Origin of the sequence: Idiomarina aquatica (assembly GCF_004362895.1) — a bacterium.
Classification (GTDB): domain Bacteria; phylum Pseudomonadota; class Gammaproteobacteria; order Enterobacterales; family Alteromonadaceae; genus Idiomarina.
Genome location: NZ_SNXI01000016.1, coordinates 1 through 56,345, shown reverse-complemented (window position 1 = coordinate 56,345; position 56,345 = coordinate 1). Strand labels below are relative to the sequence as shown.

General features: G+C 49.8%; 57 protein-coding genes, 1 tRNA gene and 1 other RNA gene (1 of these 59 running past the window's edge). 18 read left to right on the top strand and 41 right to left on the bottom strand.

What is annotated here, in order from left to right; all coding sequences use genetic code 11:
* The 5 genes in view from hisB to hisIE are tightly spaced (at most 9 nt apart) and all read left to right on the top strand, a layout consistent with a single transcriptional unit that may run on beyond the window.
* A protein-coding gene (gene hisB, locus DEU29_RS10945) for a bifunctional histidinol-phosphatase/imidazoleglycerol-phosphate dehydratase HisB (RefSeq protein ID WP_133540393.1) crosses the window boundary here: on the top strand, positions 1-940 show its 3' portion. 137 nt of this gene lie to the left of the window's left edge; the window shows 940 of its 1,077 coding nt (coding positions 138-1,077); its start codon lies beyond the left edge, outside the window; it ends in the stop codon at positions 938-940.
* On the top strand, positions 937-1,530 hold the full coding sequence (gene hisH, locus DEU29_RS10940; protein WP_133540392.1) for an imidazole glycerol phosphate synthase subunit HisH: 594 nt from the start codon (positions 937-939) through the stop codon (positions 1,528-1,530). Before hisB ends, hisH begins: the two co-directional genes overlap by 4 nt.
* Entirely contained in the window at positions 1,524-2,261 is a 738-nt protein-coding gene (gene hisA / locus DEU29_RS10935) for a 1-(5-phosphoribosyl)-5-[(5-phosphoribosylamino)methylideneamino]imidazole-4-carboxamide isomerase (RefSeq protein ID WP_133540391.1), read from the top strand. The genes hisH and hisA overlap by 7 nt, the downstream gene beginning before the upstream one ends.
* The gene (gene hisF, locus DEU29_RS10930) at positions 2,243-3,028 is read left to right on the top strand and encodes an imidazole glycerol phosphate synthase subunit HisF (RefSeq protein ID WP_133540390.1); all 786 of its coding nucleotides are present in this window, start codon (positions 2,243-2,245) and stop codon (positions 3,026-3,028) included. The genes hisA and hisF overlap by 19 nt, the downstream gene beginning before the upstream one ends.
* A gap of 9 nt (positions 3,029-3,037) precedes the next feature.
* Positions 3,038-3,646 carry a bifunctional phosphoribosyl-AMP cyclohydrolase/phosphoribosyl-ATP diphosphatase HisIE gene (gene hisIE / locus DEU29_RS10925; RefSeq protein WP_133540389.1) on the top strand — a complete coding sequence of 203 codons (609 nt, stop codon included), beginning with the start codon at positions 3,038-3,040 and terminating at the stop codon, positions 3,644-3,646.
* On the opposite strand, the gene DEU29_RS10920 is transcribed toward hisIE, so the two are convergent.
* The 19 genes from DEU29_RS10920 to DEU29_RS10835 all read right to left on the bottom strand — a co-directional run bounded on the left by DEU29_RS10920 (position 3,643) and on the right by DEU29_RS10835 (position 20,120).
* Positions 3,643-5,019 carry an MATE family efflux transporter gene (locus DEU29_RS10920; RefSeq protein WP_133540388.1) on the bottom strand — a complete coding sequence of 459 codons (1,377 nt, stop codon included), beginning with the start codon at positions 5,017-5,019 and terminating at the stop codon, positions 3,643-3,645. The genes hisIE and DEU29_RS10920 overlap by 4 nt on opposite strands.
* Before the next feature lie 13 nt (positions 5,020-5,032).
* Complete coding sequence (locus DEU29_RS10915) at positions 5,033-5,818, bottom strand: alpha/beta fold hydrolase (RefSeq protein ID WP_133540387.1); 786 nt, start codon at positions 5,816-5,818, stop codon at positions 5,033-5,035.
* Positions 5,819-5,827: 9 nt separating this feature from the next.
* Positions 5,828-6,232 carry an MAPEG family protein gene (locus DEU29_RS10910; RefSeq protein WP_133540386.1) on the bottom strand — a complete coding sequence of 135 codons (405 nt, stop codon included), beginning with the start codon at positions 6,230-6,232 and terminating at the stop codon, positions 5,828-5,830.
* 86 nt (positions 6,233-6,318) lie between these two features.
* The gene (gene adk / locus DEU29_RS10905; protein WP_133540385.1) at positions 6,319-6,966 is read right to left on the bottom strand and encodes an adenylate kinase; all 648 of its coding nucleotides are present in this window, start codon (positions 6,964-6,966) and stop codon (positions 6,319-6,321) included.
* Between the two features lie 116 nt (positions 6,967-7,082).
* Positions 7,083-8,996 carry a molecular chaperone HtpG gene (gene htpG, locus DEU29_RS10900; protein ID WP_133540384.1) on the bottom strand — a complete coding sequence of 638 codons (1,914 nt, stop codon included), beginning with the start codon at positions 8,994-8,996 and terminating at the stop codon, positions 7,083-7,085.
* 87 nt (positions 8,997-9,083) lie between these two features.
* Positions 9,084-9,695, bottom strand: a complete 612-nt coding sequence (gene recR / locus DEU29_RS10895; RefSeq protein ID WP_133540383.1) for a recombination mediator RecR — start codon at positions 9,693-9,695, stop codon at positions 9,084-9,086.
* Between the two features lie 23 nt (positions 9,696-9,718).
* Positions 9,719-10,045, bottom strand: a complete 327-nt coding sequence (locus tag DEU29_RS10890; RefSeq protein WP_133540382.1) for a YbaB/EbfC family nucleoid-associated protein — start codon at positions 10,043-10,045, stop codon at positions 9,719-9,721.
* Between the two features lie 12 nt (positions 10,046-10,057).
* Complete coding sequence (dnaX, locus tag DEU29_RS10885; protein ID WP_133540381.1) at positions 10,058-11,947, bottom strand: DNA polymerase III subunit gamma/tau; 1,890 nt, start codon at positions 11,945-11,947, stop codon at positions 10,058-10,060.
* Positions 11,948-11,969: 22 nt separating this feature from the next.
* Entirely contained in the window at positions 11,970-12,500 is a 531-nt protein-coding gene (locus DEU29_RS10880; protein ID WP_133540380.1) for an adenine phosphoribosyltransferase, read from the bottom strand.
* Positions 12,501-12,503: 3 nt separating this feature from the next.
* Positions 12,504-12,881 (bottom strand): response regulator, encoded by a 378-nt coding sequence (locus DEU29_RS10875; protein WP_133540379.1) that lies wholly within the window; start codon positions 12,879-12,881, stop codon positions 12,504-12,506.
* Between the two features lie 51 nt (positions 12,882-12,932).
* Entirely contained in the window at positions 12,933-13,055 is a 123-nt protein-coding gene (locus DEU29_RS14195) for a hypothetical protein (protein ID WP_279513248.1), read from the bottom strand.
* 141 nt (positions 13,056-13,196) lie between these two features.
* Entirely contained in the window at positions 13,197-14,465 is a 1,269-nt protein-coding gene (gene ltrA, locus DEU29_RS10870) for a group II intron reverse transcriptase/maturase (protein WP_208107635.1), read from the bottom strand.
* Between the two features lies 1 nt (position 14,466).
* Positions 14,467-14,688, bottom strand: a complete 222-nt coding sequence (locus DEU29_RS10865) for a hypothetical protein (RefSeq protein WP_133540378.1) — start codon at positions 14,686-14,688, stop codon at positions 14,467-14,469.
* Between the two features lie 415 nt (positions 14,689-15,103).
* On the bottom strand, positions 15,104-16,390 hold the full coding sequence (locus DEU29_RS10860) for a tetratricopeptide repeat protein (RefSeq protein WP_243734572.1): 1,287 nt from the start codon (positions 16,388-16,390) through the stop codon (positions 15,104-15,106).
* A gap of 15 nt (positions 16,391-16,405) precedes the next feature.
* Positions 16,406-17,020 carry an energy transducer TonB gene (locus DEU29_RS10855; RefSeq protein ID WP_133540376.1) on the bottom strand — a complete coding sequence of 205 codons (615 nt, stop codon included), beginning with the start codon at positions 17,018-17,020 and terminating at the stop codon, positions 16,406-16,408.
* 1 nt (position 17,021) lies between these two features.
* Entirely contained in the window at positions 17,022-17,423 is a 402-nt protein-coding gene (locus DEU29_RS10850; protein ID WP_133540375.1) for an ExbD/TolR family protein, read from the bottom strand.
* Positions 17,424-17,435: 12 nt separating this feature from the next.
* Positions 17,436-17,960 (bottom strand): MotA/TolQ/ExbB proton channel family protein, encoded by a 525-nt coding sequence (locus tag DEU29_RS10845; protein ID WP_133540374.1) that lies wholly within the window; start codon positions 17,958-17,960, stop codon positions 17,436-17,438.
* Positions 17,961-17,964: 4 nt separating this feature from the next.
* A complete protein-coding gene (locus DEU29_RS10840) occupies positions 17,965-19,335 on the bottom strand; it encodes a MotA/TolQ/ExbB proton channel family protein (protein ID WP_133540373.1) in 1,371 nt (456 codons plus the stop codon).
* On the bottom strand, positions 19,332-20,120 hold the full coding sequence (locus tag DEU29_RS10835) for a DUF3450 domain-containing protein (RefSeq protein WP_133540372.1): 789 nt from the start codon (positions 20,118-20,120) through the stop codon (positions 19,332-19,334). The genes DEU29_RS10840 and DEU29_RS10835 overlap by 4 nt, the downstream gene beginning before the upstream one ends.
* 499 nt (positions 20,121-20,619) lie before the next feature.
* Between DEU29_RS10835 and priC the strand changes: the two genes are divergently transcribed.
* Positions 20,620-21,126, top strand: coding sequence for a primosomal replication protein PriC (priC, locus tag DEU29_RS10830; protein WP_166635910.1), 507 nt, complete (start codon positions 20,620-20,622; stop codon positions 21,124-21,126).
* Between the two features lies 1 nt (position 21,127).
* Entirely contained in the window at positions 21,128-22,030 is a 903-nt protein-coding gene (locus DEU29_RS10825; RefSeq protein ID WP_133540370.1) for a histone deacetylase family protein, read from the top strand.
* 29 nt (positions 22,031-22,059) lie between these two features.
* Here DEU29_RS10825 and ffs read toward each other — a convergent pair.
* From ffs to DEU29_RS10810, 3 genes are all read right to left on the bottom strand, one after another.
* An RNA gene (gene ffs, locus DEU29_RS10820) (signal recognition particle sRNA small type) lies at positions 22,060-22,156 on the bottom strand.
* A gap of 92 nt (positions 22,157-22,248) precedes the next feature.
* Positions 22,249-22,995, bottom strand: a complete 747-nt coding sequence (locus DEU29_RS10815; protein ID WP_133540369.1) for an enoyl-CoA hydratase — start codon at positions 22,993-22,995, stop codon at positions 22,249-22,251.
* 61 nt (positions 22,996-23,056) lie between these two features.
* Positions 23,057-24,145 carry a ketoacyl-ACP synthase III gene (locus DEU29_RS10810; RefSeq protein WP_133540368.1) on the bottom strand — a complete coding sequence of 363 codons (1,089 nt, stop codon included), beginning with the start codon at positions 24,143-24,145 and terminating at the stop codon, positions 23,057-23,059.
* A 157-nt stretch (positions 24,146-24,302) separates the two neighbouring features.
* On the opposite strand from DEU29_RS10810, the gene DEU29_RS10805 reads away from it, so the two are divergent.
* From DEU29_RS10805 to DEU29_RS10790, 4 genes are read left to right on the top strand one after another with little or no spacing between them, the layout of a single operon-like run.
* Positions 24,303-24,866 carry a YajG family lipoprotein gene (locus tag DEU29_RS10805; protein WP_166635909.1) on the top strand — a complete coding sequence of 188 codons (564 nt, stop codon included), beginning with the start codon at positions 24,303-24,305 and terminating at the stop codon, positions 24,864-24,866.
* 40 nt (positions 24,867-24,906) lie between these two features.
* Complete coding sequence (locus tag DEU29_RS10800) at positions 24,907-25,512, top strand: peptidylprolyl isomerase (protein WP_133540413.1); 606 nt, start codon at positions 24,907-24,909, stop codon at positions 25,510-25,512.
* Positions 25,512-26,843 (top strand): AmpG family muropeptide MFS transporter, encoded by a 1,332-nt coding sequence (locus DEU29_RS10795; RefSeq protein ID WP_243734571.1) that lies wholly within the window; start codon positions 25,512-25,514, stop codon positions 26,841-26,843. Before DEU29_RS10800 ends, DEU29_RS10795 begins: the two co-directional genes overlap by 1 nt.
* Positions 26,833-27,777: a ketopantoate reductase family protein gene (locus DEU29_RS10790; protein ID WP_133540366.1), complete on the top strand. Its 945-nt coding sequence runs from the start codon at positions 26,833-26,835 to the stop codon at positions 27,775-27,777. Before DEU29_RS10795 ends, DEU29_RS10790 begins: the two co-directional genes overlap by 11 nt.
* On the opposite strand, the gene ribBA is transcribed toward DEU29_RS10790, so the two are convergent.
* The 4 genes from ribBA to glyA are packed head-to-tail and all read right to left on the bottom strand — an operon-like array spanning position 27,720 to position 31,693.
* A complete protein-coding gene (ribBA, locus tag DEU29_RS10785; RefSeq protein WP_133540365.1) occupies positions 27,720-28,832 on the bottom strand; it encodes a bifunctional 3,4-dihydroxy-2-butanone-4-phosphate synthase/GTP cyclohydrolase II in 1,113 nt (370 codons plus the stop codon). The two genes, DEU29_RS10790 and ribBA, sit on opposite strands and share 58 nt — an antisense overlap.
* Positions 28,833-28,840: 8 nt before the next feature.
* On the bottom strand, positions 28,841-29,968 hold the full coding sequence (gene ribD / locus DEU29_RS10780) for a bifunctional diaminohydroxyphosphoribosylaminopyrimidine deaminase/5-amino-6-(5-phosphoribosylamino)uracil reductase RibD (protein WP_133540364.1): 1,128 nt from the start codon (positions 29,966-29,968) through the stop codon (positions 28,841-28,843).
* On the bottom strand, positions 29,961-30,410 hold the full coding sequence (nrdR, locus tag DEU29_RS10775; protein ID WP_105306918.1) for a transcriptional regulator NrdR: 450 nt from the start codon (positions 30,408-30,410) through the stop codon (positions 29,961-29,963). The genes ribD and nrdR overlap by 8 nt, the downstream gene beginning before the upstream one ends.
* A gap of 26 nt (positions 30,411-30,436) precedes the next feature.
* Positions 30,437-31,693, bottom strand: coding sequence for a serine hydroxymethyltransferase (gene glyA, locus DEU29_RS10770; RefSeq protein ID WP_133540363.1), 1,257 nt, complete (start codon positions 31,691-31,693; stop codon positions 30,437-30,439).
* Positions 31,694-31,889: 196 nt separating this feature from the next.
* Between glyA and ettA the strand changes: the two genes are divergently transcribed.
* The gene (gene ettA, locus DEU29_RS10765) at positions 31,890-33,554 is read left to right on the top strand and encodes an energy-dependent translational throttle protein EttA (protein WP_133540362.1); all 1,665 of its coding nucleotides are present in this window, start codon (positions 31,890-31,892) and stop codon (positions 33,552-33,554) included.
* An 11-nt stretch (positions 33,555-33,565) separates the two neighbouring features.
* On the opposite strand, the gene DEU29_RS10760 is transcribed toward ettA, so the two are convergent.
* From DEU29_RS10760 to radA, 4 genes are read right to left on the bottom strand one after another with little or no spacing between them, the layout of a single operon-like run.
* A complete protein-coding gene (locus DEU29_RS10760; RefSeq protein ID WP_133540361.1) occupies positions 33,566-34,324 on the bottom strand; it encodes an ABC transporter ATP-binding protein in 759 nt (252 codons plus the stop codon).
* 1 nt (position 34,325) lies between these two features.
* Positions 34,326-35,300: a FecCD family ABC transporter permease gene (locus tag DEU29_RS10755; protein WP_166635908.1), complete on the bottom strand. Its 975-nt coding sequence runs from the start codon at positions 35,298-35,300 to the stop codon at positions 34,326-34,328.
* Positions 35,284-36,102 carry an ABC transporter substrate-binding protein gene (locus DEU29_RS10750; protein WP_133540359.1) on the bottom strand — a complete coding sequence of 273 codons (819 nt, stop codon included), beginning with the start codon at positions 36,100-36,102 and terminating at the stop codon, positions 35,284-35,286. Before DEU29_RS10750 ends, DEU29_RS10755 begins: the two co-directional genes overlap by 17 nt.
* Positions 36,092-37,459 (bottom strand): DNA repair protein RadA, encoded by a 1,368-nt coding sequence (radA, locus tag DEU29_RS10745; protein ID WP_133540358.1) that lies wholly within the window; start codon positions 37,457-37,459, stop codon positions 36,092-36,094. The genes DEU29_RS10750 and radA overlap by 11 nt, the downstream gene beginning before the upstream one ends.
* Positions 37,460-37,521: 62 nt before the next feature.
* Between radA and DEU29_RS10740 the strand changes: the two genes are divergently transcribed.
* Positions 37,522-40,047 (top strand): PilZ domain-containing protein, encoded by a 2,526-nt coding sequence (locus DEU29_RS10740; protein WP_133540357.1) that lies wholly within the window; start codon positions 37,522-37,524, stop codon positions 40,045-40,047.
* Here DEU29_RS10740 and serB read toward each other — a convergent pair.
* Positions 40,036-40,683 carry a phosphoserine phosphatase SerB gene (gene serB, locus DEU29_RS10735; protein WP_133540356.1) on the bottom strand — a complete coding sequence of 216 codons (648 nt, stop codon included), beginning with the start codon at positions 40,681-40,683 and terminating at the stop codon, positions 40,036-40,038. The genes DEU29_RS10740 and serB overlap by 12 nt on opposite strands.
* A 27-nt stretch (positions 40,684-40,710) precedes the next feature.
* On the opposite strand from serB, the gene DEU29_RS10730 reads away from it, so the two are divergent.
* On the top strand, positions 40,711-41,352 hold the full coding sequence (locus tag DEU29_RS10730) for an AhpA/YtjB family protein (protein ID WP_243734570.1): 642 nt from the start codon (positions 40,711-40,713) through the stop codon (positions 41,350-41,352).
* On the opposite strand, the gene DEU29_RS10725 is transcribed toward DEU29_RS10730, so the two are convergent.
* Positions 41,338-42,105, bottom strand: coding sequence for a TatD family hydrolase (locus DEU29_RS10725; RefSeq protein ID WP_133540355.1), 768 nt, complete (start codon positions 42,103-42,105; stop codon positions 41,338-41,340). The genes DEU29_RS10730 and DEU29_RS10725 overlap by 15 nt on opposite strands.
* Before the next feature lie 6 nt (positions 42,106-42,111).
* Complete coding sequence (gene prfC, locus DEU29_RS10720; protein WP_133540354.1) at positions 42,112-43,707, bottom strand: peptide chain release factor 3; 1,596 nt, start codon at positions 43,705-43,707, stop codon at positions 42,112-42,114.
* Between the two features lie 216 nt (positions 43,708-43,923).
* On the opposite strand from prfC, the gene DEU29_RS14140 reads away from it, so the two are divergent.
* Entirely contained in the window at positions 43,924-44,475 is a 552-nt protein-coding gene (locus DEU29_RS14140; RefSeq protein WP_166635907.1) for a cache domain-containing protein, read from the top strand.
* Positions 44,472-45,065 (top strand): methyl-accepting chemotaxis protein, encoded by a 594-nt coding sequence (locus DEU29_RS14135; protein ID WP_243734569.1) that lies wholly within the window; start codon positions 44,472-44,474, stop codon positions 45,063-45,065. Before DEU29_RS14140 ends, DEU29_RS14135 begins: the two co-directional genes overlap by 4 nt.
* A 6-nt stretch (positions 45,066-45,071) precedes the next feature.
* Here the strand turns inward: DEU29_RS14135 and DEU29_RS10710 are convergent, their stop codons facing one another.
* From DEU29_RS10710 to DEU29_RS10680, 7 genes are all read right to left on the bottom strand, one after another.
* Positions 45,072-46,277, bottom strand: coding sequence for a phosphopentomutase (locus DEU29_RS10710; RefSeq protein ID WP_133540353.1), 1,206 nt, complete (start codon positions 46,275-46,277; stop codon positions 45,072-45,074).
* Between the two features lie 15 nt (positions 46,278-46,292).
* Entirely contained in the window at positions 46,293-47,627 is a 1,335-nt protein-coding gene (gene deoA, locus DEU29_RS10705; protein ID WP_133540352.1) for a thymidine phosphorylase, read from the bottom strand.
* A gap of 3 nt (positions 47,628-47,630) precedes the next feature.
* Positions 47,631-48,359: a deoxyribose-phosphate aldolase gene (gene deoC / locus DEU29_RS10700; RefSeq protein ID WP_432206883.1), complete on the bottom strand. Its 729-nt coding sequence runs from the start codon at positions 48,357-48,359 to the stop codon at positions 47,631-47,633.
* 15 nt (positions 48,360-48,374) lie between these two features.
* Entirely contained in the window at positions 48,375-48,830 is a 456-nt protein-coding gene (gene rimI / locus DEU29_RS10695) for a ribosomal protein S18-alanine N-acetyltransferase (RefSeq protein WP_133540350.1), read from the bottom strand.
* Between the two features lie 7 nt (positions 48,831-48,837).
* Positions 48,838-49,176: a hypothetical protein gene (locus DEU29_RS10690; RefSeq protein WP_133540349.1), complete on the bottom strand. Its 339-nt coding sequence runs from the start codon at positions 49,174-49,176 to the stop codon at positions 48,838-48,840.
* A 76-nt stretch (positions 49,177-49,252) separates the two neighbouring features.
* Positions 49,253-49,328: transfer RNA gene (locus tag DEU29_RS10685), tRNA-Trp, on the bottom strand.
* An 88-nt stretch (positions 49,329-49,416) separates the two neighbouring features.
* The gene (locus DEU29_RS10680) at positions 49,417-50,277 is read right to left on the bottom strand and encodes an HDOD domain-containing protein (protein WP_133540348.1); all 861 of its coding nucleotides are present in this window, start codon (positions 50,275-50,277) and stop codon (positions 49,417-49,419) included.
* An 81-nt stretch (positions 50,278-50,358) separates the two neighbouring features.
* Here DEU29_RS10680 and DEU29_RS10675 point away from each other — a divergent pair, with 81 nt between their 5' ends.
* Together DEU29_RS10675 and DEU29_RS10670 are read left to right on the top strand one after the other, a co-directional pair.
* Positions 50,359-52,122 carry an autotransporter assembly complex protein TamA gene (locus DEU29_RS10675; RefSeq protein ID WP_133540347.1) on the top strand — a complete coding sequence of 588 codons (1,764 nt, stop codon included), beginning with the start codon at positions 50,359-50,361 and terminating at the stop codon, positions 52,120-52,122.
* Positions 52,119-55,673 (top strand): translocation/assembly module TamB domain-containing protein, encoded by a 3,555-nt coding sequence (locus DEU29_RS10670; protein WP_133540346.1) that lies wholly within the window; start codon positions 52,119-52,121, stop codon positions 55,671-55,673. Before DEU29_RS10675 ends, DEU29_RS10670 begins: the two co-directional genes overlap by 4 nt.
* Positions 55,674-55,686: 13 nt before the next feature.
* Here the strand turns inward: DEU29_RS10670 and DEU29_RS10665 are convergent, their stop codons facing one another.
* Positions 55,687-56,073: a cytidine deaminase gene (locus DEU29_RS10665; RefSeq protein WP_133540345.1), complete on the bottom strand. Its 387-nt coding sequence runs from the start codon at positions 56,071-56,073 to the stop codon at positions 55,687-55,689.
* Positions 56,074-56,345: the final 272 nt, after the last annotated feature.

Sequence of the window (56,345 nt, the reverse complement as noted above, 5' to 3'; positions counted from 1 at the left end):
AGCCGGTTACCAGTTGGTTTTGATCAGTAATCAGGACGGCCTGGGCACCGATAGCTTTCCGCAGCAAGATTTTGACGGGCCTCACCAACTGATGATGGCTGTTTTTGAGTCACAAGGCGTGCGCTTTAAAGAACAGTTGATTTGCCCACACTTCGAACAAGACAACTGTAGCTGTCGCAAGCCTAAACTCGGCCTGGTCAAAGACTATCTACAACAGGGATTAATTGATTTTACCGATAGCTATGTCATTGGCGATCGCGAAACCGACATGCAGTTGGCCGAAGCAATGGGTATTCAGGGACTGCGTTATGACCGCGAAAACCTTAACTGGGATGCGATTACGCGTCAGTTAATTAGCCGCCCTCGTACGGCTCAGGTTACTCGCACAACGCGCGAAACCGATATTAACATTAGCGTTGATTTAGATGCCTCAGGCCCGCATAAATTTGCCACCGGCATTGGTTTTTTTGATCATATGCTGGAACAAATTGCCACCCATGCCGGTTTTGCCATGCGAGTTGAAGTAACCGGTGACCTTCACATTGACGACCACCACACGGTGGAAGATACGGCCCTGGCATTAGGTCAGGCCTTGCGTCAGGCGTTGGGTGATAAACGCGGTATCGGTCGGTTTGGTTTTGCCCTGCCCATGGATGAATGCCGTGCCGAGTGCTTGATCGATTTATCGGGCCGTCCTTACCTTAAATGGGAAGCGGACTTCAGTCGGGATAAAGTCGGCGAACTATCCACTGAAATGGTCGAGCACTTTTTCCGCTCGCTGACCGACGCCATGGCGATGAGCCTGCACCTGTCAACTACAGAGGGTAACAGCCACCATCAGGTCGAAAGTCTGTTTAAAGTGTTCGGCCGGGCTTTGCGTCAGGCAATTGCCCGTACCGGCGATGACCAGTTACCGTCCAGTAAGGGGATGCTGGCATGAAGCTAGTCATTGTCGATACTGAGTGTGCCAATTTGACCTCGGTTCGTTTTGCCTTTGAGCGCTTAGGTATCGAACCGGTGATCACCGATGATATTGCCGAGATACAAGCCGCTGAACGGGTGATTTTGCCCGGCGTTGGCACCGCCGCCGCAGCTATGCGTAATTTGCAGCGCAAACAACTGGTACAGCCGTTACGCGAATTGACTCAGCCGGTGCTGGGTATCTGTCTGGGTATGCAGCTGATGACGTCGCACTCCGAGGAAGGCGATGTTGATTGCCTTGGTGTAATTCCCGCGCAAACTAAGCGTATGCAGGTTGGCGAGTTGCCGTTGCCGCACATGGGCTGGAATACCATAGAGCCAGGCAACGACAACCCGTTGGTCAACAACGATGAGTCACCCTTTTGCTATTTCGTGCACAGTTACGCGGTTGCCGAAGACGAATTTACTATCGCCCGCTGCCGCTACGGTGACAGCTTTGCTGCGATGATTAAAAAAGACAATTTTATCGGCGCGCAATTTCACCCCGAACGCTCAGGCGCAGCGGGCCGTGCAATACTTAAACGATTTTTGGAGTCAGGCACATGTTAATTCCGGCATTGGATCTGATTGATGGTCGCGTGGTGCGACTGTATCAAGGCGATTTTAATCAAAAAACCGAGTATCCGCTGGATCCCCTAGCGCAGGCTCAAAGCTATCAAGCGGCCGGCGCAGAGTGGTTACATTTAGTCGACTTAGATGGTGCCAAAAACCCGGATAAACGTCAGCAGGCATTGCTAAAGCGGATAACCCAGGAATCCGGCCTGCGCTGCCAGGCGGGTGGTGGTATCCGTACCCAGCAAGACCTCGACGATTTATTTGCAGCGGGTATTGAACGTGTTGTTATTGGCTCTACTGCAGTCAATAACGCCGACCTGGTTCGGCACTGGTTTGCAGAATACGGCACCGATGCCATCGTGCTGGCATTAGACGTAAATATCGCTGATGATGGCCGCGCTATGGTGGCCACGCACGGCTGGCAGGAAAGTAGTTCACTGACCCTGGATGATGTTCTCAACCGCTATCTGGAGGTTGGCTGTCGCCACGTGTTGTGCACCGATATAAGCAAAGACGGTACACTCACCGGCACCAATGTCGAACTTTACCAACGCTACAAAGCACTCTACCCGAATATACAATGGCAAGCGTCAGGTGGTGTTAGTAATCTGCAGGACTTAATTGACTTAAAGCAGGTTAATTGCGATTCCGTCATTTTGGGCAAATCCTTACTTACCGGACAATTTGAGTTAGCGGAGGCCATCAAATGCTGGCAAAACGCATAATTCCCTGCCTTGACGTACGTGATGGCCAAGTAGTTAAAGGCGTCAAGTTTCGCAACCACGAGATTATTGGTGATATTCAGCCACTGGCGCGCCGCTATGCCGAAATTGGTGCCGACGAATTGGTTTTTTATGACATTACGGCCTCGGCCGATGGCCGCACCGTAGATAAGTCCTGGGTTGAACGTGTTGCACGCGAAATTGATATTCCCTTCACCGTAGCCGGTGGCATAAAAAGTATCGAGCATGCACAAACATTGCTTTCTATGGGCGCTGATAAAATATCGATTAATTCGCCGGCACTGATGAACCCGGACTTAATCAATGAGCTGGTCGATGAGTTTGGCCAACAGTGTGTGGTGATTGGCGTCGACAGTTTTTACAATGAGCAAAGCGGTGAATACGAGGTGCATCAATTTACCGGCGACGAGACTAAATCCCGGCGTTCGGCCTGGCAAACCAAAGATTGGGTCAACGAAGTGGTGCAGCGCGGCGCCGGCGAAATCGTTTTAAACTGCATGAATCAAGACGGTGTGCGCCAGGGCTATGACGTCGAGCAACTCGCCGCTATCCGAGCGCATTGTAATGTGCCATTGATTGCCTCCGGCGGTGCCGGCTCAATTGCGCACTTCGTTGACGTGTTTAAGCAGGCAAACGTGGACGGTGCGCTGGCCGCTTCGGTATTTCACAAAAACATCATCGCCATGGCTGACCTTAAGCAAACGCTGAGCGACAAGGGTATAGCGATTCGACCGATTGAATCATTTTAAGGAAATTGAATGCAAGTTACTCGAGAGACGATTTCCCAGTTGGCCTGGGACAAAATGGATGGTTTGCTTCCCTGCACGGTGCAGCACGCGTTAACCGGCGAAGTTCTGATGCTGGGCTACATGTCAGCGGATGCGGTATCAGAAACTCTGCAGCAGCAATGCGTTATCTTTTATAGCCGCAGCAAGCAGCGTCTGTGGACCAAAGGCGAGAGTTCGGGCAACACGCTGCAGCTTCAGGGGATATACAGCGATTGTGACCTTGATGCCTTGTTAGTTACTGCCCTGCCCAACGGCCCGACATGCCATTTAGGCACCCGCAGCTGCTTTGCTGATGCACCGGCGCCCTTGTTGCAGCAGCTGAATAACGTGATAGCGTCACGTAAAGACGCTGATCCGCAGAGCAGTTACACAGCCAAGCTCTTTAATGCCGGCGTTAAACGGGCTGCCCAGAAAGTCGGCGAAGAAGGCGTCGAAGTCGCACTCGCAGCTGCGGTTAAGGATATCGACGAACTGCATAACGAAAGTGCCGACCTGCTGTATCACTTGCTGGTGGTTCTGCAAGCCTCAGACACAGACCTGGAAGCGGTGCTTAAGGTATTGCAACAGCGTCAGGGTTAACTTTCGTTCAGCTGTTGCTGAAACTGACGCCGTTCATAATGGCTGGCGATATAGCGTAAGCGTATCGTCAGCAGTACCGCCGCCACCGACAAACCACTAATAAAGCCTATCCAGAAGCCCGCGGCGCCCATCGCCGGCACCACTAAGTCGGTACGCCCTAATACATAGCCTACAGTCAGGCCGAATGGCCAATACGAAACAAATGCCATCAACATCGGATACTTGGTATCTTTATAGCCGCGCAGAGTACCCATTGCGACCACCTGGAAGGTGTCTGATAAGGTGAAAATAGCGGCTAGCCCCATCAACGTGCCCGCCAGCTCAATGATCTCGCGATTTGGAGTATATAAGCTGGCCAGCCATTGCCCGCCTAACCACATGATTAAGCCATTGACCGCGGCAAAGACACCCCCAATCCACATCGCCATTTTAAAGCTCAGCATCGCGTTTTTAGGGTCGCCCGCGCCTAAGGCAAAACCGACTCGTAGCGTGACGGCCATGGCAATACTTAACGGCACCATATACACCAGCGACGAAATATTCAGGGCAATTTGGTGAGCGGAGACCACCGTTGGTCCCAATGGCGCAATCAATAGCGCAACAGCGGCAAATAAACTAACTTCAAAGAACAACGACATCGATATCGGAAAACCCAGCCGACTGATATAGGTGACGTCATCAAAGTTAGGCGGATACCAGCGTCTAAGTAAGCGCAGTTTTTTGTAGCGTTTAGCAGTAAACACATAAACTGCCATAGCAATCGCCATACCCCAGAAAACTAACGCAGACGCAAGCCCGCAACCGGCGCCGCCAAGTTCCGGCGCGCCAAAATGGCCATAGATAAAAATGTAATTCGCCGGAATATTGATCATCAGCCCGACGAAACCAATCACCAGCGATGGCATGGTGTTGGAAAGTCCCTCACAGAAGTTCCTTAATACCGCGTAAAGTACGAATGCCGGAATGCCCCAGGCGATATAAAATAAGTACTCCAGGGTCGTTTCCCGAAACTGTGGCTCGACTTCCATCATATCGAGTATGTACGGCGAGCCACTCATCAACAGTAATGTGACCACGCCAATCATGGCGCAAGCATAAAACCCTTGTTGCAGCATGTTGGCGATACGCCGATGACGCCCGGCACCATCGAAGTGAGAGATAATGGGCGCTAACGCCAGCGCTAAACCAAAGATCAATAGCGTCATTGGCACAAATATACTGCCACCGACAGACACCGATGCCAGGTCGATCGCGCCTTTTCGGCCCGCCATCACGGTATCAACTACGCTCATTAACATTTGCGTTAATTGCGCGATAAGGATGGGGCCGGTCAAGCGACTTAGTTTAACGATCTCGGTAGTGCGGCGTGTCATTTTTAATGGTCACTTACTGAATAAAATCAATGATTAACGGGTTAACTTCGGCAGGGTGAGTTAATGGTCCCATGTGTCCCGCTGGCACTTGCTTAACAGTCGCGTTAGTCAGCACTGTCGTTAACGACCGCACTACCGCCTGAGCGCTGCGCCGGGTAAATTCTCCGGTCATCAATAATAACGGCTGCTGCAAACGCGCGTAGTCTTTCAAGCTCAATGGTTCATTTAACAAGGCGTCAAAGTCTAATGCAACTTTTGCCGCCTGCCTTACCATCAGGCCCTGAATTTTTGCCGGCAGTGCGTCGAAGTAACCCGGCTGATTCCAGTAATCAACAAAGGTGCGTGTACATTCGGTTGCATCCTTGCCATGCATGGCATCACTGACGGTTCTAATCTCCTGCATGCCTGGCGAATCGTCCGGCAAAACATGAAAGGATACCGGTTCGTATAGTGCCAGTTTACTGACAGCAATCGCCCCTTCGGTCGCCAGTTTTAATGCTAACGCACCGCCATAGGAATGACCCACGACTATCACCGGTGTTTGAATATTAGCCGCCTGCAGCGCCTGCTGCACGCGCGGCACCTCTGTAGCCAAACGAAAATGTGCGCTAGCCTCAGGTTGTGGCGCATTACCGTAGCCGAGTAAATCCACGGCCAACAGATTCACCTTACCCTGCAGCTGCTGCATTAGCTGCCGCCATTGCGAGCTGGCACTTTGCGAACTGTGCAGCAGTACCACGGTATCGGCCTCAGCCGCTTCAGCGGCGATAAAGTAACAACCGGCAGTGACTTCCTTCATTATCGACTCCTATACCAGGGTTGCGATAAACCGGCCCAGTAAGATCCCAGCAGCCAGCAGTAACACCGCAAAAGTACCTAATACACCGATTGACCGCGGCAGCGACACCCCAACCGATAAAGTTAAACCAATGGCATGTGCAATGCGCGCAATCAACAACGCGATACCGATAACATGCACCCAAACGACGCCAACACCGCTGAATTCGATGATACCTAGCAGGATAAGTGCCAGTGGTACATACTCAATAAAGTTACCGTGAACGCGCACCGCCGCCTTTAATTCCTCGGCTTCGCCTGAACCTATTCCTACACGGTACTTCCAGCGTAAGCGAATAATTCGTACCGCCAGAATAATATAGAGTAGCGTCAGTAACGCTGCGTACAATCCGGTATAAGTTAACGAAGGAGCCATAAATTATCCTAGAGTTATTATTGTTAGAATGAAAAAGGCTCACCAAAGGGTGAGCCTCAATCGCAATGGAGTATGCATTAACTCGACTATTGCTTCAACAAGCTGCCGAGTTCCTGGCTAACTTGTTCAACTGGCTTCGTACCATCGATCTTATGATACTCAGTATCGGTCTCTTGAGCCAGTTTTTGATAGTACTCTACCAGTGGCTCAGTTTGCTCATGATAAACCGCTAAACGCTTGCGTACGGTTTGTTCCTGATCATCAGGACGGATAACCAGCTCTTCACCGGTTTCGTCATCCTTACCTTCTTGCTGCGGCGGGTTGTGCTCAACGTGATAAACACGGCCGGAGCCGGGATGTACACGACGACCACTCATGCGCTTAACGATAACATCATCCGGCACGTCAAATTCCAGTACGTGATCAACCTCGATACCATGTTCACGCATCGCATCTGCTTGTGGAATAGTGCGAGGGAAGCCATCCAGTAAAAAGCCATTTTGGCAATCAGGTTCAGCAATCCGTTCTTTAACCAGCTCGATGATGATTTCATCAGATACCAGCTGACCTGCATCCATAACCTGTTTAGCTTTTTTACCCAGTTCAGATCCTGACTTGATTGCCGACCGCAACATGTCGCCGGTAGAGATCTGCGGAATACCAAAAGTATTCATCAAAAACTGAGCTTGTGTTCCCTTCCCTGCTCCGGGAGCGCCTAGCAAAATGATGCGCATATACAGCCTCATTGTTTAATTTGAAAAAGTTTGTTCGGAACTTTACCCCGATGAGGGCGTTTTTACAAGCCAGAAGGGCCGTGGCAGTGGTCCGAACTGCCACGGTGTCAGTATGTTTAAGCGTCCAGCATCAAGCGGTTTAGCTTACTGACAAATGACGCGGGATCCTTAAGGCTACCGCGTTCCGCAAGGGTTGCCTGGTCGAGCAGAACCTCTGCCCACTGCTTAAATACATCGTCGTCTTTTTCAGTCACTTTTACGACTAAAGGATGACTTGGATTAACCTCTAAGATGTATTTGGTTTCGGGCACCTGCTGACCCGCTGCTTCCATCAGCTTAGCCATTTGCGTGCTCATATCGTGTTCATCAGTAATAATACACGCTGGCGAATCGGTTAAGCGGTGTGTTACACGCACCTTTTTAACTTTATCGCCTAAGGCAGTTTCGAACCGTTTAAGCTGATCTTTAAACGCCTCTTCGGCTTTTTCCTGCTCTTGTTTGTCTTGTTCGTCATCAAGCTCACCCAAGTCCAGGTCGCCGCGGGTCACAGACTGAAGTTGTTTTTCTTTAAACTCAGTTAAATGACTCATTAACCATTCGTCGATGCGATCTGACAACAGCAGCACTTCAACGCCTTTTTTACGGAATATTTCCAGCGCCGGGTTGTTTTTCGCTGCTTCGTAGCTATCCGCAACAATATAGTAAATCTTGTCCTGGCCTTCCTTCATGCGCTCAAGATAATCATCCAGGCTGACTGTCTGCGCAGAAGAATCGCCATGGGTTGAAGCAAACCGCAACAATTCAGCAATTCGCTCACGGTTGCCGCTATCTTCAGCCGGACCTTCTTTTAGGACGTTACCGAAAGTATCCCAGAATTGCTGATACTGCTCGCTGTCATCTTTGGCCAGTTTTTTCAGCATCTGCAACACTTTCTTGGTGCTACCGTTGCGCATCGCGCGGGTCACTTTATTGTCCTGCAGAATTTCCCGCGACACGTTAAGTGGCAAGTCGTTGGTGTCGATTAAACCTTTTACAAAACGCAGGTAAGTCGGCATTAACTGTTCCGCATCATCCATAATAAAGACGCGTTTTACGTACAGTTTTACACCGTGTTGCTGTTCACGATTCCACAGATCCCATGGCGCACGCTTAGGGATGTACAACAGGCTGGTATACTCAGTAGTACCTTCGACTTTATTGTGGCTCCACAACAGCGGATCATCAAAATCGTGAGCAACCGTCTTGTAAAACTCCTTGTATTCGTCATCGCTGATGTCAGCTTTATCGCGCGTCCATAACGCTTTGCCCGAGTTAACGGTTTCCCATTGGCCCGGTTCTGCCGGTGTCTTTTCACCGTCTTCGTTTTCTTGTTCAGGGACCGGTTCTTTCCACATTTGTACCGGAATACTTAAGTGCTCAGAGTACTTATTGATGATACCGCGCAGGCGGAAGTCATCTAAAAATTCATCCTCACCTTCTTTTAACGTCAGGATGATATCGGTACCACGACGGGCTTTCTCGGTCTCGCCTAACTCAAATTCGCCGTCACCTTTTGAGTGCCATTGTACCCCAACACTGCCTTTTTCCAGCGCTGAACGAGTACGCACTGTCACTTCTTCGGCAACGATAAAGGCTGAATAAAAGCCCACGCCAAACTGACCGATTAGCTGGCTGTCTTTAGCCTGATCACCAGAAAGTTGGCCGAAAAATTCAGCGGTGCCGGATTTAGCGATAGTACCCAGGTTATTCATGACTTCGTCACGGGTCATACCGATACCGTTGTCACTAATGGTGATAGTACGGGCTTCTTTATCAACCGAGACGCGCACATGCAATTCGCTGTCATCGCCATACAGCGAGTTGTCGCTTAACGCTTTAAAACGCAGCTTATCTGCCGCATCTGAGGCGTTAGAGACCAGTTCCCGTAAAAAGATTTCTTTATTAGAATAAAGCGAGTGGATCATCAAGTGCAGCAGTTGCTTTACTTCTGTCTGAAATCCATGCTTTTCAGTTTGACCGGCTTCCGCCATAGTGATGTTCTCCTATCATTCATTTCACCCAATATGCTTAAGAAATGGGGATCGATAGGAGAATTTCAAGCACTTACCTGTGCTGATTTATCGAGAAAATTGTTTGCGCCCGCTAAACGCATGGCCAAGTGTTGTCTGATCCACGTAGCCCAGCTCACCACCCACCGGAACACCGTGAGCAATACGCGTGGTGTTTATACCCAACTGTTCGGCAATATCGGCAATGTAATGGGCCGTAGCGTCGCCTTCTACGGTAGGGTTGGTAGCCAGGATAATTTCTTCAACCGGACCTTGCTTGAGTTGCAGTTCAAGCTCATCCAGACCGATATCTGCAGGACCGATACCATCGAGCGGAGACAGGTGCCCCATTAATACAAAGTAGCGCCCTTTAAACTGTGATGTCTGCTCAATAGCTAATACATCGGCAGGAGTTTCGACAATACAGACAACCCCGCTCTCACGTCGTGCGGGGTTAGCACAAATCCGGCACAGAGCTTCCTCGGTTAAGGTTCGGCATTGCTGACAATGACCTACACGGTCAGCTGCCTGCTGCAGGCTAGCGGATAAGGCCAGCGCGCCTTGTCGGTCGCGTTCCAGCAAGTAAAAGGCCATCCGCTGCGCAGTTTTCTGGCCAACGCCCGGTAACCTCTTCAGGTCATCAACAAGCGCGTCAATTGCAGGACTTAAACCCTGTGCCATGTATTACTCCACCCCGTGTGCGATTAAAATGGCATTTTAAAACCCGGTGGTAATCCCATACCGCCGGTAACATCACCCATTTTTTCTTTACTGGTTTCTTCAACGCGACGGACCGCATCATTGGTTGCTGCAGCGATTAAGTCTTCCAGCATTTCCTGATCGTCATCCATCAAGCTTGGATCAATTGAGACCCGCTTAACATTATGGTTGCCCAACATAGTTATCTTAACTAACCCTGCGCCCGCTTCACCGGTGACTTCCATGTTAGCGATTTCTTCCTGGGCTTGTTGCATGCGCTCCTGCATTTGCTGCGCCTGCTTCATCATATTACCCATACCACCTTTAAACATTGTAATTTCCTCTTAGTAAACCGCTGTTATTGATGCGTCGTCTATCTCCGCCGCGAAGCGTTGTTTTAGCTCCGCAACGGCTTGGTTCTGATGTATCCATTCTACCGCGAGTTGATGCTGATACGCATCAATCCGTTGTTGGATCATTAATGGGGTCGGCACCCGGGGTTCTTCAACCGTAAACTCAAAATTTCCATTGCTGGATAACACCTCAGTCAGTGCATCGCGAACCGTCTGCTCGGTCGCAGCACTCAATAAACTCTGTTGATCAGGCGCGACAACAACTCGCCAATGATTATCAGCAATCTTTTCCAGGTTAGAATTTAACAGTAACTGCCGTGCTAAACCGGTGACTTCGGTCGCGACAATAAGCGCCGCCCATTCATCGAGCTGTTCTGCGCGGCGAATATCCGGCGTCAGCTCGGCGCCGGCTTCAGGCATTTTCCCGGGCTTTTCGCGGTTACCCGGGGCTGTTGCAGGAGTTAATTTGGTATCTGGCGAACTGTCGTCTGCTGATGGCTCATTGGTGTTTTTTTTTTCGCCTGCCGGTGCCGGGCTAGTCGATGTGTCGTTGCTCTGCTGCAACAATTGCTCCCGCGTTTTAAGCAAATCATCCAGGCCTGAATTATCTGACGCCTGCGGCGCTGGTTCGGGTTCAGGTCCAGGTTCGAGTTCTGGCTGTGATTCTGGCTGCGGCTGCGGCTGCGGCTGAGGCTCTGGTTCCGCCGCGGGCTCGATTGCGGTCGCTGGCTTAGTGACAGGCTCTGGTAATGAGGTAGGCTCGGCAGCAAAGTCTGCTGATGGTTCAACATTCAAGCCCTCGGTCGGTCGAAATGCAAGTAATCGCAACAATGTCATTTCTACGCCGCTACGGTCGTCAACACTGTACGGAAGCTCTTTTCGCCCTTCCAGTACGATCTGATAATAGAGTTGAACCACCTCTGCCGGAACTTGTTGTACCAATGTATTAAAGCCGGCGGACTGTTCCTCATGGTTGGCTAGTTCAGGTAACTGCTGAACTAACGCCAAACGGTGTAATAAGGCTTGTAATTCAGTCAGAACGACACTGATATCCGGCAATAACGCAGTCATTTTTTCTAGCTGCTCAAATGCGCCGTTAGCATCATTTGCGACAATGTGTTGCAACAGTTTCTGCACGTCAGCGACGGGCAAGTTACCCAGCATCTGCTGCACGCTTTCCAGCTGAACCTGGCCACGCCCCTGCGCTATCGCCTGATCGGTAAGACTCAGCGCATCACGCATGCTGCCCCTCGCTGCACGGGCTAATAACGGTAATGCCCTGGCATCATACGGAACGGTTTCGGCGCTTAAAACGTGTTCAAGTTGACCACTGATGAGATCGCTGGTCAGTGCCCTTAAATTAAACTGCAAACAGCGGGAAACGACTGTGATTGGCAATTTTTGCGGATCGGTAGTGGCCAGTAGGAATTTAACATGCTCCGGCGGCTCTTCCAGCGTCTTTAACAGCGCATTAAAACTATGCCGGGATAACATGTGCACTTCGTCAATCAAATAAACTTTGAAGCGCCCCTGCGTTGGCCGATACTGGACATTATCTAACAGTTCCCGGGTGTCTTCGACTTTGGTGCGCGATGCCGCGTCAATTTCCAGTAAATCGACAAAGCGTCCCTGGTCAATTTGCAGGCAACTTTCACATTCACCACAAGGTGTCGAGGTAACGCCCTGTTGGCAGTTCAGTGCTTTGGCCAGAATGCGAGCGATGGTGGTTTTACCGACACCGCGGGTTCCGGTAAATAAATACGCGTGATGCAGACGGTCATTTTCGAGGGCATGGCGTAAAGGTTCAAGCACATGAGTCTGGCCAACAACTTGGTTGAATTGCGCCGGGCGCCACTTTCGTGCCAGTACCTGATAACTCATGATGTCGAAACCTACCTAGCCATTAAAAACGACACAAGGTATAGCATGCTACCCCTTGTTGCTGCAATTTTTGTTCACCCGGTAATTCATCTAAGGTAACCAAAAACGCTGCTTCCTGGATAGATGCCTGGGTTTGCTCAATTAGCTGCACCGCTGCCGCCACGGTTCCTCCGGTAGCCAGCAAGTCATCAATAATCACCACGTGATCGTTTTTATCCAAGCTATCAGCCCGAATTTGCAGTTCATCGGACCCGTATTCTAACTGGTAACGCTGACTAAGGACTTCGCCCGGCAGTTTGCCCGGTTTGCGAAGTAACGTTAAACCACAGTTCAATGCTTTTGCCAGTGCCGCGCCAAAAATAAAACCACGCGCCTCAATTGCAGCTATTTGGGTAATTTGACTACCGCGATAACGCTCAGCGAAATACTCTATGCTAGCAGCAAATGCATCGCCATCCTGTAGCAAAGGGGTAATATCTCTAAAAGTGATACCCGGTTTCGGGTAGTCAGGTATCGACGCTATGGTCGCTTTAATCTGCTCAACCGTCATCATAACCTAGGCAACCGAACGCTTTATATTGGCAAGAAGAGTTTTCCGCACTTGTTCACCATCTAGCGGCTTACTAAAGCACTGCGTCGCACCAGCCTTTAACGCTTGCGGCTCGACCTCAATCAGATCCTGGGTGGTCATAAAGAATACCGGTGCATCCTTATACACGGGTAAGTCACGCAAGTTTTTCAACAGCGTAAGACCATCCATAAGCGGCATTTTGTGGTCAATCAAAACCATATCAAAGGCGCTGGATTTCGCTTTACTTAAGCCATCAAGCCCATCCCGGGCAAAGGTTAGATTAAAATTTAGTGGGTTAATTTCAGCTTCTAATTGCTGACGAGTTCGCTCTTTATCCTCGACCACGAGTAGAGAGACGGACATACTAATCTTCACCTTTATTGTTCGCCAATCCTGGCGCTAATTATTCTGCTACTAGGCAGAAAAGAACTGTACAATCCGCAGAACCAGCGGCAGACAACTAACGCCTACAAACAGAATTAAGCCCGCTAGCAGGTACTTAAAACCCGCTGGCTCTTTGTAATTTTCAGCAGCCATAATACATCCCTCTGTTTAAAGTCGGCGCAGATCATACTCCAGAAACCGTAAATTCACAAATATCGGTGAATCGAGTAGGAGGAGGCCTCTAGGCCTCCGTCCTCTCACACCACCGGGCGTACGGTTCCGTACCACGGCGGTTCATAGGTTATATTTGAACTGATGGTAACTGTCCATCAGCGATATCAGGCCCAGTTTATCAAACAACTTCTTCGGTACGGCCTGATTCATGTGCGAAGCACCCGAGTTCCACCATGGGCCGCGCCCATTGGTGGTGCTCAGTACTGCTCGTTTCTCAGTAATACCGAAGCGCATCAACATCCGTGCACGGGTTAGACCTCGCTTCCATTGTCGCCACAGTATCTTTCGCAGATGGCGGCGAAGCCAACCATCCAGTTCGTTAAAGATACCTTTAGCGGTCGCGTGACAAAAGTAATTTATCCAGCCACGCAGTTTGGGCGTGAGTTTGTTTATCGTTTTACGGATATTCCAACCTCTGGCCATTCGAAGTAGCGCCTTGATGTTGCCTTTAAAGCGTTTCACGCTTTTGTCAGTCACTTTCAGCCGGATGTTGTATTTCCGGCTGCATACCGTATAGCCAAGGAAGCTGCGCTTCCATGGCCTGTCGGCAGCACTCTTTTCTCGATTGACTTGAAGCTTCAGGCGCTGTTCAAGGAACTTCGTTGTTGAGGCCAGCACTCTGTGCGCTGCGCGCTCACTGCTCACATAGATGTTGCAGTCATCCGCGTAGCGGCAGAAGCTATGACCTCGCCGGGTCAGCTCCATGTCCAGCTCATGGAGCAGGATATTCGATAGCAACGGCGAGAGCGGCCCACCCTGCGGTGTACCTTCCGTTCGTGCTATCACGACTCCGTTGTCCATGATGCCCGCTTGCAGGTACTGGCGTATCAGTTTGAGCACGGCTTTGTCCTTGATAATCCGGGCGATGCGCGACATTAAAATATCGTGGTTCACCCGGTCAAAGAAATTCGCCATATCAATGTCGACCACCCAGCGTTTACCCGACTCCATATAATCCCGGGCTTGATGCACCGCTTGCACGGCGCTTTTGCCCGGCCTGAAGCCGTAGCTATGCGGTGAGAACATCGGCTCGAACTTCTCGCTCAACACCTGGTGCATTGCCTGCTGGATAAGCCGGTCTATCACACAGGGAATGCCCAGCATCCTTGTGCCGCCGCCGGGCTTAGGTATCTCTACCTTGCGCACCGGTTGAGGTTGATAGCTTCCATCCAGCAGTTGTTGTTTAATAGGCTGCCAGTGTTGTTGCAGATAACCTTTCAGCTCGTCTGTGGTCACACCATCTACCCCGGGCGCGCCTTTATTCCGGCGCACTCGATGGTAGGCTTGCAGCATATTTGACCGTTCAAGTATCGCTGACATTAAGTCCATGTCAGCCCCGTTCAGAGTGTTTCCCGCTGATGCCCTGACGTACGGCACAACCTGAGCGTCCCGCGCAAGCTACTGGCTCCACGTTTTGGCTCAGGTGAACATTTGCTCTTGCTGTGGTAAGTAACATCATCGAATCAGCAGGATCCAAACCATAACCTATGTTCAGCCCTTCGGTTGGCGGTGACCAACCTACTACGGCATCGGCTGACTTCTGTGCCTCCATCCTGATACTTCACAGCATCAGTAGCCTTAGGCAGAGTCACAGACCTCCCGGGGTAATACGCGTGACCTTCACACTTATGCCTGCCGCATCTACGTCCATAGTTTCCGTGTAAGTATTGGGCTTTAGCAGTAATGGCTACCTCACCCACTATGGCCGCCTCGTATGCAGTTTCTGTTCGTCAGGCCAGTGTTTTGCTTTCCGCTTCCTTCAGATTCCACCTCGCGATGGACACCCTTGCGGTTCAGCTAGTGATTCCCCTTACCGGGCTCACAGAGGACTCACACCTCCAAGTCATTCTGCCAGCACCACCTGTACAGAAACAGCTCCCATCAGGGCGCTACGCGCCATGCCCGGCGCACCAATAAAAAACCCTGCTCAAAGGCAGGGCTTTTTGCGAGTCGAAACTGCGCTTAAGTTACAGGCTAACGCCCCGACGTTCTGCTGTTGACTGGATATACCCACGCCAACTGCGAGCACTGCGACGTTGACCGTCAAACTCTGCAGCACGGTTTACCGCACGAAGAGCTTCCGGGTACTGTTCACTATAGAAGTAAGCTTCCGCCAGCGACATGTAGACACGGCCTTCATCATCGCCTTCCAGGTAGTCCAGTGCATTACGCAAAGGCTGCACGGCATCAGCGTAGCGCTCTGCTAACATTAGCAAGTTACCACGTTTGCGGTAATACTCGCCTTTGTCATCAGCATCGTCTGTCGCTTCAGCTGCACGAAGGTACCAATCAGTCGCTTCATCGAATTCTTTAGCGCGGTGATAACTATTAGCAACGGTTGCAAAGTTTTTTGCAGTTGCTTCGATATCACCCTCATCGATGTGCTTCGCCATAGTGATCGCTGCACGGTAAGGAATACCTGCATTGTCATAAAGTTGAACCAACATTTTGTATTGGTTTTCTTTATCCAGGTAACCCGCCAAATAAGCAGTTTCCATGGTTGCCAATGATTTATCGAAGTTCTCTTCAATCATGTAGAACTGCGCAAGTTGTGGCCACCATGAAGTGACTTCCGGCAGTAGGTTAATACCTTCTTCCAATACCTCAATTGCTTGTGGATACATCTTACGTTCGTAGTAAGACGCCATCAGCAATGTGTAGATATTCTTATCCGCTTCTTCCGCATTATTCAGAGCAGCGCGCGCAAAGGGAACAACCTGAGCGAACTCTTTCTTCTGGTAATACGCATTAGCGACAAAAGTCAGAACCTGTGGATCAAGATCACCGGTGAACTCAAGCCAGCGCGACAAGTAGTTAATCGACATGTCATATTGTTCTTCCTGCAACGCCAACTGACCTACCAGCTTCAATACCGCGGCTTGGTCATTCCAACCCAGAACATCTTGGTCGGCTGAGCTTTTGAGGATATCCAATGCACGTTCGATCTGCTCATCTTGCGCATACAAGGTTCCTAAAAAACGCCCCATATAAGCGCGGTCATAGGTACCTTGATCAAGATCCGGATACTCTTCTTCAAGAATCGTAATCGCTTCCTGAAGTTGCTCTTGCTCGTATAGCTCAAAAGCATCCATAATCGCACGCCCGGTACTTTGACCTGCAGCTTGGTTTTTACGGCTTTCCTTTTGAGCAGCTACGGTTTCTTTGCTTGGGATGTTCAATCCCAAATCCTGTGCCGCGACCGATGTGGTCGCAAGCACTGATGCAAAGGCAAGGGCACTAACAAATGTCTTCATTGCTGCTTTCATTTCTTATTGCCCATCCATAGTAAAGTCGAGCTGAACGGTCATACCCGGTTGGGCGATAGCTTTGCCATCGACAACCTTCGGCTTGTACTTCCACCGCAACAACGCGCGGCGAGCCTCTCGGTCAAACACTCGACGAGGTTCAGAGTCAATTACTTCGACGTCAGTTACGCTACCATCAGGTGCAATGGTGAATCGCAGTTGTACCCAACCTTCGGTGCCGTTGCGGGCAGCAGATGGCGGATAACGCGGTTCAATACGCACGATTGGCGTTGCGTCACCGTCTTGGTTCAGTAGGTTACCAGGTCCGGATAAACCGGTGTCTGCACCACCTACGTCTACGTCAAAGCCCATGTTCATGTTCATGCCGCCACTATCGCTAGTGTCAGGTTCTGCCTGAGGTGTCTCAGGTGGAGCCTCGGGCGGCGGTGGCGGTGGCGGTGGTGTCCGCTGCCGCTGCTGAACGTCGGACTCAGGAGGCGACGTTACGATCTCAATGACCGGCGTTGGGGGTGGAGCTTCGTTACTCTTCGCCCCTCCGCCGATTAAGTAAGCCATAAAAGCAAACAGAGCAAACGTAACGGCCGCACCTAGTAGTAAAGATACTAAAAAGCGAACCATATTAGTTGTTCTCCGCTGCTATGGATATCTTATCGATACCCGCTTCCTTAACTTGGTCCATAACTTCGACAACACGACCATGCTGAGATTCCTTGTCAGCCTGGATAACCACCAAGTCGGTCGGTTGCTCAGCAAGCATACGTTCTAAGTTTGCTGCAACACGCTCAACTTCAACTTGTCGTTTATCCATCCAGATCTCACCGTTATCACGAATAGCGATAAAGATGTTAGCTGAAGGCTCCTTGGTCGCTTGGTTGGCTTCAGGTTTATTTACCTGAATACCCGCTTCTTTGACGAAAGAGGTCGTTACGATAAAGAAGATCAACATGATGAAGACGATGTCCAGCATCGGCGTCATATCGATCGCCGCATCTTCCTCTTCGCGAATACGATTACGTGCCATAATTTTACTCTCTTAGTGATGTGGCAGACTGTCGACCAGGCTCTGTTTCGCACGACGTACTTTACTTTCAAGACGTGTTGCGAAAAACATACCGGATAACGCTGCAACCATTCCCGCCATCGTAGGGATTGTTGCCATCGAAATACCCGATGCCATCAAACGGGGGTTACCCGTACCCTGCACTGCCATGATTTCAAATACCGTAATCATACCGGTCACAGTACCCAATAGTCCTACCAGAGGACAAAGTGCAACACAGGTTTTAATCAACAGAATACGTGCATTCAGTTTATCGTTAGCTTCGGAAATCCATGCTTCACGGATTCTATGTGCGTACCATGAGGTGGTATCTTTCCGGGCGTCCCACTTCGCAATAATACTCTTGCGAAGTTTAGGGAATGCGCCAGACAGGAACCAATAACGCTCAATCATCAGTACCCACATTAGAAAGAGTACCGCCATGACGACGTACAGGACGTCGCCACCGGTCGCAATAAAATCCCTGATAGATTCCCAAAGTTCCATCAGGTAAAGCATGGGATTACTCCTTCTCCGAGTGAGCCGCTACGATACCAGCCGCCTGCTCGTCCAGAATGTGAACGATTGACTTGCTGCGGCCTGCCACAAAACTGTGAGCCAAAATCAACGGGATTGCCGCGATAAGACCCATAGCTGTTGTTACCAACGCCATTGAGATATCACCTGCCATAATTTTCGGGTCACCGGTACCGAATAGTGTGATTGATTGGAAAGTACCAATCATACCAACTACCGTACCCAATAGACCTAACAGAGGTGCAATCGCTGCGAAAATCTTCACTACGTTGATACCGCTTTCGATCTTAGGTGTTTCTTTCAGAATTGCTTCGTCAAGTTTCAGCTCAAGATTCTCAGCATCGCTGTTTTTGTTCGCGTGATATACCTTCAATACACGACCCAGTGGGTTTTTGTCTGAAGGATTATCGATGTTCTTAAGCTGCGAACGCATCTTGCCGCCGACAGCAGTCAAAGTAACTAGCTTGTACACTGCAATCAGTAGACCGATGATTAACACCACGGTAATAACGTAACCGACTGTACCACCTTGGTGATAACGTTCTTCCAGAGTCGCTTTTTGAGTCAACAGACCCAAAATTTGGCCGCGAGAAGGGTCAAGATAAAGACCTTCATAGCCTTCGCCTGTGCCAGTGAACTCACTGTTTTGGCTAACGATATAACCTTCAGGCTGACGACCCAGTGGCTGAACCTGTTCAGTAGTATCATTGTAAGTCAGGTATTCACCATTTTGCTGAAGCAAGTTGAATACACCAACACGAGTGACCTCTTTGCTTTCAGCGCCGCCGTCTAATTGGTAGACGTCAGTAGTGAAGTTAACAACTTTGCCTGATTGAATCATTTCGGTTAGCAGAGCCATCCAAAGTTCTTCAAGTTCAGGAAGTGTTGGTAATTCTTTAGCTTCTGACAAGCTTTCCAACACGTCTTCACGACCTGGGTATTGAGCACTTACGATAGAGGTTGCGATACGACCGATAGTCTCGGTAGCTGCACCACGAACCACACCGAACATTTCGCCCAATGTACCTTTCGCGTTTTCTAGCTCTTGTTCTTTATTAGCAAGGGTAATTTCGTTTTCAGAGAATTGATTCTGCAAACGCTTACCACGTGCTTCTTCGTCAGCCAATTGCTGTTTAGCTTGGTTTAACAAAGCTTGCTTGTCAGCACGTGCGGCAGTGAATTCAGCTTCACGCTCGGCACTTAATTGACGCGACGATACACGATTTTTTTCTACCAACTGCATCAGCTCTTCCAAGCTTTTTGCGTTGGTATTGTCCTGCGCATTGGCAGCGAGAGTCGTACCTGCAGAAAGGCTGACTGCTGCCGCAATCATTAACGATTTAACTAGTTGTTTCATTCTGCACTCTCCGCTGCGAATACTGGTAGTTTCACAAGATCGAAAGCTGTTTGCTTACGAGACATACGAATCGCTGTCGTCAGAGGGTTAAGGTACTCATCTTCAAGCGCTGTCCACTCGTTGGATTCATTGTTATAAATCCAAGCGTTTTTAAGGTCCAATGATTGTGCTAAGAAAGCCACACGACCCATGTGGAAGAAATCAACAGCCACTTCCTGACCGTCGATATTCAGGTTGCCCTGATACGAGATAAGGCCAGAACCGTAGTCAAGCTCGGCTTGGTACGCTTCGACGATCTGACGGAACTTCTCTGAAGTAGAAACGTTTGAGTTACCCATTAAGTCTTCCAGGCGAGCAACGCGGTCTAGACGCTTCTCTTTCTGGATTGGTAGGTCAAGCTCAACAAATTCAGCTAATGCGTCGATCATTTCATACATCAATGGAACAACGCCTTGCTTAGTTTCTTCGATGCCGTCGATCTGACGCTGCAGCGAGTCGATAGTTGCCTGTTGGTCAGCGACCAAACCAGCAACGTGGTCGTTATAGACCTTCAAGTTCTCGTACTCTGCAACAACTGAGCGATACTCGATCAATAAGTCCTGGCTTTGCTCGAACAGCGAGTCAATCTTTTGTTGCGATTGCTCCTGTGCGTTCAGGATCTTTTGTTCTTCGTTCTGTAGCTTAGCTACATCAACTTGCTGAGCAGCAGCGACGCCGGTGCCCGCAAACGCCATCACACCCATCAGGGTTGCAGCGAGTTTGGTTCTCTTGATTACTTTGGTCATAGTTCCCAACCAATTTTAATTAACTTCCGCTTCAACGTCTGAGACGACGCGAAACACCAGTTTATGAGTGACGAAAAGATCAAATCCAACTCTTTGCTTGCCTTAAACAAACAAGCAATAACTCACGAATATTCCCACGATGGCTATACGCTGTCAACCTGCCCTGAGCCAGTGTTCACTGCGTTATAACAGCCGTGGATTGCGCTTTTCGCGTCGTTATTGTTGTATTTAAGAGCAGCTGAAGACAACATCCTGTCATCTTTATTCGGTAACATTCCCGGCACAAAACAGCATAAAAACTGCCCATTTCGGGATACTACTCCTACTCGCATAGTATCACTTTTTGATCCGCGAACAACAGCCTGTTATAAATTTTAACTTATTTTAAACATCTCTGCTTTAAACTTATACCGAATGTAAAGAACGCTTTGTTTAGTCCGCATCGTCATATAATATAATTTACGATGGTTCGCTCACTAATGACGCAAGGATAAAGGGTTTGCAACAACTCGACAACATTGTCACCAGGCTTGAGCAACAAGCGCAGCAATTTGATGCTGAAAACCGCAAACGGCAACGTAAATTGCGCGAGCAATGGTTTTCGCAGTCGCTGTTTCATAGTCGTTCTAACCTGGCTGTCGACTATGTACAGGAGCTAAAACAACTCATTGCCAAGCTGAGTGATGCAAACCGACCCGAGGTGCGAAACTTTTTAGCTGAACAGGTTAGTCAGCAACTTATGGCGTTGACCACAGCCCTGAATGGGTCTTCACTACCTGTCGAGAAAAAAGATAAACGTCTGGTTCAGCAGTCACGATTAGCCCAGATGCATCAACAGTTAGCTACCTATCGCGGCTATGAACAGCGCTTACTAATAAATATCGAAAACTGTCGGCGCCAGCATGACAGTATCGGCGCACAACAACAGGAAAAACGGCTGAACCGTTGTCAGCAGGCATTAGCTACGCTGGAAGCTTCTATTCAACAACTCGAAGAAGGCCGCTAGTTTGGTTCCGTTTGTATATCACCCGCGTTACAGTCGATTAGAGTTACCCCCGCGCCACCGCTACCCTATCCAAAAATATGCCTTACTTAAGCAGTGGGCTGACGAGCACGGGGCCAAACCAGAACAATGGGTACAGCCAACACCGTTGCACTGGAATGAGGTAACCCGTGTACATTGCCCTGACTACATTACGGAGTTAGTTAATAATAGAATCGACAGAAAACAATGGCGGCGGGTCGGCTTCCCCTGGTCTGAGCAACTGTTGTTACGCACTCTGACATCTGCCGCAGGAACCCGGGATACTGCCATGTTGGCAATGCAATATGGTTGCGCAATTCATTTTTCCGGCGGTTATCACCACGCGCACTATGACTGGGGAAGCGGCTTTTGTTTACTCAATGACCTGGCGATTGCAGCAAAATCGGTGATTGATGCTTGTCCACAAAGCAAAGTGCTTATTTTTGATACTGACGTGCATCAGGGCGATGGCACCGCAACACTCTTTGCTGACGAACCTCGCGTGGTAACTTGCTCATTGCACGGCGAAAAGAATTTTCCTTTTACTAAGTCGGAATCTGACCTTGATATTGAATTACCCAAAGGCACCACCGACGACGACTATCTGGCGGTAGTCGATGCAACGCTTGAGCAACTAATCGTCAGCCATCAACCTGATCTTATTTTGTACGACGCAGGCGTCGACATCTACCGACAAGATGAACTGGGTCACTTGTCGATTAGCTTAAATGGAATTTTTAACCGCGACTACAGGGTCTTGAGTACCGCCAGAAAACACAACATCAGCTGCGCGGCAGTTATCGGCGGCGGCTACCAGCGTAATTTGGCGCGTTTAATCAAGGCGCATGCGCAACTATTGCGGGCGGCCTATCACGTTTGGAAGTAGTTATTTAAACGAATAAAGATGGGTGGCGACTCCACCAGCCACACCCCGGCACCCACATCCCTGACTACGGCTGCTCCCTTCCGGGCCTGACCGGGTTCGCCAGTTAGTGTTGCGAGGGGACCCGCAGAGTCACCATAACGCTTACGAATAAGCCCATGCATTATGGCGTAGTCACGGGCTTGATACAAGCTCTGTCTCAGCTAGAACGGATTAACTGATTACTTTTTCTGCAGCTTTGCTGCTATTGCCTGTTTCGCTTCATCTGAACTTAAGGCTTTAGCAAAATATCCGGCTTCGTGGCTTATCCGATCAGCAACTGATTGCTGCGGCGATTTAATCAATTGCTTGCTAATCCTAAGTGCCTGACGCGACTGTGAGGTTAACTTAGCAATGACGTTGTCAACGTGTTGATCGAGCTCGTCTGCGGCCACTACCCCGTTAACAAAGCCAAACTGTTGTGCTTGTCGGGCACTAAAGTTATCACCGAGTAAGAGCAATTCCGATGCACGCTGGTGGCCGCACAAACGCGGTAATAACAGGCTTGAGCCCGCTTCCGGTAGCAAACCAAGTTTTACAAAAGGAAGTGCAAAGGTGGCATGCTCACTGGCATAGACTAGGTCGCAATGTAGTAACAAGGTAGTACCAATACCTATCGCTAAGCCGTTAACCTTAGCCACGATGGGCACGGTGACACGGTTAATGGTATGCAGAAACTTAAATGGTGGCGCGCTTTCGTCCAGATTTTCGATAGCGAGGAAGTCGTTTAAATCGTTACCTGACGAGAAGCTGTCGCCTGCCCCTTCAAAAACCACGACAGATACCGACGCATCATTATCAGCCGCAATTAACGCCTGTTCGCACGCCGTATACATTGCCTGGGTAAAGGCATTTTTCTTTTCCGGTCTGTTCAGTTTTATCCGGACAACGCCGTCCGCGTGGCTTACTTCTACCTGTGGAGTATCCATGTAAAAAAACCTCGTACTTAACTGGTTGTACCTGTTAAGCACGAGCCTATCAGCTTTTTACTTATTGTTCACGCTTTTGCCAGGCTGCCGCAGTTTTTTCGTGTAGCGGAACAATCATTTCCAGCGCTGACAAATCACTGGGCTCCAGCTGCATTTGATTATTCTGTTTTGGTGTGACGCGCTCCCCCCATTGGATCAAGCCTGCCCCACAGGTAAGTCCGCCGCCAAACACCGCAGACATAATCTTGTCGCCGGGTTTAATAACACCGGAGTCTGCGGCCTCTGCAAAAGCAATCGGTAAAGTGGCTGACGAAGTATTGCCGTATTTTTGAATATTAATGACCGTCTTTTCGCTGGGCACTTTACAAAGTTTGGCCAGATAATCGATTAGCCGTTTATTTGCCTGATGAGGAATCAGCGAGTCAATGTCGTCAGTCGTTAAGCCGGTTTGCGCAAATACATTTTCAACCGCCGCATTCATACCTTTTACTGCGCGCTTGAATATTTCCTGACCGATAAAGTCAAATTGCATGATGCCGTCAAAACCAAAGCGATCAAAGCTTAAGCCAAAGTCGAGACTCAATACATCGCGCGCATCGGCATCACAACTAATATGGCTGGCTATTAAACCGCTTTCCTGGTCAGAAGCCTCTAATACCATTGCGCCCGCGCCGTCACCGAATAGCACCGCACTCTCGCGTTTAGTCCAGTCCAGAATACGCGTTAACCGTTCTGCACCAATAAGTAATACGCGCTGATGAGCCCCGGTACGAATAGCCTGAGTCGCCATATGCATGGCATATAGAAAGCTACTGCAGGCGGCATTCAAATCAAACGCGGCGGCATTTTTCGCGCCAAGATCACGCTGCACTGCTGACGCGACATTAGGAATAATTTCGTCAGGGGTACAGGTACCAACAATAATCAGGTCAATTGATTCCGGATCCAGATCAGCTGCCGCTAACGCGTTTTTAGCCGCTACGGTGGCAAGCTTAGAGGTACCAACATGACTTACCCGGCGTTCAGAAATTCCCGTTCGCGAGACAATCCATTCATCGGAAGTCTCTAAAAACGTCGCTAAATCATCGTTGGTCATAACCGCGGGAGGGAGACATTTGCCCCAACCGGTAATTTCTGCGTATTTATTCACAATGAACCCTTTTACCTCTGGCTGCTGCGACCTCAGTCACCGCACAGCTTTTAAACACGGCGTAAAAAACCTGCTAAAGCGTTTTAGCAGAAGCCCTTTTTACCGTATCATAGCACGAATGTTAGTCTGTTGAATGCTCGTCTTAAAGGTAACGCCAATGATCGGATCTGTAAAAGCCCGTTTATCTAGCACCTTGCTCATTGCGCTAACCAGCGTACTGCTCAGCGCATGTGCCAGTGCACCACAGCCGTTAATTATTAATCTAAACCCGGTAACCAATAAGCTGTCGCAATCCGTGCAACAAATCACGGTTAACGACCAGCGTTCACACAGCTATTTATATCGCCAGTTAAAAAGCGAAGACAAAGCACGGTTCACGGCCCCCTCCGTGCCGCTAAAAGCTACCATTGAGGGATCTCTTCAGACGCTGGTAAAACCAACCACTAATGGCAACTTACAATGGATCATCACTATTGAAGAAGCAGTGGTTAAAGGCACCAGCAGCGCATTGAAGTATCAGCTGAAACATGAAATTGAGTTGCGTGTTACGGCAATTAATAATAACCGACGTTACAGCAATGTGTATCGTGGTCGGGCAGAGTCCAGCGCCATAGGACGTGCCGATGAAGCGGTTATCGAGCGCGAATTCTCTGCATTACTGGCGAGGGTTCTGACTGACATCAGTAACGACCCTAAATTGCGCATCAGAGATAACGAATAGAAACCAAGAAGAAAAAAATCATAGGGAGAATAACATGGTGATGACGAGGTTCTCGACAGTTAAAAGTTTCCTTGCGTTGGTCCTGCTAACGGCAAGTATTGTCGCTCCGGCAGCGGCTCAGGTACAACCTGATAACCCATTCCCGCGTGTTGTTTTTGTCACCAGCGCCGGTGATATTACCGTAGAGCTTAACCGCGAAGCAGCGCCGTTAACCGTCGAGAATTTTTTCCGCTACGTTAAAAAAGCCCAGTACAACGGTACTATCTTTCATCGCCTGGTGCCTGATTTTGTCTTGCAGGGAGGTGGTTATGATGCTGACTTCCAGGCTAAGCCAACCTTCGAAACCATCGTAAACGAATCCGGCAATGGCTTGCTTAATACCTATGGCACCATTGCTATGGCCCGTGAACGAAAACCGCATACGGCGACGCGTCAGTTTTTCTTTAATCTGAATGAAAACACCTCACTCGACCCGGACAGTGGCGATTGGGGCTATACCGTTTTCGGGCGCGTTGTTGACGGCTTAGATGTATTAGAGCAGCTGGCTAAAATCGAATCTCTTCCCTACGACAAAGAGACCGGTTGGCGTGATGTCCCCGCTGAGCCGCCGGTATTAAAACGCATTGAAGTAGTGCCGGCAAACTGATGGCAGCTTCGGCGTCCTTCGGTCAGGATTTGCGGGTATATTTACAGCCCCGGGTGCTGGTCATTTTTATGCTGGGCATTGCCAGTGGTTTTCCCTGGGTGATGATTAGCTCAGCGCTGTCCGCGTGGCTGCAGGAAGCCGGCATGACACGCTCAGTCATTGGCTACTTTGGTGCCGTTTTTAGCGCATACTCGATTAATTTTTTGTGGTCGCCGTTAGTCGACTCCTTAAAAATTCCCTTATTGGCTCGTTGGTTAGGGCAGCGCCGCAGTTGGATCTTACTGTGTCAATTAGTCATTGTCGCCGCCTGCTTTGCGCTTTCCGGACTGGATGTTACCGATAACGTACACCTGGTTGGCCTGTTAGCAATGGCTATCGCCATTAGTTCTGCAACTCAGGACATTGCCATCGATGCCTACCGCATTGAATCATTCGCAGTAACCGAAGGCCGTTTGCAAAGCGCCGGTGCTGCTATGGCTACCGCCGGTTGGTGGACCGGCTACGCCGGCTTGGGGGCGATACCTTTCTTTATTGTCGATAGTACCGAAGTATTATGGCAGCATGCCTACGCCGTGTTGGCAGGTATCATGCTGGTCATTGGCATCATGGTGTTAGTGGTGCGCAAGGCAACATACCATCAACAAGACAGTCTCGGCGACAAAGCCCGGACAAACTGGCTGGAACGGCTACAGCATATCGTGATCGCGCCTATTCGCGAGTTTTTTATGCGTAGCGGAATTAAATTTGCTGTGTCTGTGCTGCTGTTCATCTTTTTATTTAAAATCGGCGAAGCCTTTTTGGGCCGCATGTCGATTGTTTTTTATAAAGAGATAGGTTTTAGCAACGAGCAAATTGGCACTTACTCAAAACTGGTTACCTGGTGGGTGACTATCATATTTGCTTTATTGGGAAGCGCCGTTAATCTGCGCATGGGCATAGTTAAAGGCTTATTCCTGGGTGGATTAGCCATGTCTGCGTCCAACCTGATGTTTTCCTGGATTGCTTTTACCGGACCCAGCGAATCGCTGTTTTTGAGTGCGGTAATTATTGACGGCTTTACAAGCGCCTGGTCAACAGTCGCCTTTGTCGCCTTTATCAGCCTACTTTGTAATCGCACTTTCACTGCCTCACAATATGCGCTGATGGCATCCTTGGGAACCTTAGGCAGAACATTGTTATCCACATACAGTGGCGCGGTTGTCGATGCACTGGATGGTAACTGGGCGTTATTCTTCTTCTTAACCGCAATTATGGTGTTACCCAGCCTGGCATTTTTGTGGCATATCCGCCATACCCTGACTCACTTAGAGAGTTTGCGCGATGAACGCTGAACCAAGCTCAAAGTTGAATTGGCTGGTGACAGGTCCCGGGGCAATCAGTGGTTTGATCGCGGCAGGCCTGCTTGAACAGCAACAGTCAGTGCATTGGTTGACACGAACAGCAGCGCAGCACACTTGCATCGATTGGTCGTTGACTAAAGGAAGCAGCTGCCAGCATTACCAAACTCCGGTTTTTTCGGCCGGGCAACGCATCGATGCGGTTATACTGGCAGTTAAATCTTATGACCTCAGCAATGCATTGCAGCGCCTCGACCAGCTCAACATTGATGCTAATTGCCCGGTAATTATAAGCCACAATGGCATGTCAGATATTGCCAGCAAGCGTCCGCTGTTTGCGCTATTGACCACACAGGCCGCAAGCCGCGATGGTTACGCGATAACAAAAAACGGCGATGGCGAGAGTTGGTTGGCTCAGTCTGCGGTTAATCAGCAACAATTATTACCCGACACAATTCAGCAGCTGCTCAAAACTGCATTTGCCCCCTTATCTGTGGTTGAAGACATTCAGCGACGCCAGTGGCAGAAGCTACTAATTAACTGTGTTATCAATCCATTAACGGCAATATACCGGGTTAATAACGGCGCGCTGGCGGAATCACGCTTCCGGGCTGAGAAAGATGCTTTAATTGAGGAGTTTATAGCAGTAGCTGCCGCAGAGGGTCAGGACATTGATTTTGATTCGGCCCAACAGAGGGTGGATGCGGTGATTAACGCCACCGCCAAAAATCGCTCATCCATGCTGGTGGACGTTGACAATCAACGTCCTACCGAAATTTACGCCATGAACGGCTTTATCGTAGAAAAAGCAGGCCAGCATGGATTAAGTGTTCCCTTGCACAAGAAGGTGACTTGCGCCTTAGGCGCAAGTTACTTATCTTCGATAAAGTCGACAACTTCAAGACCAAACCCTGACAACGCCGAGTAGCGTTTAGGTGAGCTCATCAAGTGCATTTGATGAATACCCAGGTCGGCCAGAATTTGCGAACCCACACCCACGTTGCGCGACGCATTTGAGGCTGACGCCGTCGGTTTTTGCTCGCCTTGATCCTGCGCTTCAAACTCTTTTACCTGCGCGATGATATCATCAGCGGTTTGCTGACGACCAATAATAACCAGCACGCCGTCGTGTTCTGCCAGATATTTCATCGCTTTGTAAATTGGCCAGCTACGTTTTGCGGCACGCTCTGTTAGCAAGGTATCGTGAAAGGTGTCCTGCAAATGCACCCGAACATTGGTCGGCTTGTCTGCGTCGATGTCGCCATGCACCAAAGCATGGTGAACCTGTTGATCAATCGAGTCCTGATAAGTTACCAGGGTAAATTCACCGGCACTGGTCGGTAACCGACATTCAGCAACCCGGGTCACGGTTTTTTCTTTCATCGAGCGATACTCGATCAAATCTGCGATGGTGCCGATTTTAATATCATGCTCTGTGGCGAACTTTTCTAAATCCGGGCGACGCGCCATGGTGCCGTCTTCGTTGAGTACTTCAACGATAACCGAGGCCGGCTCAAAGCCTGCCAGCCTGGCCAGGTCACAACCCGCTTCGGTGTGACCGGCGCGGTTCAATACCCCACCCTGCTTGGCTTTTAGCGGGAAAATGTGACCCGGCATCACCAGATCTTCAGGTTTCGCATCTTTGGCCACCGCATCTTTAACCGTTTTAGCCCGATCGGCCGCTGAAATTCCGGTGGTCACGCCTTCCGCAGCTTCGATAGAAACCGTAAAGTTAGTCGCATAAGGTGCGTTATTTTTGTCGACCATAAGTGGCAGGTTCAGTTGTTTACAACGCTCTTCCGTTAACGTCAGGCAAATCAAACCGCGGCCGTAGCGTGCCATAAAATTAACCGCTTCGGGTGTAACACAGTCCGCTGCGATAATTAAATCACCTTCATTTTCACGGTCTTCGTCATCCATCAGGATAACCATTTTGCCCTGACGAATATCTTCAATAATTTCTTCTGTGGTATGCAGTGACATAGTTACCCTTATTTTTGTTCCTGTTTTGGCGTCGCAATAATACGATTATCGCTGCCAATAGTGCGCCGATCTGTGATGATAAATTGCGGCGCTTGAGACAGTTCTGTAAATTCCCCGAGCTCCAAAGCAGCCCTGGCAGTCGGGCCTAATAGCTGCGTGGATTGATATAAAAACAGTTGCTGCACCAGCTGTTGTTGCAACAACGCACCGGCCAGGCTCGCACCACATTCAGTCCAGACTAAATTAACCTCGCGCAGCGCCAGCTCCAGCATGGCATCATGTAAATCTATTTTATTATCAGCGGTCTTTTTAACGATGATCTGGTGGCAATGCGGATGGCGGCTGGCATTAGCCTCAGTATGGCGTATTAACCATACCGGTGCCTCTGAGGCAAATAATTGCAAATCGTCATGAATACGATTCTGGCCGTCAATGACTACCCGAATCGGCTGTTTTAGCGGCGTCGGCAGCTCTCTCGTCGCCGGCCACTGTTCTGCCCGCACCGTTAACCTTGGATTATCTGCCAGTACCGTATCAGCACCGGTCAAAATTGCATCGGCCTGGGCACGCCAAAATTGTACATCTGAGCGCGCGGCCGCTGAGGTAATCCACTGACTTTTGCCATTGGCTAATGCGGTTCTGGCATCTAACGAGGTTGCCATTTTTAATCGTAACAGCGGCAATTGGGTCGTCATGCGGTGAATAAAGCCCGGATTTAAGGCTTTCGCGGCGGCTTCTAACACACCAACCTGCACTTCAATTCCGGCCTTCTGCAAATTGGCAATACCGGTTCCCGCAACCTGCGGGTTAGGATCCTGCATCGCCACCACCACACGCTTAACCTGAGCATCAATCAATGCATTAACGCACGGTGGGGTGCGGCCAAAGTGACTGCAGGGTTCAAGGGTGACATAAGCGGTAGCACCTTTCGCCTCGGCGCCGGCCGCAGTGATGGCATTCACCTCGGCATGAGCTTGCCCGGCTTGTTGGTGCCAGCCTTCGCCGACAATACGGTTATTTTGCGTTAATACACAACCGACTGCTGGATTTGGCGACGTGGTCAGGATGCCGCGACGCCCGAGTTCCAGCGCCCGATGCATCATCTGGTGGTCAAGCTGACTTTGCTCGCTAATCATTAAGGCGCGCTATCTCCTCGCCAAACTCGCGAATATCCTCAAACGAGCGATAGACAGAAGCAAAGCGAACATAAGCCACTTTATCAATTTGCTTGAGGTTATCCATTACCTGATTACCAATGAAGTCGCTACTGATTTCGCGTTCACCGGTAGCACGTATGGCTGACTTAATTTTATTAATCGCCTGTTCCATCAGTTCCAGGCTCACCGGACGTTTTTCCAATGCTCTTAGCAAGCCATTGCGAAGTTTATCTTCGTTAAAGGGTTCCCGGCTACCGTCAGACTTAATCACTCGCGGCATAATCAACTCAGCCGTTTCGAACGTGGTAAAACGCTCCTTGCAGTGATTACACTCACGCCGCCGGCGCACCGATGCTCCATCCGCGACCAGTCGCGAATCAATCACTTTAGTGTCTTGGGTGCCGCAAAATGGACAGTGCATCGGTGTTCTCCGTTTAGCTTACCGCGTTATTTATAAACCGGAAAATTTGCACACAGCGCTTTAACCTGTTCACGCACTGCGTTGATCGTATCTTCGTTGTTAATATCGTCTAAGACATCACAAATCCAGTTTGCCACCTGTTTTGCCTCAGCATCTTTAAAACCGCGACGGGTAATGGCCGGTGTTCCCAGACGTAACCCTGAGGTCACAAACGGCGACCGCGGGTCATTAGGCACAGCATTTTTATTGACCGTGATAAACGCACGACCTAAGGCCGCATCAGCATCTTTACCGGTGATATCCTTATCGATCAAATCGACCAGGAACAGATGATTCTGAGTACCGTTTGAAACAATTTTATAACCACGCTGCTGCAGTGTTTCGACCATCACGTTGGCATTTTTCAGCACCTGCTCTTGATAGCTCTTAAACTCAGGCTGCAAGGCTTCTTTGAATGCGACCGCTTTAGCCGCAATCACGTGCATCAGTGGACCACCCTGATTGCCCGGGAATACCGCACTGTTCAATTTCTTGTGCAGTTTTTCGTCGTCTTTACCCGACAAAATCAGGCCGCTACGCGGTCCGGCTAACGTTTTGTGTGTGGTGGTGGTGACCACGTCTGCGAATGGTATTGGGCTAGGATAAACACCTGCGGCAACCAAACCGGCAACGTGTGCCATATCAACCAATAAATAGGCGCCGACTGCATCAGCAATTTCGCGAAAACGCTGCCAGTCGACAATACCGGAATAGGCTGAAAAACCTGCAACAATAACTTTAGGCTGGTGTTCTTTAGCTAAACGCTCAACTTCTTCGTAATCAATTTCGCCAGTCTCTTCGGAAAGACCATAAGCCACCGCGTTATAGAGTTTGCCCGAGAAGTTAACACTTGAACCGTGAGTTAAGTGGCCACCATGCGCCAGGCTCATACCCAGAAAAGTATCACCGGCTTCCATCAACGCCATAAACGCAGCCGTGTTGGCTTGTGAACCCGAGTGCGGTTGTACGTTAGCGTACTTGGCGCCGAATAGCTCTTTGGCGCGCTCAATCGCCAGGTCCTCTACGATATCAACGTATTCACAGCCACCATAGTAGCGTTTATGCGGATAACCCTCGGCATACTTATTCGTTAACTGCGAGCCTTGAGCTTCCATCACACGCTGGCTGGTGTAGTTTTCTGATGCGATCAGTTCAATGTGTTGCTCCTGACGCTCGACTTCTTTGCTCATAGCGTCCCAAAGTTCAGCATCAAATTCAGCGATATTGTGTTGCGATTTTTGCATTACAGCTCCCACTTAACGGTTTGCGATGGCTAACTTCCATCATGACTGCGAATCTTAACGACTCAATAGTGCCGCCATTTTAACCTAAAACGACAACTAATGCCTAGTTAGACTCATCAAACAAATTTGGGCATTTACCCCATTTGGCATTAAACTAGGGACAACTTTTTACAGCAATGCAAGGATTGTTCGTCGCATGGCGCAATACATTTATTCTATGTCGCGGGTGAGCAAGGTTGTTCCCCCCAAAAAGACGATTCTAAAAGATATTTCATTATCATTTTTCCCGGGCGCTAAAATCGGCGTACTCGGTTTAAACGGTGCTGGTAAATCAACGCTACTGCGCATTATGGCCGGCGTTGATCAGGACTTTGAGGGCGAAGCGCGCCCGCTAGCCGGTATTAAAATTGGCTATCTGCCGCAAGAGCCGCAGCTGGACGAAGAAAAAACCGTAAAAGCAACGGTTGAAGAAGCCGTTGCCGATGTTAAAGAGGCGCTAACCCGGCTGGATGAGATTTACGCTGCCTATGCGGATGAAAACGCTGACTTTGACGCACTATCAAAAGAACAAGGCGAGTTAGAGGCATTATTGCAGGCGAAAGACGGCCACAATATTGATAACATTCTGGAGCGTGCAGCGGATGCCCTGCGGTTACCACAATGGGATGCTAAAATTGGCAACTTATCCGGTGGTGAACGTCGCCGCGTAGCCATTTGCCGCCTGCTGCTGTCCAAACCTGACATGTTGTTGCTGGACGAACCAACTAACCACTTAGATGCTGAATCTGTAGCCTGGCTGGAGCGCTTCCTGCACGATTACAACGGTACCGTGGTAGCCATTACCCACGACCGTTATTTCCTCGACAATGTTGCCGGCTGGATCCTGGAGCTGGACCGTGGTTATGGCATCCCCTGGGAAGGCAACTACTCCAGCTGGCTGGAGCAAAAAGAGAAACGCCTGGAACAGGAAGAGCGCCAGGAAAAAGCGCGCCAACGCACCATCAAACAAGAGCTGGAGTGGGTACGCACTAACCCGAAAGGCCGCCAGGCTAAAAGCAAGGCACGTCTTAACCGCTTTGAAGAATTGCAAAGCGGTGATTACCAAAAACGTAACGAAACTAACGAACTGTTCATTCCGCCCGGTCCACGCTTGGGTGATAAAGTTATCGACGTTAACGGTATTAGCAAAGCCTACGAAAACCGTCAGCTTATCGACAACCTGAGCTTTAGCGTACCGAAAGGCGCTATCGTCGGTATCATTGGTCCAAACGGTGCCGGTAAATCAACCTTATTCCGCATGATCAGTGGTCAGGAACAACCGGATAGCGGCTCCATCGAGATAGGTGAAACCGTTGAATTAGCCAGCGTTGATCAGTTCCGCGATGACATGGATGACAGCAAAACGGTATTCCAGGAAATCACCGACGGTAACGATATCCTTAAAATTGGTAACTTTGAAGTTAATGGCCGCGCGTACGTTGGTCGCTTTAACTTCCGCGGCACCGACCAGCAAAAACGTATTGGCGAGTTATCAGGTGGTGAGCGCAACCGCGTTCACCTGGCTAAGTTATTGCGAGCGGGTGGCAACGTGCTGTTGCTGGATGAGCCAACCAACGACCTCGATGTCGAAACCTTACGCGCGCTGGAAGAAGCGATTCTGGAATTCCCGGGTTCAGTCATGGTCATCTCGCACGACCGTTGGTTCCTTGACCGTATCGCAACCCATATTCTGGATTACCGTGACGAAGGCGAAGTGGTCTTCTACGAAGGTAACTACAGTGACTATGAAGCCTACATGAAAGATAAGTTCGGTGAGCAGGCAATGGAGCCACACCGCATTAAATATAAGCCGATTGGTTAATTAAGCTCTACTCACAGCGGCTGTGGCAACCACGCCACGCCGCTGTCTTCACAAAACCACTGTGCTTTTATGCCAAACACCTGCGCTAAATTAGCATCTGATAACACCTTAGCCGGCGCGCCAACGTCAATCAATTTGCCTTCGTTTAATAACACCAACTGATCACAAAAACGTGCCGCTAGTGGCAAATCATGCAGACAGCAAAGTACCAACTGGCCCTGGCCGCTGCGTTGTTGCAGTAATTGCATAGTATGTAGCTGATGATTAATATCCAGCGCACTGGTCGGCTCATCGCACAACAACAATTTCGGTTGTCCGACTAACGCCCGTGCCAGCAGTGCGCGTTGCTGCTCGCCACCCGATAAGGTAGATAATGCACGCGCTGACAAGTCGACTAAGTCACATTCAGTGACGACCTGGTCAATCCTAAGCTGTTGCTCGCTGCGGCTCAGCCGATGCTGCAATAAACCAATTTTTATCAATTCAATAACGCTGACATCCCACTGCGGCTGTTCCCGTTGCGGTAAGTAAGCCATAACTTCAGCTTTTTGTCGGGCAGACATTTGCTGCATCGGCTGCTGGTCGATAGCAACGTGACCCGTGGCAGGCGTTAACAGCCCGGCAATAGTTTTTAGCAAACTACTCTTGCCGGCTCCATTGGCACCGATAACACCAACTAACTGTCCGCTGTGCAGGGTTAGATTGATACTCTGCAACCTTGGTGCTGACAAGCCCTCTACACGAATATCGCAAAGTTCGAGTAACGCCATATCAAATGACCTGCTGTCGATATTGACGCATCAATAGCGCAATCAGCAGCGGCGCCCCCACTAATGCAGCGACTATACCGACGGGCAGTTCGCGCGGCCCACTGATCACGCGCGTGATAATATCCATACTCAATAGCAACAAGGCACCGGCAGGCGCACTTAACCACAGCACTCGCTGTGGGTGCTGCTCACCCAACAAACGAATACAATGGGGCGCCAGCAAACCGATAAAACCGATGATACCGGCACTGACCACGCTACCGGCCACCAATACCGCGACAGCCAGTAAAATCATATTGCGCTGGCTGACCAGCTTAAAACCCAGCGTTGCAACCGTCTGCTCGGATAAGGTTAAGGCGGTCAATAAATGGCGGGCACTGGCAAGTAGCGCTACACCAAGCACCAGGCAAGGGAGCAATAACAATAAATGTGACCAACTACGGTTCGCGAGTGTACCCAGGGTCCACAAACTCCATTCCTGAAATGCGAATGGATTGGGTGCCAGATACAGAATAAGTCCCATCAGCGCGGCAGCCAGTGATGACACCGCTACGCCGGCCAAAATAACCCGGTAAACATCGTGTTGTCGCCACGCCAACAACAAAATCACCAACAACCCGAGTAAGCCGCCGGCGAGCGCCACCAGCGGTAATAAAAAAGAGGACATTCCCAACATACCAAAATATAAAACTGCAACCGTGGTCAGCGCTGACATTGACGAAACACCAATGAGCCCCGGCTCTGCCAGTGGGTTACGCAGTAGCAGCTGTAACGTCGCTCCGGCAAGCCCCAGTGCCATGCCATTGCCGATAACAAGCAGCCAACGAGGCAGTCGAATATCCAGCAGTATGGTTTTCTGTAACTGACTTAACTCGGTAACTTGCAGCGTTACCGGCCCCTGGCTAAGGTGCCAGACACTCAATAAAATAAAGCTGAACGCTAGCATCAGCCAACGGCTGTCAGGTAGTCGGGTCATGGCTAACTCGTTGTTGTTGAACTTGTTCCAAAGCATCCAGATATAGCCCTATGTTAACTACGGGGCATGCCGCTTTATCACTATCGATGACGGTAACGCGTTGTTGTTGCAGCCATTGCTTAAGCAGCGGGTGGTGGCGCCAGCTATTGGCCAGGGCAAAGCTATTTTCGCTAAACCCCTCTAAAATCACAGTATCGGGTTGCCATTGCAGCAATTGCTCCAGCTGCAGGGCAACAAGCCCACTCCCTTCGGCTGCACTCAGATTCTGCCAGCCGGCCTGATTAATTAATGTATCTGCCCAGCTGCCCTCACCCCAGCTCCACTGATTCGGCATAACAAAAACCACCTGTTGTGGCTGACTCTTCAGGCGTGCCAGCTGAACTCGTGTTTTAGCTGCGTGTTGACTGACCTGTTCTTCCAGCCCCAGCTCAATCAGCTGTTGCCGCCAGCGCTTATAATCAGCCCAACTCTGCGGTTGAGCTAAGCGCGTGACTTGCGTGTATTCGCGCAACTGCTCAACCAGGCGGGGATCAGTAAATGCGGTGGCGATAACCCGCGAGGGCTGCAGCGCTAATATAGACTCCAGCGTGCCGTTGTGAGCAGTAACTTGGGCTGCTGTTGTTTTTAGCAGCGGCTCGTCAGCGCTCAGGTAAGTAATCCCAACCAGTTGTTGCGGCGCCCAGCGCAACAGCAACTGATCAACACATTGATTGAGCGATACCCAGCGCTGTTGCTGCGCTATGCTGGTGTCGGTTGTAACAACCAACACCAGCGCCAGCAACCAGTATCGTTTAAATCGCATCCAGCGCTTCTTGTAAGTTTTTAACACCGACGACAGTCATGCCGTCAGGCGCATTTTTCGGTTTATTTGCCAGTGGTACAATCGCCTTCTTAAAACCATGTTTAGCCGCTTCGTTCAGCCGCTCCAGGCCGTTGGGTACGGGCCGTATTTCGCCCGCCAGGCCCACCTCGCCAAACACAATTAGCTCGCGCGGCAGCGGTTCACCTTTAAAACTCGACACAATGGCCAACAGTAACGCCATATCAGCTGAGGTTTCCGTTACTTTTACGCCGCCGACAACGTTCACAAACACGTCTTGATCAGAAATTTGCAAGCCGCCGTGACGATGCAATACCGCTAACAACAGCGCTAACCGCGTTGCTTCCAAACCTACTGCAACCCGGCGCGGATTGGCCAATGCCGAATAATCGACCAAGGCCTGGATTTCTACCAGTAGTGGCCGCGTGCCTTCCCATACCACCATAACCACTGAACCATTGCCCTGTTCTTCGCCACGTTGCAGGAAAATAGCTGAGGGGTTGGATACTTCTTTAAGGCCGCTGCCGGTCATTGCAAAAACACCCAGTTCGTTAACCGCGCCAAAGCGATTTTTGGTACCCCGTAAGGTGCGGTAACGTGAGTCTGACGAGCCATCAAGAATAACCGAACAGTCGATGCAATGCTCCAGCACCTTAGGCCCGGCTAGACTGCCGTCTTTGGTAACATGACCCACCATAATAATGGCAACGCCATTTTGTTTCGCATAACGCGTCAAAAACGCGGCTGTTTCGCGCACTTGCGAGACACTGCCGGGAGCTGACGTGACATCCGACAGGTGCATGACCTGTATCGAGTCAATCACCATCACTTCAGGTTTCTCCTGGTCAGCTAACTGACAAATGGTTTCTACCGAGGTTTCGGCCAGCATGCGCAGTTTATCCATCGGCAGCGACAGCCGCTGAGCGCGCATCGCGACCTGCTGCAACGACTCTTCGCCAGTAACATATAGGGTGCGTTTACCTTCGGCCAGGCGGCACAAAGTTTGAAGTAACAGCGTACTCTTACCAGCGCCGGGCGAGCCACCGATTAAAATAGCAGATCCCGGCACCACGCCGCCGCCCAGTACCCGATCAAATTCTTTAAAGGTGGTGCTAAAACGCGGTACTTCTTGCAGTGACACTTCGTTAAGGGTTTGCACACGCGCCTGTGTGGCGCCGGCAAAGCCGCTACGCTCGGCCACCCGCGGATGCGTTTTAGGATTACTCAGGCGTACTTCAGTCAGACTGTTCCAGGCTTTACACTCTGTGCATTGCCCCAGCCAACGCGGAAAGTCTGCACCACAGTCATTACATACATACGCCGTTTTTGTTTTTGCCATTACCCGCCAACTCGTTCTATGATGCTAAATAAAGTCATCTATTATAAGAATAAAATACCATAATGCCGAATGCCCATTTTGAGCAACTCATCGAACAATTAAAACCTGTTGTGAATGAGCCCGACTTCGATAAAATTTTTCGTGCCTTAACCGAGGGCGAAGATGGGCCTACTCGTTTTCAGTTAAAAATGGAGCTGCGCCGGTTAGCTTCGCCCTGTCTGCAGACGGTTGATTTGCGTAATCGCGTTAGCGGTCGCTGTGAGCCTTATGACTTTTTAGGCCGCCGTCATTACCTGGATGAAGTAGCAAAAGACATTTTTGAACGTGGTTTACGCATTTATAACGGCGTTTTTACTCAGGACACCTACGAGCAAATTCTCACTGCCGAAAACAACAACCGTGTGATTCAGGAAAAAGAGCGCGAACAGGCCTTAGAGCGAAAAAATCAACATGCTGAGCGAGTTGCGACGCGCGAAGAGTATACCGCAGATGACGAAATCCAGTCACCCTATCTAGTCGATACCTTCCACTTTGGCGATTATCCCTATCGCGCTGAAGAACGGATGAACTTTAGCGTTGAAGTACGCCTGGAAGACGACCAGCTAACCAGTAAAAAGGCGATTACCAGTGATATTTCAGTTACCGGCTTAAGAGTGCGAGTGGATGTGGACTGGCAGAAAAAAACCGGCGACAAGCTGAATGTTTATTTTACCGGCTTAGCCAAAGAGTTTACGCTGGATCCCCAAATGGCTATTCCATACACCATCGTTGCCGTACAGCGCCAGGGGGATAAAACCTACCTCAGTTTAAATCGCTCAAGTGAGTTTAGCTCCGATTCGTTGGATAAGTTCCTCAAGCAGTTTATTAATGGCTACAAAAAACGTTACCGCGTGAATATCGATAATACTTATCACGCGCTGATGAATAAGGGACATGAGCAGTTTCTGATGCCGCGGCTGGGGGTATTGCCAATTTATTTTGCGTTCCGTGACAAGCAGCTACAAGCCGATTATGTTCTGACCACCGATAATAACCGTCATATCATTGAGGACTGGATTAACGAGCACAACCAGATCTCGATTGGTTCACTTTTTAACCCCAGACGCTCGGCACATTTTATTAAGCGTTTAGCTGAACACCCCGAAGCCAGCGTAACCTTTTTGACCTTTAGCATTACCGCCCGTGGCAAAATCTATTACTACTCGGCGCTGGCAGAGGAGTTATTAAAGAACGATTTTTGGGACACCTTTGTTAATTTTGCCGCACAAAAGTCATCTTTCCGGGTCTATCAGTTCCGCTTACGCAAACTTGACCCTGAGCAGGCCTGGCAGCCACAAGCGGTGCCACTTGAGGTACAAATTCCATTCCGGCTAAATCCGCCCAGTCCACGCGTAAAACAGGCGCTGGCACCACTCAATTATTTAGGTACCTTAACCGATGTTACCGACAGCATGCGGCAATTTGCGGGCAATGACTTTGATAAAAGCCAGGTCAAAGCATTAAAAGTATTTCTTCATCCTCCGGCCGTTCCTATTCGCACCAAAGACGTGCGGCTGGAATTTGTCGACTTGCGCAAAGAACAACGTTTTAGTTACCGCAGCCGTTGCCGACTACGCATTGGTAAGGCGATTCGTGAAGGCATGATTCTGGACCTGTCAGTGCATGGATTAAAAGTGCAGCTTGACGATGCTGTCGATACACAGGTCAATGATACAGTGTTGCTTTCGTTGACCGGTTTCGAGAAAAACCATAAAAAATTCGACCTGCGTGATATTCCGTATCTGGTGGTGAACAGTGACGTTAGCCAGACAACGCTTAACCTTAAAATCCCCAAACAAAAAACCGATGACAAAAAACAACGCCATGCCGGTGCTGAATTTTTCCGTTTTTTGATTAAAGAGCATCGGGATCAACTAAAACTGCTGCACGAGAACACCTCGCTGAATGGTATCGAACTTTGCCTGCGCAACCTCTACTGCGCCGCACCGCCGTCCGTTCCCCTGTATTTGTATCAGAACAAAAAACGACAGGTCACCTTGCGCCGTGCTGGCGTGTCGTCATGGCGTTCCGGCTGGGCCAAATTACTGGCTCACCTACCCGGCAGTGGTGCTGACAACCTGAACATTCAGCCGGTGTTGCGCGGCAGCAGCCTTGCTACCGAAATATTACCGCCATTACAGGCGCTGAGCCGCTCCGACCGGCCGCTCAAAAAATTGTTGTTGGTTAAGTTATATCAGGACCAGGGCGAGAGCGTTCTGCAAACTCAGTGGCAGACGTTTGACTCATTAGACACTGCAACCATATTGTCGTTTGTGGACCAGTGTCTGCCCGACGCCGTGTTTTTTGCCGTGCAAGTCGAATTAAGCCGCACCGGGCGGCCGGATATTCAATTTGTTCAGGCGGAAATGAGTTATTTATCACAATATGCCTCGCACCGCGCTAACGAGCTAGAGGAAGAGTTGTGGCAGGTTTACGCGGTCGCCGACACCCACGATATAACAGCAGAGGTGTTAAAGTTTGCCGATGTCAGCCTGGAAAACATCAAACATCAGCAGCAGCGACTTAACTCGTGGCTGTCAGCTAATTAACCCAAGTTTTTTCAGTTCGGGCAGCAGCAGGCTTAAATCAGGCTGCTCAATGCAGATATCCGCAACCTTGCGTAGCGCCGGTTTCGCACAAAATGCGACCCCCAGATCGGCAGCCTCCAGCATCGCAATGTCGTTGGCACCGTCACCCACTGCCACAACATGCGCTGCCTGCTGCTTTAATCGCGATACCTGCATTGCTTTATAGTTAGCATCGACTACCGGTTCACCAACATCACCCGTCAGCGTCATAGCTTGTGTCACTAATACATTGGCATAATACTCATCCAGCTTCAGGGCTGCGGCAACACGCTCGGCAAACCATTCGAAACCGCCGGAAACCAGCACCGTGCGCCAGCCGGCCTGCTGCAATGTGCTAATTAATAGTTCTGCTCCTGCGGTCAGGGGCAACGGATTAAAGATTTTTTCGAACTCGTTCACTGACACGCCTTTTAAGCAGGCGACTCGCTCGCGTAAACTCTGTTCGAAGTCTAGTTCGCCGCGCATCGCTCGCTCAGTAATTGCAGCGACTTGCGCACCTGCCCCTGTTAAAGCGGCAATTTCATCGATACACTCTATTTGAATTAAGGTAGAATCCATGTCAAAGACGATGACATTATCGGCTCGCGAATTGGCCATTTATAACTCCGGTAGGCTAGTAACATTATGCTAAAAGTGATGTTCAACAAAGGAATAACAGCGCTGCTTAACCCGGCAACACAAACCCGGGCATGGGTGCGACTAATCACTAAACGGTTATTGCGTCTGGCAGTTGCTGCTGCGTTATTGTTGGTCATTTACAATGTATGGAATATTGCCAGTTTGAAGTCACAACAGCAACTTACCCAGCATACCCGTCATTTAGCGCAATTGTTGTTATCGCAAGTAGAACATCAAACGCTACAGTTGCTGCGGCAACAAGATGAACAAGCGCTTGCTGAAACTGCGCAACACCTGCAACAGCACGCCGAAGTTGTGGCCGTGGTTATCCGTAGTCCGTTGGGCGAATCAATAGCTGCCAGCGGCAGTTACGATAGCGTCATCGACTGGCCCGCTGATGCACCGGCAACGCCCTGGTTTATGACCAGAGAACTGCGGGTAGATGGCGAAACTCTGGGCTATCTGCAGGTTACCTTTGATCAGGCCAAATTATTGCAGGGGAGCACCCTTGCTCACGATGGACTGATGCAACAGGGCCGGGTACTGCTGCTACTGGCCATGTTGGCCGGGGTGTTTATTATGTTGGGCTTTAACCGTATTCGTGACCGCTTTTGGCAACGCAATATTAATGCGTTACAACGAAAATAACCGCTTTGTATTCGTGTAGGTAATGCTTGCCACCTCTGCTTGCTCGCACTGCTTAAGTTCTGCCAGCGCAGCTAAGGCGTCAACGAGCCGCGCCGGCTCATTACGCTGCCCCTGGTAGCCACACATGGGCATATCGGGACTATCGGTTTCGAGCACCATCGCATTCAGCGGCAAACGCTTAATGGCGTCACGTGTTTTGTTCGCCCGCGGATAGGTGATAGTTCCGCCGATCCCCAGATAATAGCCGTGGTCGACCCATGCACGGCCTTGTTCATAGCTCCCCGAGAATGCATGTATAACACCACACTCTGGTCCAGACTCACGAACCAGTTTAAGCAATTTATCGAGCGTTTTTCGATGGTGCAAAATGACCGGCAGGCGGGCATCCTTAGCCAGTCGCAGCTGCTCACGCAGCAACACCAACTGTAAATCCATATCAGCACACTCGGCATCTAAACCGATTTCGCCAATCGCGCGCAGACGAAGGTCAGGGCCACACTGTTCGAGCTGTGCAATCAATTCATCGATGTGTTCGGCATGATGCTGCTGGATAAAATACGGGTGCAGGCCGAGCGCATAATATCCACCGTCTATGCTATCGGCCACCTGGACTAGTTTTGACCACTGGCTGGCGCAAACACCCAACAGCATAAATTTTTCGACAGCCGCTGCGCGGGCATTCTCAATAACCTGTCCACGGTCCTCGTCAAAGACATCGAAATCGAGATGGCAGTGACTGTCGAATAATTGCATTCGCCGTTAGTGCTCGCGCGTGTGACTGAAGGTAATATCCGGATAACGCTCCTGCGCCAGTGACAAATTAACCATCGTCGGCGCGATATAACTCAGGTTGTCGCCGCCATCCAGCGCCAGATTGGCTTCCGCCTTGCGACGGAACTCGTCAACTTTACGCTCGTCACCGGTTACCCAGCGTGCCGTTGCTACGTTAATATTTTCGTACATAGCATCCACTTTATACTCGGTACGCAAGCGGTGTACGACAACGTCAAACTGCAGCACACCCACCGCACCAACAATAAGATCATTGCTGATCAAGGGTCTGAACACCTGTACAGCACCCTCTTCGGATAACTGCACCAGGCCTTTTAACAACTGCTTTTGCTTAAGCGGATCTTTAAGACGAATACGGCGGAACAACTCCGGCGCAAAGTTCGGAATACCGCTGAACTTGAAGTCTGCGTTAGCGGTAAAGGTATCGCCAATTTGAATGGTGCCGTGGTTATGCAAGCCAATGATATCGCCGGGGTAGGCCTCTTCAACATGCTCGCGGTCACCTGCTAAAAAGGTCAGCGCATCACTTATACGCACGTCTTTACCGGTCCGCACCTGACGCATTTTCATGCCTTTTTCGTACTTACCGGAAACAATCCGCAAAAACGCAACGCGGTCGCGGTGACGCGGATCCATATTCGCCTGGATCTTAAAAATAAAGCCGGAAAAGTCGCTATTGTCAGCACTAACCAACTCACCTTCGTTGGTCTCACGCGGCTGCGGTTGTGGTGCCCAGTCGACCAAGCCATCCAACATGTGATCGACACCAAAGTTACCCAGCGCGGTACCAAAATAGACAGGAGTTAATTCACCGGCTAAAAACAACTCTTTGTCGAACTCATTAGACGCGCCCTTTACCAGCTCGATTTGTTCACGCAACTCTTCAGCCCAAACACCGAGTCGCTCGTCCAGCTCCGGGTTATCCAGACCTTTAATTACGTCAACTTCCTGAATTCGGTGGCCTTGCCCTGTTTTGTACAAAACCGTCTCATCGTTCAGTAAATGGTATACGCCTTTAAAGTTTTTGCCCGAGCCGATCGGCCAGGTAATGGGCGCACACATAATTTTTAGCACATCCTCGACTTCGTCCAACAACTCCAGCGGGTCGCGGATATCACGGTCAAGTTTGTTCATAAAGGTAATGATGGGCGTATCACGCAGGCGAGTTACTTCCATTAATTTAATGGTTCGGTCCTCAACACCTTTAGCGCCATCAATAACCATCAAGCATGAATCGACAGCCGTCAATGTGCGGTAGGTGTCTTCAGAGAAGTCCTCGTGCCCCGGCGTATCCAGCAGGTTGACCAAGCGATCACGATAAGGAAACTGCATCACCGAGGTGGTTACGGAGATACCCCGCTCCTGCTCCATTTCCATCCAGTCAGATTTAGCATGTTGGCCTGACTTCTTGCCTTTTACCGTGCCCGCCTTTTGGATTTGTTGACCATGCAACAAAACTTTTTCGGTGATGGTCGTTTTACCTGCATCGGGGTGAGAGATAATGGCGAAAGTTCGACGTTTGGCGACTTCGTCCGCGATTTTCTTACTGCGTGCTTCTGACATGGAGCTACTCTAGTTTCGTTGCGCTAAGTGTAATGCCCGTTATTTTCGCTGATTTACTAAGGATTAACAACGTTATGGCCGATAAAGGATTTATTCACTACGCTTAAACAAACTACATTTAATGTAGTTGTAAACTTAACTATGCAAATGTCTAGCTGCTATTCGAATGCAGTTGTATTAGACTCGCGCGCTTGCTGACTTGTTGCCGGAGCTCAAATGAACCTCACCATCAAAGCTAAAGTTTTTTTACTGGCGTTAGTGCCTCCCGTCCTCATTGCAGTGTTTTTAACCTGGTTCAATGTTTCACAGTCCAATGACATCGGTCGTTCCGCTGTTACTGATTTTAAACAGCAAATGGAACAAGACGCTGAAAACGCTCTATCTAACTATTTGCAGCTCGCCATGAGTTCGATTGAGCATCTGGTTAACGACACCTCGTTAGGCTCTTTGCAGGAGCGGCAACAGCGAGCAAAACAGATTCTGCGCCAACTGCGTTTTGATGATTCCGGCGATGTCGGCTATCTGTTTGTCTATGACACCGAAGGCGTCAGCATCGCACACGGTGTTAACCAGTCACTGGAAGGCAAGAATCTTTATGATTTTCAGGACCCCAACGGCACCTACCTTATTCGTGAGTTAATTGACGCAGCACAAGCCGGTGGGGGTTACGTTAATTATGGCTGGCAGAACAACCAGGATAGCGTCGCACCCAAGCTGGGCTATGCGCAATTACTTGAAGACTGGGGCTGGGTCGAGCAGTCAGCGTGATCAATGGTTTGGCAACGCAAGTTGAACAAGGTAATCAGTCAGTCGAGCGGCTTGCTGATCAGTCAGCACAAATAGGCAGTGTGTTGGATGTAATTCGGGGCATTGCTGACCAGACTAATTTACTCGCTCTGAACGCAGCCATTGAGTCGGCACGAGCCGGTGAAGCCGGTCGAGGCTTTGCAGTCGTTGCTGATGAAGTACGTACGCTGGCCAAGCGAACCCAGGACAGCACCCACGAAATAGAAACCATGATTGAAAAGCTGCAGCAGGGTTCTGCGGATGTGTCTGCCGTTATGGATGCAATAAAACAAGGCAGTAACACCAGTGTTAAAGAGGCAGCAGAAGTTGAAGAAGCTTTGCGCCAGGTATTAGCCTCGGTTAATACTATCAATACCCAAAACGCGCAGATCGCAACGGCAGCCGAAGAGCAAACCTCGGTATCAGAAACGATTAATCAAAATATGACCAAAATTGTTGATATCGCTACCGATACTGCCGCCGGCACCGAACAAGCCGGCGACCATATGCGCGAACTGGTCGATACCGCGAAACAGCTTGAGGCAACAGTGCATCGCTATCGTATCGATTAATTTGGGTTAGTTAGGGTCTGACACCATGGCACAACCTTCTTCCATTGGTGTTAGGCCGAATAGCTCACACAAGGTTTGTCCCAGATCAGCAAACGAATCACGAGCACCGTAACTGCCCTTTTTAAGCATCCCGCCGGCCATTAAAAATGGCACAAATTCGCGCGTGTGGTCAGTTCCCTGCCAGGTGGGATCGCAGCCGTGGTCAGCAGTAAGCACTAATAAATCGTCACCGCGCATGGCGTCAAGCAGCTGCGGTAAGCGGGCATCAACTTTTTCTAACTCGTTGGCATAGCCTGCGGTATTACGACGATGGCCATAGACCGAGTCAAAATCGACCAGGTTGGTGAAGATCAAGCTATTGTCCGGCGCTGACTCCATCGCTGCTAGTGTTTCGTCCAGTAAGGCGTCGCTGCCCGCTGCTTTGATGGTTTTACTGACGCCGCGATGGGCGAAAATATCTGCGATTTTACCAATGGCGATGACTTGTCCCTTGGCAGCAGTCAATTTATCCAGCACGGTTGGCTTGGGCGGCTCAACTGCGTAGTCTTTACGGTTGTGAGTGCGCTCAAAATTATCTGCCGTGTCACCAATGAAGGGGCGCGCAATCACCCGCCCGATATTATAGTCGTCCAGCAATTCGCGGGCGATCTCACAAACTTCATACAAACGCTGCAGACCAAAATGCTGTTCATGTGCGGCAATCTGAAACACCGAATCAGCTGAGGTGTACACGATTGGCTTGCCACTACTGATGTGAGCTTCTCCCAATTCGCTTAATATGGTGGTACCCGACGCATGGCAATTACCTAAAACCCCCGGCAGCTCCGCTCGTTCAATTAACTCATCAAGCAGTTCGCGAGGGAATGATTGGTCCGGCTTGGCAAAGTATCCCCAGTCAAAATGTACCGGCACACCCATCAGTTCCCAGTGCCCCGACGGTGTGTCCTTACCCGACGAACGCTCTGCTGCCCAGCCAAAACTGAACTCTGCGGTTTTATTCTCGAAGCCCTTTGCCCAGTTTCCGGTTGCGCCGTAATGCGCTTCTGCCAGACCCAACCGGCACAAGTTAGGCAGTACTAACGGCTGCCCCTGCTCGGCTCGATAAGCAGCAATATGCCCAAAGGTATCAGCCCCTTCATCACCAAACTTTTTAGCGTCCGGCGCACTGCCAATACCAAATGAATCTAATACGACCACGATTGCACGGGGCATGGTTAACTCCTGAGATTAACTAATCGTCTGATAAATAACTGGGTTTGCCGCTGGTTGGCTGTCGCCAACCTGATACGCCGATGCTAATTGTCGGGCAGCTTGTTGCCAGCTATCCTCGGTATCAGCGTGGATAAACGCTAGCGGATGATCAGCGCTTAATTGTTCGCCCAAACCCGTTAACTGCGTTAAACCGACCGCAAAGTTTAGCTGGTCGGTGGCGACCCTGCGGCCCCCGCCAAGCTCAACGACTGTCATACCAACGGCACGCGTATCAATGGCATTTACATAACCCCCAGGGCTTAAGCTAGTATCTTTTACCAACAACGGCTTAACTATCTTCGCCTGAGCCAAATGCGCAGCCGGCTTATCGAGCAGGTCTTTCGGCCCGCCTAACAGGGCGACCATTTTTGCAAAGCGTTCGGCCGCAGCACCACTTTCAAGCGCCCGGTCAACACGTTGCTCTGCTGCTTCTGTCGTCTGACATAACTTACCTTGTAGCAGCATTTCGACAGCAAGCGCTTTAGTCACTTGATGAAGACGTGGATCGCGATGTGCACCGGTTAAGTAATCAATCGCCAGATTAACTTCAACGGCATTACCGGCCGCACTCGCCAACGGCTCATTCATATCGGTAATAATAGCTGAGGTGCTAACTCCTACGCGATTAGCGACAGAGGTAATGCTCTTCGCCAACTCAATAGCCTGGGCGTGTTCAGCCATAAACGCGCCAGAGCCGGTTTTTACGTCAAGCACTAAGCCATCCAGGCCTTCGGCCAGTTTTTTCGCCAGAATCGAAGCGGTAATTAGCGGCACCGATTCAACCGTGGCGGTAATATCACGCGTCGCATAAAAGCGCTGATCCGCCGGTGCCAGCCGGCCCGTTTGGCCAATGATGGCAACGCCCGCTTCTTTGACCGTGCGCGCAAACAACGCATTGTCCGGCTTAGTCTGGTAGCCGGGGATGGCATCAAATTTGTCCAGTGTACCGCCGGTGTGACCCAGTCCGCGCCCGGAAATCATCGGTACGTAGCCACCACAGGCAGCAACAATGGGCCCCAACATCAGGCTAACCACATCGCCAACACCACCGGTGGAGTGTTTATCCAGTACCGGGCCGTCGAGCGCAGCAGACTGCCAGTCCATAACGTCACCTGAATCACGCATGGCCAGCGTTAGAGTCGCTTTTTCAGGGTCACTCATGCCCTGAAAATAAATCGCCATTGCCATCGCGGCAATTTGCCCTTCGCTAACTGATTCGTCCGTAATCCCCCGAACGAAGGCGTTAATTTGCTCTTCGCTAAGCTGTTTACCGTCACGTTTGGTGCGGATGGCTTCCTGCGCTAAAAACATAAGTTATCCCAATCGTTGCTTAAGATCACTAACCAGGCTACTTGCACCAATACGAAAATGCGATGCGGTTACCCAGTTATTACCCATAATACGTTCAGCCAGCGTAATATAGTTCTCTGCGTCTTCCAACGTACGAATGCCGCCGGCCGCTTTAAAACCACACTCCTGACCGGAGTTTTTAATGGCTGTAAGCATGATTTCAGCGGCTTGTAAGGTCGCGTTTTCAGCCACTTTGCCGGTTGACGTTTTAATAAAATCGGCGCCCCCCTCAATGGACAGCTCGCTTGCTTGTTGAATCAGCGCTGCAGTTTTTAATTCGCCCGATTCAATAATGACTTTTAAATGCGCATTATTGGCACAAACCGTTTTTACTTCTTCAACCAGTTGTTTCGGCAGTTTTGCATCGCCTTGCTGCAAGTTACGGTACGGTAAAACCACGTCAATTTCGTCCGCCCCGACGGCTACAGCCCGCTCTGTTTCGGCCACAGCTCGCGCAATATTGGCATGCCCCTCGGGAAAATTAGTGACCGTTGCCACGGGTAACGACAAACCGCGTGTCGATAACGCTTGTTTGGCCGCCAGGATAAGCTCCGGAAATACACACAGCGCGGCAACCTGGATACCGTGAAAACTTGCGTTATCGGCCAGCTGTTCAATAGATGCCGGCGTATCGTTGTTGTTTAAACTGGTTAAATCAATTAGCGAAGCAACATTAGCGATTTTCTCGCGCATAATCATTCCTTTAAGTTATTCGTTAGGTGCTGTTGCGGCCCAGCGCATCACCAGCGCATCTTCCCGCTGGTTCTCGCCCGGGTAATAATTCGGCCGCCGACCAACCACAGCAAAATTAAGTGACTGATACAGCCCAATGGCAACCGCATTTGATTGTCTGACTTCAAGGAATACCATCAGCGATTGCTGCCGGGCGTAGTTCAACACGTCTTCGAGCAGGCGTTTACCATAACCACTGCCCTGCGCAGACGGCGTTACGGCAATATTGTGCAAGGTTAATTCGTCAGCAATTTGCTGGCATATGCTAAACCCCTGCGGTTGTTGGTTAGCAATTAGCTGACGCCAACGGTAACCCGGGCCAATACTTTGCATAAATACGGACTCTGACCAGGGTATCGCATGTGCTTGCCGCTCAATCTGATATAAATCAGCATTGGGGCTGCCATCCACAATCGAATAAAACTGGCTCATGCCATAATCAACCAAGGGCTTGCAGTTGCTGCCATAGCTGCCGTTTGCCGGCTGCTGAGCTTACTTGTTGCATTAATTGCTCGTAACCGACCACCACCGCGTCGCTAGCCGGTGCTTTGACCGCTACCGGCTGGCTATCCCAAATCAGACAAAGGTCACGCAGCCATCGCGGAGTTTCTATCGGTAACGGCGCAGTAGACTGTAAATAAATAGGGCCAATGCGATAACAAAACGAAGCACAGGTGGACGAATCCGAGCTCAGCTCAGATGATTTATTTAAACTGTAAGCCGTGATTCCGAGTGCTTGCAGTACTTGTTGCTGCTGTTTTCGCCATCGTGCCTGCATAAGGTAATGCCATCGTTTATCTAAGAAAGAGTAATAAGTGTAAACGAAGCGGATTGCGAGTGCTAGCGAGGAAAATTGGCAGGGGCGGAGGGATTCGAACCCCCAACCGTCGGTTTTGGAGACCGCTGTTCTGCCGTTGGAACTACGCCCCTGCATCAGGACTCCGAATTATACCGAGCTGACGCCCTTGCGCAACCAGAAACTGCGCTTTTACCTTCTGACTGCGGATAAAATAGGCAATTAAGCTTGTTCAACCTCAAAAAGTGCCTCATGCACCTCAGTCACAATGGTGTCTACTTCTACTTCATCCAGCCCGAAATGCGTGAGCACAGCATCTTCAACCTGCTCCCATTCTGCCTTGCCCGCCAGACTCCTGGTGCGTAGATCGACCGCATATTTCGCTAACTTAGCGACCGACAATAAATCAATAGCCAGAGGATGAAGCTCAGAATCAGAACCCATTACCGAACTATCGTCATAGAGATAATAAATAGCTTCGACTAATAAATTGGGTAGCTTCCATTGTTGTGCTAACAGCGCGCCAATGGTGGTATGTGTAGTCTCGAACTGTTGTTGTTCTTCGGCTTGCAAGTCGTACCATGAATTAGTATCGGCGCGACGTACAAAATCGCTGTAGGCAGAAAATTGCTCCAGCATTACCGGTATACCGCTATTTTGGAACAACCCCAGCATGTAAGCGTGGTCTTTCAATTGCGGTCTGCCCAACGCATCAGACACGAGCGCGCAGGCACCTGCAACCCACTCGTTGTAACGCCAGAATTCCGATAAATCAAAGTCGCTGTTTAGCGCGCGCTTTAGTGCAACAGCCCTGACAATGGGAAAAACTCGCCTGAACCCCAGCGTCATTACCGCTTGTTGTATCGAGTCTATCGCATGTCGGCGACGATAAGCGGCGGAATTAACCACTTGCAGTACCGCTGCTGCAATACTGACATCGGCAGCTATCGCTTCGGCAATGACACTAACATCCGGATGTTCTTTTTTTGCTTCCGCACTAACCGACAATAATGTCTGTGGTCGCGGTGGGATATTGACGTTCTGTAATAGCTTTTTTTCGTTAGTGGTGATAACAATCGCCATGAAAAATTCCCTGTGACAACAATTTTACTTTTTACCCCGCCTCATGCGACTATGAGCTTAAGCTTTGGAGACGTAAACGCTATGATAGCACTGGCCAGACGATTAACACTTGGGTTAATCCCCGCTTTGTTGTTAATAACCCTCTCACTGTCAGTATCTGCTAGTGCATCAACCCGTGTTGATGTCCGTATCAGTGGTGTCGAAGGCGAACTGCTTAATAATGTCAAAGCGTACTTACAGATCGCTAATTTAGACAGTAACAGAGACTATGTAAACTACCAAATTCGTTACTTGCACCGTCAGGCAGCAAAAGAAATAAAACAAGCTTTGCAGCCGTTTGGGTATTACAGTGTCGGCGTAAGTAGTGAATTGCAGTCAATCGAAGCAGGTGCATGGCGCGCCGACTACCAAATCACCTTAAACAATCCCGTACGTGTTACTCAGAACCAGTGGCTTATTGTTGGCCAAGGCGCAGACAACTCGGCGCTGACACAGTTGATAGCTAAGTCCCCGCTACAGCGAGGTGTTCGCTTCGTCCATAGCCGCTACGAGTCACTGAAGTCAGCACTCCTGAGCCAGGCTATTCAGTTAGGCTATCAGGATGCCAGTTTCAAGCATTCAACAGTCACCGTCGACACTGAAACTTTAGAAGCCGAGGTTGATGTCAGGTTTGATACAGGCCCGCGCTATTACGTTGGTGAGTTAACGGTAACAGACAGCCATTTAAACGCAGATTTACTAAAACGCTATGCTCGCTTTAAACCGGGCGATCCTTTTTTGAATTCAAGTTTAAGCCGGTTGCAAGTTGATTTATCCAACAGTGATTATTTCTCGCAGGTTACTGTTAGTGGCGACTGGCAACAAGCCAATGATGATCAACAAGTGCCGGTTAGCGTTGCCACAGAGCCTAACGAACGCACACAGTATCGCTTTGGTGTTGGTTATGGCACGGATACCGGCGCTCGTGTTACCGCCGGTATCGAACGCCGCTGGGTTAACGACTATGGACATCAGTTTCGCTCGCTGGTACAGCTTGCACAATACGAAAGCCAGGCGACCGCCGTTTATCAAATTCCGGGCTTAAAGCCACAATCTGATTACCGGCAATACCGCGCGGAAGTTAGCGACCGCGAAAACGACAGCCTCGATAGCAGGCTCTACAAAGTTGCGGCTGTTGACGTGTTCAGTTATGACAGGTGGCAACGAGAATATCGGCTGAGTTTGTTGCGCGAAGATTTTACCCTTGGCGAGCAACGCACTCAGTCTAACTTTTTGGTTCCGGCACTCGAGTGGCGCTATCTACAAGCCGATGATCGTATTAACGTAAACAATGGCTGGCGGTTAGCGCTGGGGTTGCGCGGTGCCAGCGAATCGATGTTGTCAGAAACCGATGTTATTCAGGGCTATGCCGAACTTAAATCAGTGTGGTCACTAGGGTCTCGGTGGCGGCTACTGAACCGTATCGAAATCGGTGCCTCTTACACCGATACTTTCGAGCTGTTACCGCCGACACTCCGATTCTTCGCCGGTGGCGACAATAGTGTGCGCGGTTATGCCTATGAACAACTCGGTCCAAAAGACGAAACCGGAGCCGTTATTGGGGGCAAATATCTAGCCGTGGCCAGTGCCGAATTGGACTATCAATTTGCCAGCAATTGGCGGGTTGCGATATTTACCGATGTAGGTAACACCATGATTGAGCCTAATAAAGCTTTAAAACAGTCGGTTGGCTTAGGCTTTCGGTGGATATCTCCGGTTGGTGCTATCCGTCTTGATTTTGCCCAGGCGATCGATGAACCGGGCAACCCATGGCGCATTCACTTTACCTTAGGCCCTGATCTATGAGTTTCTATCGCCTGTTCGCATACGTTATCCTAAGCTTGGCAGTGCTGCTATTTATTGTTTTGCCGAGCGTATTGTTGGGGCTAATTTATAGCTCCTCCGGCAGTCAATGGCTGGTCAATACGGCAAAAACCTGGTTACCCGAAACAGTCAACTTTTCGCGTTTTGACGGGCGCTTGGCCGACCGCTTTGCGTTTGACCAATTACGGATCGACAGCGCCGTTTTTTCGGCCTCTTTTGACTCCGTTAGCGTAGCCTGGCAGCCATGGTCGTTATTAGACTCCAGCTTGGTTATTGAAAACCTGACGCTGGGTAGTGGTGAAATTAGAATCAGGCAGGGACAGACAGCTGCCGATGACAATTCTCCATCATCGCTTGATTCAATATCGACATCATTACCAATCGCTATTGATTTGAAGGCGTTTGAACTCCGTCAAAGCTGGTTTTTTATTAATCAATTGCCACAGCAGCAGTTTGCCGCAACAGCCAGTTTAAAGGTATTACAAAGCGGCCAACTGACGCTGCGCTCATTACAGCTGCAACATCAATATGCGTCGATAAGTGCTGACGCGCAGGCTGACTTAAGCTTTCCGTTTAAACACCAGTTAAACACGTCGCTGACGTTGCACTCGCCAGACTACCCCGGCACCCGACTTAAGTTGAATAGCTCGGGCGACATGAAAAACCTGCAAGGCCAGTTTGACGTGCGTGACAGTGCTAACATCAATGGCAGTTTTAGCCTTAAAGATGTATTGCAACAGGCTAGCTGGCAAGCTGACTTGTCGATTAACGACACCACACTTAATGACTGGCTCTCGGCCTTCGCTATTAACGGCCTTGAACCGTTACGCTTAGATGGTAACGTCAACTTAACGGGAGATGCTGCGCAACGCGTGCAAATAATACCGGATCTGGACGTTGTTTATGCGGCGCAAGACGCAACGATGACCGGTAACATCACACTTGAAGGCCAGCAGGTGACGTTGAAATCAGTCACTTTGGCTTCGCCCGAACGCGGCGAGCTATCCATTAACGGTCGCGTGGATGATCTTGCCAGCCCTTTTATTGACTTAACTGCATCGCTTAAGCAAGTGCTGTATGAGCAAACTCAAACTACCGGTAAGATTGCTTTAACGGGCCCGTTAGATCGGCTCGAAATCTCCACTTCTACAGAAACACAGATAGAAAAACCACAGTCAGCAACAATCAATGCCAAAACAAAAGCGCTGCTTGAATCTTCACAGCTAACGCTGGAAACAATTCGCATCACGGATACGCTGACAGAAGGTGAAATATCAGGCTCGGCGAAAATTAACTGGCAACAACAAATCCAGGTCAACGCGAACATAAATGGCGAGTTACTTGGCAAGCCATTTTCATTACTGACTGATGTGCAGTACAACACGCCCTATGTTGACGTTAGTGCGCTGGAGCTAAACTGGCAAACAGCGCACCTCTCTGCCAAGGGGCGCTTATCTCCGGGCAGCAAAGTCTCAGTTAAGCTCGATATTACCGACTTAGCCGGGTTACCCTTGCCGTTAGATGCTAGTGGAGAGCTAAAACTAAATGCCGACATTGAGGGGGATATCAGCTCGCTATGGCTGGACATGAAGTTAAACAGCAAGCAATTGGTGGTAGCGGATACAGAATTTAGCAATCTGGCCCTACAATTAACTGGTGCGCCTGATAATCATGACTTAACCGCATCGCTAACTGCGTTTTCTACGGATTGGCAATTACGCACTCGTAACAAACTAGCTGACACTTCAGTGTCTATTGAACTTAAAGAGTGGCAAGTTGATCATGAGAGTTTAGAGCCTTTTAGTCTTAAAAAGGCAACAGCAATCCGTTATAACTGGCAAAGTAGCGATCTGAATATAAGTGATTTATGTTTACAACAAACTGGCGAAAACGGCGCAGCCTGTGTCGCTGCTCAATCAGATAATGGCGCGACCGAACTGACATCGACTATTAGTGGCTTGAATTTAAGCTTATTAAATCCTTTTATCTCAAACGCCCCGGTGACTATTGAAGGAAGATTAACAGCTGACTCAACGGCGAGTTGGAATTGGCAACAGAATAAGCTCAACGACGTAGACGTGAACACCTCAGTAGAAAAATTGAAGCTCAGCGGGCTGGACGAGTCGATTACGTTTGATGAATTCTCGGTAAGTTTAGCGCCTAATGAAGACCGCTTCGAAGCCAGGTTACTGGCAACAGCTAACGAAATTGACCTCAGCACTAAAGGAGCCTTGCAGTTAGACAGCCTTTCCGCAGGCAGCTCGTTAACAGGTAGCCTTGAATCACGCCTCGGCGATCTTGGGCTGTTAGAGGTACTCAGCCCGGCGATTGCCTCTGCTAAAGGTGACATCAAGGCTAACCTGGGCCTGTCCGGGACACTTAATTCGATCCAGGTAATGCCGAATATTAACGCTAATATCAATGAGCTCGTGTTGGCAGAAACTGCTACTGCTATCAGTGACACACAAATTTCGCTTGCCGCTACTGACGCGTCAAATAACACGTTCCGTCTGGATGCCGATGGCATGGTCGGTAGCGGGAAATTCAATTTGAGCGGCGAGTTCGATGTAAACTCACAGCAACTCAAGGCGCAGTTAAATGGTCAGCAGCTACAACTTATTGATACACCCAAACTAGCGGTAACTGTTACTCCAGACATAAAGGTAACGTTAAAGGATAACAGACTATCGGTTACTGGTGATGTTATCGTTCCAGAGGCTGAAATAACCCCACCACAACTATCAAATGTACAACGATCTTCCTCGGATGTGGTGATAAAACAACAACAGCAGCCTAAAGGCAGGGCTCTGGAAACCTTCGCTGATATTTCTTTAACCCTCGGCGATAAGGTTAATGTCGATGCGTACGGCTTTCAGGGCCAGTTGCAGGGCAAGTTGAATATCAAACAAAAAAATACCGGTGTTGCTCGAGGAGAGGGTGAAATTGGTGTTAAAACCGGTACCTATGAAGTTTACGGGCAAGAGCTCATTATTGAGCGTGGCCAGTTGGTTTATAATGGCGGGCCTATCGGAAATCCAAGTTTAAATTTGCAGGTGGTTCGCAACTTACCCAAAACAACAGGCAACCCCGAGCGGGTTGGAGCTCGAGTTCAGGGAACCCTGCAGGAACCAACGCTTGATTTATTTTCCAATCCGCCGATGCCGGATGCGTCGGTTTTATCGTACCTTATGTTTGGGCGTGCGCCCAACTCGCCATCTGAGTCCAGTAATCTTGAGTTGCAAGCTGCGCTGTTATTGACTGGCGATATGACCGATTCATTTACTCAGGGTCTAAAAGATACTTTCGGTTTTGACGAGGTCGCAATTGACTCAGCGACCAGTGATGTTAACGATACGTCGCTATACATCGGTAAATACCTTACTCCACGTCTTTATATTAAGTACGGTATTGGTCTTGTTGAGTCGACATCCTCGTTTTTCTTGCGATACCAATTGACCGACCATCTCTGGCTTGAATCGACGTCGTCGACAGAGAGTCAGGGCGGCGACCTCATCTACAGTATAGAAAAGTAATACTCGCGCAGGCTTAAAACGAGAAGCTATCAGGCAATAGTTCGCCCACTGACCATGTTTTTTGACTAGTTTTGTTTGACGAAATAAACACCGTGTCTTTGCTACAAAATTCGGCAATAACCTGGCGACAGGCACCACACGGACTGTGCATTTCGTCTGTTGGTGTGTAAATAGCGATATGTTTAATAGAACTGGGCGCAATGCCTTCTGCAATAGCGCGATAGATTGCGGTGCGTTCAGCACAATTCGAAAGCCCAAACGAAACATTTTCCACGTTGCAGCCGGTGATTATCTCGCCGTTGTCTGCTTCTAACGCAGCACCAACCTTAAATTTGCTATAAGGCGCATAAGCGTTTTCGGCCGCGTTTTTTGCCGCATCCAGTAATGTTGTCTTACTCATTCAAACATCTCTTAAAACTAATGGCAGACAATACTAACCGTACAACAGCAGAATTAAAAGCAGCCAATTCGATTAATGAACGTTCAATCGAGTTCATATCATAAATAACCACCGGCTTAGCGGCGTAGCGGCGCGAAGGGTGAGGTAAAAAAAGCCAACGGCTGAGCGATAGGTATAAAAAAACCCCAGCCGATTGGCTGGGGTTATTTTATTTGAAGTCTGGCGGTGTCCTACTCTCACATGGGGAAGCCCCACACTACCATCGGCGCTGG

What these genes read in the sequence shown, in the direction of transcription:
- hisH (WP_133540392.1), top strand. Translation starts at nt 937, where the DNA reads ATGAAGCTAGTCATTGTCGATACTGAGTGTGCCAATTTGACCTCGGTT.
- hisA (WP_133540391.1), top strand. Translation starts at nt 1,524, where the DNA reads ATGTTAATTCCGGCATTGGATCTGATTGATGGTCGCGTGGTGCGACTG.
- hisF (WP_133540390.1), top strand. Translation starts at nt 2,243, where the DNA reads ATGCTGGCAAAACGCATAATTCCCTGCCTTGACGTACGTGATGGCCAA.
- hisIE (WP_133540389.1), top strand. Translation starts at nt 3,038, where the DNA reads ATGCAAGTTACTCGAGAGACGATTTCCCAGTTGGCCTGGGACAAAATG.
- DEU29_RS10920 (WP_133540388.1), bottom strand. Translation starts at nt 5,019, where the DNA reads ATGACACGCCGCACTACCGAGATCGTTAAACTAAGTCGCTTGACCGGC.
- DEU29_RS10915 (WP_133540387.1), bottom strand. Translation starts at nt 5,818, where the DNA reads ATGAAGGAAGTCACTGCCGGTTGTTACTTTATCGCCGCTGAAGCGGCT.
- DEU29_RS10910 (WP_133540386.1), bottom strand. Translation starts at nt 6,232, where the DNA reads ATGGCTCCTTCGTTAACTTATACCGGATTGTACGCAGCGTTACTGACG.
- adk (WP_133540385.1), bottom strand. Translation starts at nt 6,966, where the DNA reads ATGCGCATCATTTTGCTAGGCGCTCCCGGAGCAGGGAAGGGAACACAA.
- htpG (WP_133540384.1), bottom strand. Translation starts at nt 8,996, where the DNA reads ATGGCGGAAGCCGGTCAAACTGAAAAGCATGGATTTCAGACAGAAGTA.
- recR (WP_133540383.1), bottom strand. Translation starts at nt 9,695, where the DNA reads ATGGCACAGGGTTTAAGTCCTGCAATTGACGCGCTTGTTGATGACCTG.
- DEU29_RS10890 (WP_133540382.1), bottom strand. Translation starts at nt 10,045, where the DNA reads ATGTTTAAAGGTGGTATGGGTAATATGATGAAGCAGGCGCAGCAAATG.
- dnaX (WP_133540381.1), bottom strand. Translation starts at nt 11,947, where the DNA reads ATGAGTTATCAGGTACTGGCACGAAAGTGGCGCCCGGCGCAATTCAAC.
- DEU29_RS10880 (WP_133540380.1), bottom strand. Translation starts at nt 12,500, where the DNA reads ATGATGACGGTTGAGCAGATTAAAGCGACCATAGCGTCGATACCTGAC.
- DEU29_RS10875 (WP_133540379.1), bottom strand. Translation starts at nt 12,881, where the DNA reads ATGTCCGTCTCTCTACTCGTGGTCGAGGATAAAGAGCGAACTCGTCAG.
- DEU29_RS14195 (WP_279513248.1), bottom strand. Translation starts at nt 13,055, where the DNA reads ATGGCTGCTGAAAATTACAAAGAGCCAGCGGGTTTTAAGTACCTGCTA.
- ltrA (WP_208107635.1), bottom strand. Translation starts at nt 14,465, where the DNA reads ATGGACTTAATGTCAGCGATACTTGAACGGTCAAATATGCTGCAAGCC.
- DEU29_RS10865 (WP_133540378.1), bottom strand. Translation starts at nt 14,688, where the DNA reads ATGGAGGCACAGAAGTCAGCCGATGCCGTAGTAGGTTGGTCACCGCCA.
- DEU29_RS10860 (WP_243734572.1), bottom strand. Translation starts at nt 16,390, where the DNA reads ATGAAGACATTTGTTAGTGCCCTTGCCTTTGCATCAGTGCTTGCGACC.
- DEU29_RS10855 (WP_133540376.1), bottom strand. Translation starts at nt 17,020, where the DNA reads ATGGTTCGCTTTTTAGTATCTTTACTACTAGGTGCGGCCGTTACGTTT.
- DEU29_RS10850 (WP_133540375.1), bottom strand. Translation starts at nt 17,423, where the DNA reads ATGGCACGTAATCGTATTCGCGAAGAGGAAGATGCGGCGATCGATATG.
- DEU29_RS10845 (WP_133540374.1), bottom strand. Translation starts at nt 17,960, where the DNA reads ATGCTTTACCTGATGGAACTTTGGGAATCTATCAGGGATTTTATTGCG.
- DEU29_RS10840 (WP_133540373.1), bottom strand. Translation starts at nt 19,335, where the DNA reads ATGAAACAACTAGTTAAATCGTTAATGATTGCGGCAGCAGTCAGCCTT.
- DEU29_RS10835 (WP_133540372.1), bottom strand. Translation starts at nt 20,120, where the DNA reads ATGACCAAAGTAATCAAGAGAACCAAACTCGCTGCAACCCTGATGGGT.
- DEU29_RS10815 (WP_133540369.1), bottom strand. Translation starts at nt 22,995, where the DNA reads ATGGATACTCCACAGGTAGAAGTAAGCCACGCGGACGGCGTTGTCCGG.
- DEU29_RS10805 (WP_166635909.1), top strand. Translation starts at nt 24,303, where the DNA reads ATGATCGGATCTGTAAAAGCCCGTTTATCTAGCACCTTGCTCATTGCG.
- DEU29_RS10800 (WP_133540413.1), top strand. Translation starts at nt 24,907, where the DNA reads ATGACGAGGTTCTCGACAGTTAAAAGTTTCCTTGCGTTGGTCCTGCTA.
- DEU29_RS10795 (WP_243734571.1), top strand. Translation starts at nt 25,512, where the DNA reads ATGGCAGCTTCGGCGTCCTTCGGTCAGGATTTGCGGGTATATTTACAG.
- DEU29_RS10790 (WP_133540366.1), top strand. Translation starts at nt 26,833, where the DNA reads ATGAACGCTGAACCAAGCTCAAAGTTGAATTGGCTGGTGACAGGTCCC.
- ribBA (WP_133540365.1), bottom strand. Translation starts at nt 28,832, where the DNA reads ATGTCACTGCATACCACAGAAGAAATTATTGAAGATATTCGTCAGGGC.
- ribD (WP_133540364.1), bottom strand. Translation starts at nt 29,968, where the DNA reads ATGATTAGCGAGCAAAGTCAGCTTGACCACCAGATGATGCATCGGGCG.
- nrdR (WP_105306918.1), bottom strand. Translation starts at nt 30,410, where the DNA reads ATGCACTGTCCATTTTGCGGCACCCAAGACACTAAAGTGATTGATTCG.
- glyA (WP_133540363.1), bottom strand. Translation starts at nt 31,693, where the DNA reads ATGCAAAAATCGCAACACAATATCGCTGAATTTGATGCTGAACTTTGG.
- ettA (WP_133540362.1), top strand. Translation starts at nt 31,890, where the DNA reads ATGGCGCAATACATTTATTCTATGTCGCGGGTGAGCAAGGTTGTTCCC.
- DEU29_RS10760 (WP_133540361.1), bottom strand. Translation starts at nt 34,324, where the DNA reads ATGGCGTTACTCGAACTTTGCGATATTCGTGTAGAGGGCTTGTCAGCA.
- DEU29_RS10755 (WP_166635908.1), bottom strand. Translation starts at nt 35,300, where the DNA reads ATGACCCGACTACCTGACAGCCGTTGGCTGATGCTAGCGTTCAGCTTT.
- DEU29_RS10750 (WP_133540359.1), bottom strand. Translation starts at nt 36,102, where the DNA reads ATGCGATTTAAACGATACTGGTTGCTGGCGCTGGTGTTGGTTGTTACA.
- radA (WP_133540358.1), bottom strand. Translation starts at nt 37,459, where the DNA reads ATGGCAAAAACAAAAACGGCGTATGTATGTAATGACTGTGGTGCAGAC.
- DEU29_RS10740 (WP_133540357.1), top strand. Translation starts at nt 37,522, where the DNA reads ATGCCGAATGCCCATTTTGAGCAACTCATCGAACAATTAAAACCTGTT.
- serB (WP_133540356.1), bottom strand. Translation starts at nt 40,683, where the DNA reads ATGGCCAATTCGCGAGCCGATAATGTCATCGTCTTTGACATGGATTCT.
- DEU29_RS10730 (WP_243734570.1), top strand. Translation starts at nt 40,711, where the DNA reads ATGCTAAAAGTGATGTTCAACAAAGGAATAACAGCGCTGCTTAACCCG.
- DEU29_RS10725 (WP_133540355.1), bottom strand. Translation starts at nt 42,105, where the DNA reads ATGCAATTATTCGACAGTCACTGCCATCTCGATTTCGATGTCTTTGAC.
- prfC (WP_133540354.1), bottom strand. Translation starts at nt 43,707, where the DNA reads ATGTCAGAAGCACGCAGTAAGAAAATCGCGGACGAAGTCGCCAAACGT.
- DEU29_RS14140 (WP_166635907.1), top strand. Translation starts at nt 43,924, where the DNA reads ATGAACCTCACCATCAAAGCTAAAGTTTTTTTACTGGCGTTAGTGCCT.
- DEU29_RS10710 (WP_133540353.1), bottom strand. Translation starts at nt 46,277, where the DNA reads ATGCCCCGTGCAATCGTGGTCGTATTAGATTCATTTGGTATTGGCAGT.
- deoA (WP_133540352.1), bottom strand. Translation starts at nt 47,627, where the DNA reads ATGTTTTTAGCGCAGGAAGCCATCCGCACCAAACGTGACGGTAAACAG.
- deoC (WP_432206883.1), bottom strand. Translation starts at nt 48,359, where the DNA reads ATGCGCGAGAAAATCGCTAATGTTGCTTCGCTAATTGATTTAACCAGT.
- rimI (WP_133540350.1), bottom strand. Translation starts at nt 48,830, where the DNA reads ATGAGCCAGTTTTATTCGATTGTGGATGGCAGCCCCAATGCTGATTTA.
- DEU29_RS10690 (WP_133540349.1), bottom strand. Translation starts at nt 49,176, where the DNA reads ATGCAGGCACGATGGCGAAAACAGCAGCAACAAGTACTGCAAGCACTC.
- DEU29_RS10680 (WP_133540348.1), bottom strand. Translation starts at nt 50,277, where the DNA reads ATGGCGATTGTTATCACCACTAACGAAAAAAAGCTATTACAGAACGTC.
- DEU29_RS10675 (WP_133540347.1), top strand. Translation starts at nt 50,359, where the DNA reads ATGATAGCACTGGCCAGACGATTAACACTTGGGTTAATCCCCGCTTTG.
- DEU29_RS10670 (WP_133540346.1), top strand. Translation starts at nt 52,119, where the DNA reads ATGAGTTTCTATCGCCTGTTCGCATACGTTATCCTAAGCTTGGCAGTG.
- DEU29_RS10665 (WP_133540345.1), bottom strand. Translation starts at nt 56,073, where the DNA reads ATGAGTAAGACAACATTACTGGATGCGGCAAAAAACGCGGCCGAAAAC.